Genomic DNA, 56,486 nt, shown 5'->3' on the forward strand with positions numbered 1-56,486 from the left:
CAGACAGGATATAAGTTAGGTCTCTTTGCGAAACCGCCGGTAACGCCCCTTAAATCTAAGGGAGTTTCTTGCGGTTTTGCTTATGCACGCGACTAAAATTTCATTCAAATTTAAGAGATCTCTGGCGATGTTGCTCATGATCGCCGGCCTCTACTGCCTTTGGTTCCGGCCTCCATTTGGCTGCTCCATGACGGAGCGGTGCTTTGCTCCTGTGCCGAAGAATGCCCGTTCGGCGCATCCTTGCCCGAGGAACCCATGTTCATTTTTCGCATGAAATCGCTAGCGGCGAAACTCATCGTCATTACCGGTGTCGCCATCGCGCTTGTTCTCGCCGTTTCGAACTTTTTCCTCATTGGCCAGACCCGGGATCGCGTCCAGACGCTGACGATGGATCAGGCCAATCTCGAGGCAAAAGCGATCGCCAATGAAATTGCCGCTAATGTCGGCGAACTCGCCAGCGCCGCGCGCAGCATGTCAGGGGTCATCGGCCGTGCCCATGAAGGCAAGTCGCTCGATCGCAAGGGCATGATCAACGTGCTGAAAGCCAATCTCGAACAGAATGCCTTCGCCTTCGGCAGCTGGTTCTGCGAACAGCTCGGCGCCCTCGACGGCAAGACGACCGAGATCGCCAACAACAACGACGAAGGCACCAACAAGAACGGCGCCTTCACGCCCTACTGGTCGAAAACCAAAGATGGCGGCGTCCAGTATTCGACGTTCGACAATGATTATACCGCCGAATGGTGGAAGCTTGCCGCCGACAGCGGCAAGGGCGCGATCACGACACCCTATCTGGCCGAAGGGACCGACGTACCGACGCTGCTGACCTCGATCGCCTATCCGGTCACATCGGGCGGCAAGATGATCGGCGTCGCCGGCGTCGACATCTCGCTGAAGTCGCTGACCGACAAGCTGCAAGCGCTGCATCCTTTCGGCTCCGGCCGCGTCACGCTGCTGTCGCAGACCGGCAACTGGATCGTCGCGCCGATCCCCGACCTGATGACCAAACAATATGACGGTGAAGGCGCCGATATCGTCAAGTCGGCGCTGTCGGGCAAGCAGCCCGGCCTGGTCAGGAACCTCACCTATGACGGCCTCGATCCCTTCGACCGCGTCGTCTATCCGTTCGAGGTCCCGGGCGTCAACGCCACATGGGTCGTGCTCGTCGACGTCCCGCACACGGTGATCAACGCGCCGGTCCAGGACCAGACCTACATGATGATCGCGACCGGCCTGATCGTGCTCGGCGCGGTGATGCTCGCGCTCTATTTCGCCGTCCGCGCGTTCGTGCAGCGGCCGCTCGGCAGCCTCGTCGCCAGCGTCAAGGCGCTTAGCGACGGCGAATATGCCGAGCCGGTCGCCGCCCAGGACCGCAGCGACGAAGTCGGTTCGGTCGCCAAGGCGCTCGAAGGCTTCCGCTTCAAGCTCGCCGACAGTCAGCGCCTCGAAGACGAGGCCGTCAACCAGCGGCAAGCCGCCGAGACCGAACGCAGCCGCTCGGAATCGGAACGTCAGCAATCGGTATCGCTGCAGCGCCATATCGTGTCGATCGTCGGCGCCGGCTTGTCCGAGCTGTCTCACGGCAATCTCGGCTACCGCATCACCGAGGAATTCCCCGGCGAATACGGCAAGCTGAAGCAGGACTTCAACGCCGCCCTTGCGAGCCTCGAAGAGACCATCAACACGATGAATCTCAGCGTCGTCAATATCGGCGCAGGCACCGGCGAGATCAGCAACAGCGCTTCCGACCTCGCTAAACGCACCGAGCAGCAGGCGGCAAGCCTGGAAGAGACGGCCGCTGCGCTGAACGAGCTCACCGCGCAGGTCGATTCCAGCGCCGAGAACGCGCGCACGGCAGCCGACAACGTCAATCTCGCCTGCCAGGATGCCGAGAAATCCGGCGAAGTGGTGCAGAAGGCGATCGCCTCGATGCAAGGGATCGAGCAATCTTCGACGGAGGTCTCGCGGATCATCGGCGTCATCGACGAAATCGCTTTCCAGACGAACCTGCTCGCCCTCAACGCCGGCGTCGAAGCCGCCCGCGCAGGCGAAGCCGGCAAGGGCTTTGCCGTCGTCGCCCAGGAGGTGCGCGAGCTCGCACAGCGTTCGGCCAACGCCGCCAAGGAGATCAAGACGCTGATCAACACCTCGGCGGTCCAGGTCAAGGAAGGCGTCGATCTCGTTGGGCGCGCCGGCGGCACGCTGCATAAGATCGCCGAACAGGTAATGGGCATCAACAGCCTCATTCGGCAAATCTCGGCGTCTGCCAGCGAACAGGCCGTCGGCCTGAAGGAAATCAACCAGGCCATGAACCAGATGGATCAGGTGACGCAGCAGAACGCGGCGATGGTGGAGGAAGCTACCGCTGCCAGCGTCGCGCTCAACGACGAGGCGCAGACGCTGAAGGCGCTCGCCACCCGCTTCAGGGTCTCGGGTTCCGGCAATGCGGCGGCTCTCGCCTCCGTCGCGCAGCAGATGCGTGCGCCTACTGCCCCTGCGGTCCGCCACGCTGCCGCCGCAGTTCGCCGGCCGGCCGCCGCATCACGCGGTTCGGCTGCGGTGGCGCGGGACAGCTGGGAAGAGTTCTGAGCCCTTCCGTTCAGCTCGCTATCAATGAAAAAGGCGCCCGGGAGACCGGGCGCCTTTTTCGTTCGGAAACGGACAGCGTTCAGGCGGCGTTCGACGTCTGCTCTTCGTTCAAGAAGGCATAGATCGCTGAAGCGGAATCGGTCGCGCGCAGCTTTGCGACGAGATCATGATCGCGCAGCACGCGGGCGATACGCGACAGCGCCTTGAGGTGGTCGGCGCCAGCGCCTTCCGGCGCCAAAAGCAGGAATACGAGATCGACCGGCTGGTCGTCCAGCGCCTCGAAATCGACCGGCTGCTCCAGCCGGGCAAAGATGCCGACGATCGAATGGATGTTCACCAGTTTGCCGTGAGGAATGGCAATGCCGTTGCCGACGCCCGTCGATCCCAGGCGCTCCCGCTGCAGGATGACGTCGAAGATCTCGCGCTCGGAAAGCCCGGTGATCCTGGAGGCTCTTGCTGCCAATTCCTGAAGCAACTGTTTCTTGGAATTTACTCTAAGGGCGGGAATGATCGCATCCTGATGGAGCAAATCTGCCAATGCCATTTCTTTTTCCTTCTGTCGCCGGGATCAGATGACGCAAGGAGCGGCGGTAACACCGCCGCTCATCGCCCTGATCTCAGCCTTTGATATTGGCCGAATCGATCCAGCCAATATTTCCGTCGTGGCGACGGTAAACGATGTTCAGATGTTCCTTGCCGGGGCTGCGGAACAGGAGAAGCGGCTCGTCGGTCATGTCGAGCGCCATCACGGCGGTGGCGACGGACATGGTCTTCAATTGCTTCGTGCTTTCAGCGACGATCGCCGGGGCGAAATCGTCGGGAATTTCATCTTCGTGATCAGGAACGGCATCCATAACCGTGTAGGAAACTTCTGCAAAACCATTCAGATGGTTTCCGGCATGATGGTCCTTCAGCTTGCGCTTGTAGCGGCGCAGACGCTTTTCGATGCGCTCGGAAGCGGCGTCGAAAGCAAGCTGAGGATCGGTCGCTTCGCCGGCCGCATGCAACACCACGCCACTGTCGAGATGGAGCTTGCAGTCTGCGGAGAAACGGGAACTCGCCTTTTCCACGGTCACCTGGCCGGAATACCCCCCGTCGAAGTATTTCGTGATGGCCATACCAATTTGGTCCTCGATCTTTTGACGGAACGATTCACCAATTTCCATATGTTTCCCGGATACACGCACACTCATGGAGTTTCCCTTCTTATGGTCGTTTGCGGGTATCAGTTTACGCCAAGCCTCAGGTTCATCCAAGCACTTCGCGCAATCTCAAGCAAGATCGGCGCAAGCCTGCGTGTCCTTGGTACCCTTTGGATGATGGGGATAACTCCAAATGCCGTCTACGGCATCGATTGCGGCGGGCTTCTAGACGGGGGCCGCCGAAAAGTCAATAGGGACGCCGGATTCGCATTGGCGGCTGCCGGAAAGCGTGTAGCGGGCTAGCTGCCTGGAAACGCCGCCGCCGATTCTCCCGCAATCGTTCTCAGCCGCTTCGGGCCGGCATAACCGCCGCCCTTCTCTGGGGGATCGTCATGGCTGCGACGCCCAGAATGACGCAAACGAATCCGATCCACGCCGTCGGGCTCAGCGTTTCGCCGAGGAACACCATGCCGATCGCAACGCCGATCGGCACCCTGAGATAGGCCTGCGAGGTGGTTCCGACGGAACCCAGCGTCTGGACGAGGCGAAAATAGATCGCGAAGGCGAGAGCGGTGGAAAAAGCGGAAAGGGCGAGCAGCGCCAGCACCGATGCTGCGGAGGGATCAAGTTCCCACGGCCGATCGACCAAGAGGCTCACCGGCAGGAGAATGACGGCGCCCGAAATCAACGAGTCGGCCGCCGGCACGGCGGGATCGAGCCCCTTGAAGTTCTTGCTGAAAATTGCGGCACCTGCGTAACAGATGGTCGCCAGGATGATGGCGATCTGTGCCGTCAGGCTTTCACCGAGTCCGGCCAGCGATTCGATGCCGATGACGAGACAGATGCCGGTCAGCCCCGATATGACGCCGAAGAGCTTTCGCAAGGTCACCTGCTCGTGGCGGGTGATCAGGACCGTCAGCAGGAAGGTGAAGATCGGCGTTGCCGAATTCAGGATCACCGCCAGTCCGGCATCGACGGATTGCTCCGCCCAGGCGATCAGCGTGAAAGGAACGACGCTGTTGAGCCAGGCCTGAACGAAGAACTGGCCCCATGTCGCACGGTCGCGCGGCAGCCGGACACCCCGGTAACGAAGAATGGCGAGCAGAATGCCGCCGGCGATCAACGTGCGCGCAGCGATCAGGGTGACGGGCGGGATGGTCTCGACGCCGATCTTGATGAAGGTGTAGGAGGAACCCCAGAGGGTGGCGAGCGCCAGCAGCAGGGAAAGCTCCCTGGCAAGGCTCGGGTTCTGCTGCGTCATGGTCGGCACTTCGACATTCGTTGAGACAAGCGAGGGGTAGCAGAATAGGCAGCAGAATGCTTCGATCCGGATCGAAGCATTCCAGCGTCAGAAGCCGGCGACCTTGGCGAGCGCCCGCTTCTCGCGGCGGCGCTGGACCGAGGAAGCGATGTTCATCGCCTCTCTATATTTGGCAACCGTGCGGCGGGCGAGGTCGATGCCGCTCTTTTTCAGCATGTCGACGATATCGTCGTCGGAGAGCACCGCGTCGGGGCTTTCCTGCATGATCAGCGCGCGGATCTTGTGACGCACGGCCTCGGCCGAATGGCTGTCGCCGCCCTCGACGGCGCTGATCGAAACCGTGAAGAAATATTTGAGCTCGAAGAGGCCGCGCGGCGTCAGCATATATTTGTTGGACGTGACGCGGCTGACTGTGGATTCATGCATCTTGATGGCCTCGGCGACCGTCTTGAGGTTCAGCGGGCGCAGATAATCGACGCCGTGCAGCAGGAAAGCATCCTGCTGGCGAACGATCTCGCTTGCCACCTTCATGATCGTCTTTGCCCGCTGGTCGAGGCTGCGCGTCAGCCAGTTGGCGCTCTGCAGACACTCGGAAAGAAAGGCATGATCCTCACCGTTCTTGGTCACGCGGGAAAAATAGGACTGGTTGACCAGCACGCGCGGCAGCGTATCCGGATTGAGCTCGACCAGCCAGCCGGCTTCCGCGGAGGGCCTGACGACCACATCGGGCATGATGGCTTCGGAAACGCCGGCCTCGAAGCCGCTGCCGGGCTTGGGATTGAGCTGACGGATCTCGGCGAGCATGTCGAGAAGGTCTTCCTCATCGACGCCGCAAAGGCGCTTCAGCGTGGCGAAATCGCGCCGCGCCAGAAGTTCGAGATTTTCGACCAGCGCCTGCATGGCGGGGTCGTACCGGTCCTTCTGCTTCAGCTGGATCGCCAGGCATTCCGACAGGCTGCGGGCGAAAACACCAGACGGATCGAGCGTCTGAAGGGCGGCAAGCACACGCTCGGCCTGCGCGAGGCTCGTGCCCAGCCTTTCGCCCGTCTCGGGCATATCGGCCTGCAGATAACCCGCATCATCGAGCTGATCGATGAAGTTCTGGGCGATCAGCCGGTCGGTCATATCGGGCAGGACGAAGGGGATCTGCTGGGCGAGATGATCGCGCAGCGACACCTGGCCGGCGACGAAATCATCGAGATCGTAATCGGCGACCTCGCCGCTGCCCGGCATCGACTTCCACTGGCTGACGAGCTCCGGCGCGTCGAGCCGCTGCGGCGCGCCGTCATCTGGGAAGACATTGGTATAGTTGGCGTCGAGCTCGTCGTTCAGCCGGCTCGTGCTGGCGCTGCCGCCATTGTCGTACCAGTCGCTGGAGAGCGCCTCGGTGCGGCTGTCGTAGCCGTCGTCGGCTGCGGCGTCCTCCGGCTGATGGTTGTAATCCGCGTCGTCGGTTTCGCCGCGTTCGCCAGTTGCCTCGCCGTCATTCGACGGAAATTCGAGCAGCGGGTTTTTTTCCACTTCCTGGGCGATGAACTGAGTGAGTTCAAAATGCGTCATCTGCAGCAACTGGATGGATTGCATCAGTTGCGGTGTCATCACCAATGACTGGTTCTGGCGCAGGAAAAGATTGGCGGACAGTGCCATGACGGACGCGAAACTCCCCACGATTCCTTGGGAAACCGCGTCCGATCAACGCCTCAGGCCACGGAAATCCAACTTGGCCCAAAAATTGCTTTTTTATCGGGTTTGGTCAAGCGGAACTGTGCCGCCATGGTGAATTTCTGCCCGTTCCGCCGTCAGAGGCTGAAATTGTCACCGAGATAGAGCCGGCGCACTTCGGGATTGTTGACGATGTCGTTGGCGCGGCCGTGGGTCAGCACTTCCCCGGCATGGATGATATAGGCGCGGTCGATCAGGCCCAGCGTCTCGCGCACATTATGGTCGGTGATGAGAACGCCGATGCCGCGGGCCGTCAGGTGGTGGACGAGATTCTGAATGTCGGCGACCGAGATCGGGTCGACGCCGGCGAAGGGCTCGTCGAGCAGCATGAAGGTCGGGTCGGTGGCAAGGGCGCGGGCGATTTCCAGGCGGCGGCGTTCACCACCCGAGAGGGCGACGGCGGCACTCTTGCGCAGCTTCTGGATATGGAATTCCTCCAGAAGCTCGTTCAGCTTCTGCTCGCGCTCGGCCTTGTCCTTCACGTGCACTTCGAGGACGGCGCGGATGTTCTCCTCCACCGTCAGCCCGCGGAAGATCGAGGCTTCCTGCGGCAGATAGCCGACGCCGAGGCGCGAGCGGCGGTACATCGGCATGGTCGTGACTTCGTTTCCGTCGATCTCGATCGTGCCTTCATCCACCGGCACGAGGCCGGTGATCATGTAGAAACAGGTGGTCTTGCCGGCGCCGTTCGGGCCGAGCAGGCCGACGGCCTCACCACGGCGCACCACCAGCGAAACGCCGTTGACGACGCGACGCGTCGCATAGGTCTTCGTCAGACCACGTGCGATCAGCGTTCCCTGATAGCGGCTCTTGTCGGCGGCACCCGAGGCTTGCGGCTCAGGTTTGCCGAACATGGTGGATAGCGATGACAATTTCACGTGGGCGGCCGGTTTCAGTTCTGCTTCTGCTGCTGCGATTTCGGATCGAGCTGAATCTGGACACGCCCGCCGCAGCTTTCAAGCTCCGCCTGGCCGGTTTGCATGTGAACCGTCAGCTTACAGCCGGTGAAAACGTTCGGCCCGTCCGACAATATGACTTTATTTCCCTCATCCGCCGTAAGGATGAATGTCTGCGAGGCCATGTCGAAATTACCGTCATCGGCGGTCGCCGTCTGGGTGCCCGAGACTAGGTAGACCTTGTCCGTCACCAGGATCTTGTCGATATCGGCGCTGCCAGATGCAAGCGAGGCCGACTGCTGCGGCTGCGCGGCGGGCTGGCTCCCATCGGCGGCCGGCTTTGCCGCCTTATCCTTGTAGTAGACAGTCATCTTGCCCGACTGCATGGTCGTCGTCCCCTGGACGACCTTGACGTTGCCGGTGAACAAAGCAGTGTGTTCCTGATCGTGGATTTCGAGCTTGTCGCTTTCGATCTGGATCGGCTGGTCGTTGGAAAGCTTCATGCCCGGCATCGAGGCCGTCGCCTGCTGCGCGCCAGCGCCGGAGGCCGTCAGAATAAGGGCAAATGCGCCGGCAATGAGTGCCAGGCCAGTCTTGCAAGTGGAAATGCGACAATCTTTTGTCATAGGTGACCCGGCTGGTTAAGTGCCCTGTTTATGGATGGTGGTAGGATCGACATTCATGCGAACATTCCCCTCAAATGTGATCACGCGCCCCTTATCGGTGATCTGAAGCGTGTTCGCAACTATGGAGGCATTGTCCTTGGTGATGGTGACGGGATCGTCGCTGCGCATGTTTCCGCCCTTGATGTCGAGATGGGCGGACTGGAATTTCGCATTGAGACCGCTGCTCAGCACCAGGGTGAAGGGGGTCGTCATATGCAGGTTGTCGGTGGCGCGATTATAGTCGGCGGTCGAGGCGACGACACGGGCGATCAGCCCGTCATTCATCGGCACGGCAGCCTTGATGGTTTCAAGTGTGATGAGATCGGGATCGCGGATATCCTGCAGCGCCCTTTCGGCAAGCATGGAATAATTGATGCCGTCGGAATTGCGTCCCGAGATCGCCGGCTTTTCCATCACGACCTTGCCGTTTTCGATCTTGGCGCCTTCGATCTTGATATTTTCGGGCAGGTAGGTGCGGATCACCGACACCGCAATGAAGGCGAAAGAGACGATCAGGGCTGCCGCAGGCAGCAGGACCTTCAGCCGCCGCACGCGGGCGGAATGGAACAACGCATCGCCATAGGGGGTCTTGCCGGACCCCGCAAAAGCGGCGCTTCCGTTGTTCTTCAGGGTATCGAGCATATGCCTCGTCCATGTGCGGTGATCGCCGCGCCTTCGTAACAAAGCCGGCCGCCAATCACAGTTCGTTTCGCATTATTACATTGGCTTGCCAATATGGAATTTTTTCTGCAACAAGCAACAAAACGGAAAAACATCAAAAAGTGGCATTCGTACGTGCCGCTGCCACCCTATTTCACCGGACCCATCGGCGGATGCCGAACCGGAGCCCAGCGCTGGAGGTTTTCATGGACAGTTCGATCATTGCGGATCGGCGGCGGCTGCGCCGCAAGCTCGGATTCTGGCGTGTCGTCGCGGTCGCCCTGATCGTGGGGCTTGGTTTCGCCTTCTACCAATTTGCCCTCGGCGACGCCGGAACGGCGCGCCCGCATGTCGCCCATGTGACGATATCGGGGCTGATCGTCGATGACGACGAGCTTCTCGAGCGATTGAAAAAGATCGAGGCCGACAACCAGGTCAAGGCGGTGGTGGTTTCGATCTCCTCGCCCGGCGGCACGACCTATGGCGGCGAAAAGATCTTCAAGGCGATCCGGGCGATTGCGGCCAAGAAGCCCGTCGTCTCCGACGTGCGCACGCTGGCCGCCTCCGCCGGCTACATGGTCGCCACTGCCGGCGACACGATCATTGCCGGCGACAGCTCGATCACCGGCTCGATCGGCGTCATCTTCCAATATCCGCAGATCCAGCCGCTGCTCGACAAGATCGGCGTATCGCTGCAGGAGATCAAATCCTCGCCGCTGAAGGCCGAGCCCTCGCCCTTCCACGAGGCGAGCGAGGAAGCGAAGTCGATGATCCGCAACATGGTGCTCGACAGTTACAACTGGTTCGTCGATCTGGTCGCCGACCGGCGCAAGCTGCCGCGGGATGAGGTGCTGAAGCTCGCCGACGGCACGATCTACACCGGCCGGCAGGCGCTGAAGGTGAAACTCGTCGATACGATCGGCGGCGAAGCGGAAATCCGCGCCTATCTCACATCGCGCGGCATCGACAGCGAACTGCCGATGGTGGATTGGGACAAGAAGAGCAATACGCCCTTTCTGCTCGCGGGGGCTGTCTCGCGGTTGATTACGATCTTCGGTTATGATGATCTCGTCAAAGGCCAGGATCTCAATGGAATCCTGCCCCCAAAGTTGCTTCTTGACGGGCTGCTTTCAGTTTGGCAGGTTGGCCGCGATTGATAAGAAATCAATAATTTAAGGGGGCGACTGTGATCAAGTCCGAATTGGTGCAGATTGTTGCGGCACGCAACCCGCATCTCTATCATCGCGACGTCGAGAATATCGTCAACGCGGTTCTCGACGAGATCACCGATGCACTGGCTGCGGGTAACCGCGTCGAATTGCGCGGCTTCGGCGCCTTTTCCGTGAAGAACCGCCCTTCCCGTTCCGGCCGCAACCCGCGCACCGGCGATACCGTCTTCGTCGAGGAAAAGTGGGTTCCCTTTTTCAAGACCGGCAAGGAACTGCGCGAGCGGCTGAACCCCGGCCAGGCCGACGAAGAGGATTGAGCGGCGCGAACTGCCTGCGGCGAAACCGCACTTGAACTTGAAGGCCGTTTTCCTATTCTGCTAGAGCATGTCGCGCAAAGGTGTGCAGCGGTTTGTGACATGCGTAAAAACAAAGGCCTAAAGCGCAAGGAGCGAATCTGAAAGATCGCGGCTCGCTTTGGCGCATCGGCCCGAAAAGACCGGCGCAATCCAGCATGTGGAGACCTGAAATGGCCAAGAAGATCGTCAACCTTTTGATTTTGTTGCCGCTCGGCGTCATTCTCATTGTCTTCTGCGTCGCCAACCGGCAGAGCGTCACGCTCGCCTTCAATCCGTTCAGACCCGAAGACCAGGTGCTTGCGGTTTCCGCACCCTTCTTCGTCTTCCTGTTCATCGCGCTGATCACAGGCATGCTCGTCGGTTCGGCTGCCACCTGGTTCGGCCAGGGCAAACACCGCAAGCGCGCCCGCACCGAGGCCAAGGAAGCCATCCACTGGCAGGGCGAAGCCGACCGCCACAAGAACCGCGCCGAGGAAATTGCCGGGCAATTGCCGTCGCGCTAAGCCATCCAATATTTCAGACAGCGGTTCTGCCGGTCATCAGGCCGGAACGAAGCTCAGCTCCTCATAATCGCCTTCCGGCGACGCGCCGTTGCCGGTGACCTCGAAACCATGGGAGAGGTAGAAGGCCTTTGCCCGCCGGTTTTTCACCAGGCATTTCAGGCGGTATTTGTGTCGCGGCCATTCCGGCAGCGCCCGCAAGAGCGCCGTCCCGGCGCCGCGGCCCTGGAATTCCGGGCGTATATACAGCATGTGAATGAAATCATCCGCCGGCCAGAGCGAGAGAAAGCCGGCCACGCCGCCATCCGCGTGGTCGCAGACGAAAATCGTCTCGCCATTGGTATGGGCGGCGAAATCCTCGCGGTGGAACTTGCCGGGATCGACCCAGACGAATGTTTCGCGGCGTACGGACAGATAGATCTCCGCAAGCGCTTCCTGGTCTTCCGCCCGCGGCGGCCTGATGGTCCATGTCATGATTCCGGCTTAAACCAAGCCCCTGGCCGCGCCAAGCCGTGACGTCAGTCCGCCGCCATTTTGGCGACGACGGCGGCGTTGAAATCCGAAAAGAACCCCTCGGCGAGCCTGTGCGAGGTGGAATCGAGCAGGCGGGCGCCGAGCCCTGCGAGCCTGCCGCCGAGTTCGGCCCCGGCGCGGTAGTGCAGGATCGTCTCGGCACCGCTTTCCTCGAGCACGACATCCGCACTGCCTTTGGCAAAACCGGCAAGGCCGCCCTTGCCTTCGGCAGACAGCGTGTAGCTTTTCGGCGCATCGACATTGGAAAGCGTCAGCAGTCCGTGGAAGGTGGCCGACAGCAGACTGAACTTGACCTTGATCGTCGCCACGAAGGTTTCCGGCGACAGCCGCTCGATATTTTGACAGCCGGGGATGCAGACGCGCATGATCTCGGGATCGTTGAGCGCCGCCCAGACGACATCCCGCGGCGCGGCGATGCGTTCTTCGCCGGTGAAATCCATTCGACAGCCCCATCTCCGATTCGCTCAATCTTATCCCAGCGGCAAAGCGCTTTGCCAAGGCGGAGGGCGATGTTATCTGCCTGGCTTCATCTGGAGCAGGGATTGTGATGAGCGACGAATTGAAGCCCTGGAGCGTGACGGCGAGCCGCATCACCTATGAGGATCGCTGGATCAGGCTTCGCAGCGACGACTGCCTGACCGCTGATGGAACCGTCATCGCCCCGTTCCATGTGCTCGACTACCCCGATTGGATCAACGTCATCCCGCTGATGCCCGACGGGCGCGTATTGCTGACGCGGGAATACCGGCATGGCCGCGGCGAGATCGTGCTCGGCCTCGTCGCTGGTGGCGTGGAACGTGGTGACATGGAGACCGGCGATGCGGCGATGGCGGCGGCGCGGCGCGAACTGCGGGAAGAGACCGGCTACGAAGCCTCGACTTTCGTCAGGCTGCTCACTTCCTATCCGAATGCCGCCAACCACAGCAACGTGGTCACGAGCTGGCTGGCGCTCGGCCTGAACAGAGCAGGCGAACCCAGTTTCGACCCCGGCGAGAAGCTCGACATGCTGTTTGCCGATCTCGGCGACATCCTCGCCGATCTACGGTCCGGCGCCGTCATTATGCAGTCGATGCATGTCGCAGCGCTTTATTCGGCAGAAAGCTGGCTCCGCATGCAGGGACGCGAGGGCTTGAAATAAAGGCCGGGCCGGGAGAACCTGCTCCGGGGCTTGGTCGGCGCAGTTGATCCGGCGCAGTCTTCTGGGCTAGAGGACGAAAACCTCATGAAAACACCTCGACAGAGACGCGGAAGAGCACGTTGAAACAAAGAGAACGCCGGCTGGGCCAGAAGAAGACATCAGGTCCCGCCGGTGAAAGCCGCAGGGACGATCGGGCCGGCCGGCCGGCGAAGCCCGTCGCGCGGCCTGCGGTCGCACGCGAGGCGGTGCGCGAAGCTCCGGCACCGGCTGCTGTTTCGCGCTCTCTCATGACACGCAGCGGCGAACGCCCGGCTGAGCGCGTGCCTGTTATTCTCGAATCGCTCGGGGCCGGCGACTTTCACCTGATCGACAGCGGGAACGGCCAGAAGCTGGAGCAATACGGTCCCTATCGCATCATCCGCCCAGAGGCCCAGGCGCTGTGGCAGCCTTCGCTGCCACCGCATGTCTGGGAAAAGGTCGATGCCGTCTTCACCGGCGATACCGACGAGGAAGGCACCGGCCGCTGGCGCTTCCCGAAGGAGGCGCTCGGCGAGACCTGGCCGCTCAACCTGCTCGGCGTCGATTTTCTCGGCCGCTTCACCTCCTTCCGTCATGTCGGCGTCTTTCCCGAACAGATCGTGCACTGGAGCTGGATGAAGGAGCAGGCCGAAACAGCCGGCCGGCCGCTGAAGGTGCTGAACCTCTTCGGCTATACCGGCGTCGCCTCGCTTGTCGCCGCCGCGGCAGGCGCCGAGGTCACCCATGTCGACGCATCGAAGAAGGCGATCGGCTGGGCGCGGGAAAACCAGGCGCTCGGGCGCATGGAGAAGCTGCCGATCCGCTGGATCTGCGAGGATGCGATGAAATTCATCCTGCGTGAGGAGCGCCGCGGCAGCCAGTACGACATCATCCTCACCGACCCGCCGAAATTCGGCCGCGGCCCGAACGGCGAGGTCTGGCATCTCTTCGAGCATCTGCCGCTGATGCTCGACATCTGCCGCGAGATCCTCTCGCCGAAGGCAGCCGGCCTGGTGCTGACGGCCTATTCGATCCGCGCCAGCTTCTATTCGATCCACGAGCTGATGCGCGAGACGATGCGCGGTGCGGGCGGCGTGGTCGAATCCGGCGAGCTGGTGATCCGCGAGGCAGGCGCCGACGGCAAGACGCAAGGCCGCGCGCTTTCCACCTCTCTCTTTTCCCGTTGGGTGCCGAAATGAGCAAGGACTTTCACGATCAGGGACCGCGCAGGGTCGGGCAGGTGAAGGAAGTCACCTCGCTCGCCAATCCCATCATCAAGGACATCAAGGCGCTGACGAACAAGAAGTCGCGCGAGGAGAGCGGGACTTTCCTCGCCGAGGGACTGAAGCTCGTCATCGATGCGATCGAACTCGGCTGGACGATCCGCACGCTGGTCTACGCCAAGGCGGCCAAGGGCAAGCCGCTGGTCGAGCAGATGGCGGCAAGGACCGTCGCCTCCGGCGGGCTGGTGCTCGAAGTCAGCGAAAAGGTGCTCGCCTCGATCACCCGCCGCGACAACCCGCAGATGGTCGTCGGCATCTTCGACCAGCGCTGGAAACCGCTCAGGGATATCCGGCCGAAAGAGGGCGAGACATGGGTGGCGCTCGACCGCGTGCGCGACCCCGGCAATCTCGGCACCATCATCCGCACGGCCGATGCGGCCGGCGCTTCCGGCGTCATTCTGGTCGGAGAAGCGACCGATCCCTTCTCGCTCGAGACCGTGCGCGCCACCATGGGCTCGGTCTTCGCCGTTCCGGTGGCGCGTGCGACTCCGGAGGAATTCATCGCCTGGCGGAAATCGGCCGGCGTTTCCATCGTTGCAACGCATCTTGCCGGCGCGGTCGATTACCGCACGATCGACTACAGGAAGAAGCCGGTCGTATTGCTGATGGGCAACGAGCAGTCCGGCCTGCCGGACCAGCTGGCGAGGGAGGCCGACGCGCTCGCCCGCATTCCGCAGCAGGGCCGCGCCGATTCCCTGAACCTCGCCGTCGCCACCGCCGTCATGCTTTTCGAGGCGCGCCGCCATCTCCTCTCACTTCCCGAGGTCAAATGACCGAACAGACGCACGCACGCCTCGCGCTCTTTTCTCGCCCGGCGCCCATTCTTTTCTTCATCGTCATCGCCGTTCTCATCGACCAGGCCGTCAAGATCGCCGTCGATCACTATCTGCCGCTGCAGGAAGCGGTTCCCGTCATTCCAATGCTGGCGCTCTACCGCACCTACAATCTCGGCGTCGCCTTTTCGATGCTGTCGGGCATGGACGGCTGGTTCATCGTCGCCATGCGGCTCGTCATCGTCGCCTTCGTCATCTGGCTGTGGTACCGCACGGAGAAGGATCGCTGGCTCGCGCATCTCGGCTATGCGCTGATCATCGCCGGTGCGATCGGCAATCTCGTCGACCGCTTCGCCTATGGCCATGTGATCGATTACATCCTCTTCCACACCGACAGCTGGTCTTTCGCGGTCTTCAACCTCGCCGACAGCTTCATCACCATCGGTGCGGGCTGCGTCATCCTCGACGAACTGCTGCTGCCGAAAAAGGCGAGCCGCTAAAATCTTATCGAATTCCTGAAGGCATTCGGAACGGCCCTCATGTTACCCAGATACCATGCACAACCTGGGACAGTTGCAGGAAAGATTGTCCGCCGCGTTCGGCGGAACCGCCGCCAAGCCGCATGAAACGCGGCTGGAGGGCTCTCCCTCACGGCCGGACGCATCCGCATCCCAGCAAGCCGATGACGCCCGAAAGGGGCCTGCGGCCGCAAGGGTCCTGCTGTTCTATTGGCTGGGCGGGACCGGCCTTCTCACCGCGACGATCCTGATGCTGCTTGCCCATGCCGGCGATCCGCTGGTCCTTTCGGGCGGCCTCGTCGTTCTCGGCCTTGCCGTCATCGCCAGCTATGCGGTCCTGATGGTCCGCCGGCGCCGGCCCCGGCAGCCCAAGATGAAACCTATGCCGGACTGGAACGACGGCGCGAAACTCTTTGCCGACGTGCACGACGTGCTCGGCGATATCACGGTCAGCCGCACCATGGACCGGCGCATCATCGGCGCCAACGATACTTTTCGCCGCCTGACCGGGCGGCCGCGTCCGGAAGGGCGGACCTGCGAGGAGATCGGAATCGCCTTTCGCCCCGGCCCGGTGCCGCACTGCTACGATGTCGAGATCTCGACGCCGGAGGGCCAGCGCATCTTTCTCTGGCGCGACGTCGTCACCCGCGATCCGGCAAACGGCCGCCTGCTGTTGCAGAGCGTTGCCCGCGATGTGACCGAGGAACGCCTCATCGCCCAGGCGCGTGAAGAAGCCCGGCAGAAGGCCGAATATAATAGCGCCGCCAAATCCAGGCTGCTTGCCACCGTCAGCCACGAGGTCCGCACGCCGCTTTCGGGCATTCTCGGCATGACGCATCTGATCGCGGAAACGCGGCTGACGCAGGAACAGCAGGATTATCTCGCGAACATACGCCAATCCGGCCATGCGCTGGCGCAGCTCGTCGATGACCTGCTCGACTTCTCCACCATCGAGGTCGGCCGCTTCGAGCTGCATCCGCGCTCGGAATCGCTGCGCAAGCTCCTGGAAAGCGTCGTCGAAATGCTCGCCCACCGGGCGCATGAAAAAGGCATCGAGATCGGCGCGACGGTATCGTCCGACGTGCCGGAGAATATGAGCTTCGATCCGGCGCGGCTGCGCCAGGTGCTCTTCAACGTCATCGGTAACGCGGTGAAATTCACCCAGGCGGGCGGCGTCTTCATCCGCGTGTGGCTCGATGCCGGCAATCTGCTGATCACCGTGGCCGATACGGGCCCCGGCATGACGGCGGAGGAGCAGGCGCGCGTCTTCGGCGAGTTCGAGCAGGGCGGCACCGTCGCGGAGAAGAGCAGCGGCACCGGGCTCGGCCTTGCCATCTCCGCCCGCATCATGCGCGAATTCGGCGGCGCGCTGACGGTTGCCAGCGAAAAAGGCAAAGGTAGCGAATTCTCCATCCGCTTTCCCGTCGACATCGGCAGCGAGCGGCCGGACCGGCGAAACACGTTGCTTGCCGGCAACAGCGTCGTGCTACTGGCGCCTGCCGGGGCTGCGCGCGCTGCGATTGCCGAAACGATCACCGCGCTCGGCGGCCTCTGCCATCTCGTCAGCGACGGCGAGACGGCGCGTGCGACGCTGCTCGGCATGGCCAATGGCAGCCGGCGGCCGACCGATATCATCGTCGACCATCGCATGTCGGCAGAATTTTCCACCCATCTCGCCGACCGCGCCGAAATCGCCGCGCTCGGCCTGCGCAAGGTCCTGCTTGTCAATCCGGAGGAGCGCAGCGCCCATCCGCTCGATCTCTTCGACGCCTGGCTCATCCGGCCGCTGCGCGAACAATCGCTGATCGACGTGCTGCGCGGGCGCATGCGCGGCATGGAGAAACGCGACGCGCTGAACGACAACCAGCCCGGCTTCGGCCTTTCGGTGGCGGAGACGCGGGTTGCGGCGAGCGGCCTCAGCATCCTGCTCGGCGAGGACGATCCGATCAATGCCATGCTGGTGCGTGTCATGCTCGAAAAGGGCGGGCATAAGGTGCGCCACGTCGAGGATTTCGAGACGCTGCTCGATTGCGCGCTCTACGAGGCAAGCGCCCGGCCCGACATCATCATCAGCGATCTCTCGATGCCGGGCGGCAACGGCATCGACATGCTGGGGCGTCTGCGCGGCCACGAACGGCGTCTCGATCTTGCCCCGGTTCCGGTGATCGTGCTGACGGCCGACAAGAGCGACGAATCGCGCCGCCAGGTCTTGCTGAACGGCGCCAACCGCGTCATGGTAAAGCCGGTCGATCCGGTGCGGCTGCTGACGGAAGTTCAGGCTGTCGCCGCGCTTTCCGCCCGTCGCGCAGAGGCGCGGTAAGGCGCTCGGGACCAGCCCAGGCTTCTTGCGCCGGGAAATGCAATATGTCACTTTCCTGTCGTACAGAAGTGTTTTATGGCGTCGATAAGCCGGCAACGGGAGAATCGCCATGTCCTCCATCGACATCCTGAATCGTGACACTGCTGCGGAGGCTGCCCGACCCTCGACGGCGGCCGTGCAAAAGGACGGCGATATCCTCGGCCGCATCGGCAACCTGGAGACCCGCCTTGCCCGCACGGCACGCGAGATCGATGCCGCCCAGGCCGTCCGTTATCGCGTTTTCGTCAATGAAATGAAGGCGCAACTGCCGCCGGAAGCGATGCGCCGCGAACGCGATTTCGATGCCTATGACGCTTTCTGCGACCATCTTCTCGTTCTCGACCGCTCGCTCGAGGGCGATCCGGAAGACCAGATCGTCGGTACCTACCGGCTGTTGCGCCAGGACGTCGCGCTTGCCAATGGCGGTTTTTACTCGGCTTCCGAATTCGAAATCGAGAGCCTGCTGGCCAAGCATCCGGACAAGCGTTTCATGGAACTCGGCCGGTCCTGCGTGCTGCCGGAATACCGGACCAAGCGCACCGTCGAGCTTCTGTGGCAGGGCAACTGGGCCTATGCGCTGAAGCACGGCATGAGCGCCATGTTCGGCTGCGCTTCCTTCCCTGGCGTCTATCTGGAAAGCCACGCGCTGGCGCTGTCCTTCCTCTATCACACTGTGTTGGCGAAGGACGAATGGGCGGTCGGCGCCCTGCCGCATCTCGCCCGCAACATGGACCTGATGCCGGTCGAGGCCGTCAATCCCAAGCGGGCGCTGATGGCTTTGCCGCCGCTCATCAAGGGTTATCTGCGCCTCGGCGCGATGGTCGGCTCCAACGCAGTTATCGACCACGCCTTCAACACGACAGACGTGCTGATCGTGCTGCCGATCTCCAGCATTTCGGACCGTTACCTGAACTATTACGGCGCCGACGCCGGCCGCTTCTCGAGCTGAAGCGTGTCGCGCAAAAGTGCGCGCGGTTTTGCGATAACGACACGTGTAAAAACAAAGATCTAAAGCACGGGAAGCGAATCTGAAAGATCGCGACGTGCTTTAGAGTTTTCCTGGTCTGATCGAAGCATTCAGTCCTGGCGGAAACCCGCCAGGCCTTTCGATCGGCGCCTTATATATCGGATCGCCTTCTCGTGTCCGACGGGTTCTCTCCATAGGCCGCCCGATAGATCGCCGCGAAACGGCCAAAGTGGAAAAATCCCCACTTCAAACAGATATCCCGCAACGGCTGCCGGTTTGAAGGATCGCGCAGATCCTCCCGGACCGCTTGCAGGCGGATCGTCCTGAGGTAAGCGGAGGGTGTGGTTCCCTTGAAGGCGCGAAAACCGACTTCAAGCGCGCGAATGGAAATGCCTGTCGCCTCCGCGACACTATGCATTGTCAACGGCTGTGCGATGTTCGCTTGCATAAATTCAATTGCACGACGGACGTGGCGAGGCGCGATCAGGTGGATTTTCTTGTCGAGAAGATGCGAGAGCCGATGAGGAACCAACCGCACCACCAGATCGGCAAACGCCTGGATCAGGTTCAACATGGCAATTGGCGAGTGAAGCAGCGGGCCGCTGTTGCGCATGCCGATGATCATCGTGTGCGCGAGATTGCCGATCATCTGTCCCGCTGCCGTGGACCGATCAACGACCGGCGCCAAGTCCATTGACCCGATCAGCGGGGTCTCCAATACGGCGGCGACGGTCTGAGCCAAGATCGTCCAACTCAGACTGAGTGTGTCCGACCGGTGAGGCGCCGCCCTCACGGAAACCCGTTCCGGCTCGAGATTGTTCGTCAACAATAGCCGCCCGGGCGTAGCTTCGACCACAGTCCGGCCAAACGATACGTCGAGAGCCCCCGTGCGCGGGACGATGATTGTCAGCGTTTGCGGCGTTCCATGTGCCGTTCTTGCACCCCAGCCGCCGGAATCCTGATTGCTGACCAGCGACAACCTCTCATCGCCCCAAAACCCGACCTTCCAGTCCAGCGGTTTGTCTCGACCATTTCGCCATGCGTCGAAAGAACCGAACCCCTTGGTCAGAGCCTCGACCATATCGTCGAAGGTTGTGCCCTGAAATCGGGCGGTGAAATTCGGGGATGCATTTTCCGGCATGGGAATCCAAAAGGCTGATGAAATATCAAATTTATGCCGCGCGCACTGTATCAAAAGTATGACTTATCGGATGGACGCTTTCAACCATATCCTCGGCGAGTAAGCCACAAAAAGGCGCGCCCGGCCGACGTGCTGTCGGCCGGGCGCTAAATCCGAATCGGCAGAGGCGAGTTTACGAACCTGCCCCATAGGCAGCGATCGCCGCCATGTTGACGATGTCGCTGTCCTTGGCACCCATCGAGGTGATCTGCACCGCCTTGTCGAGGCCGACGAGGATCGGGCCGATCACCGTCGAGCCGCCGAGTTCCTGCAGCATCTTGGTCGAGATCGAGGCCGAGTGGAAGGCCGGCATGACGAGCACGTTGGCGGGGCCGGAAAGGCGGCAGAAGGGATATTGTTCCATCACCTTGCGGTTCAGCGCGACGTCGGCCGCCATCTCGCCGTCATATTCGAAATCGACGCGGCGCTTGTCGAGGATCTTCACCGCCTCGCGCACCCGCTCGGAGCGTTCGCCCGAGGGATGACCGAAGGTGGAATAGGCGAGCATCGCGACACGCGGCTGATAGCCCATGCGGCGGGCGAGACCGGCGGCCTCCTCGGCGATATCGGCAAGCTGCTCGGCCGTCGGCATGTCATGCACCGCCGTATCGGCAACGAAGACCGTGCGGCCGCGGCAAAGCGCCAGCGACACGCCGATGACGCGGTGGCCCGGCTTCTCGTCGATGCAGCGGCGCACATCCTCGAGGGCGGTCGAATAGTTGCGGGTGATGCCCGTGACCATGCCGTCGGCGTCGCCCAACGCCACCATGGTGGCGGCAAAGTGGTTGCGGTCGTTGTGGATCAGGCGCTGGGCATCGCGATGGAGATAGCCGTGCCGCTGAAGCCTGGCGTAGAGATAATCGATATAGGCCTCGACGCGGGTCGAGATGCGGGCATTGACGATCTCCAGGCCCGGCCGGTTAAGATCGATGCCGGCGCGTTCGGCCGTCGCACGGATCAGGTCTTCGCGGCCGAGCAGGATGGCGGTGCCGAGCTGCTGATTGGCGTAGGAGAGCGCGGCCCGCAGGACCTGCTCCTCCTCGGCTTCGGCAAAGACGATCCGCTTCGGGCGGCGGCGCACGCGCTCATAGAGGCTCGCGAGCGTCGAGGCGATCGGATCGCGGCGCGCCGAGAGCTCGCGGGCGTAACCCGCCATGTCGGTGATGACCTTGCGGGCGACGCCGGTTTCGATCGCGGCTTCCGCGACCGCGACCGGGATCGCCGAGATCAGTCGCGGGTCGAAGGGAACGGGGATGATGTATTGCGCCCCGAAACGTGGCCGGTTCCCCTGATAGGCGGCGACCACATCATCGGGCACGTCCTCGCGGGCAAGATTTGCCAAGGCCTTGACAGCTGCGATCTTCATTTCGTCGTTGATGGTCGAAGCGCGGACATCCAGCGCCCCGCGGAAAATATAGGGGAAGCCGAGAACGTTGTTGACCTGGTTCGGATAATCCGAACGGCCCGTCGCCATGATGGCGTCGTCGCGGATGCGGGCCACCTCTTCCGGGGTGATTTCGGGATCGGGATTGGCCATGGCGAAGATGATCGGCCGATCGGCCATCGAGCGGATCATATCGGCCGAGAACGCGCCCTTCTGAGACAGGCCGAAAATGACGTCCGCACCCTTCATCGCCTCTTCCAGCGTGCGCGCATCGGTCTTTGCCGCATGCGCCGACTTCCACTGGTTCATGCCCTCGGTGCGGCCCTGGTAGATGACGCCCTTGGTATCGCAGAGGATGATATTGTCAGGCGCAAAACCCATCGCCTTGATGAGCTCGACGCAGGCAATCGCCGCCGCTCCCGCCCCGTTGCAGACGAGCTTCGTCGTCTTCAGGTCGCGGCCGGTCAGCTCCAGCGCGTTGATCAAGCCGGCGGCGGCGATGATTGCCGTTCCGTGCTGGTCGTCATGGAAGACGGGAATGTCCATCAGCTCGCGCAGGCGGCTTTCGATGACGAAGCAATCCGGCGCCTTGATGTCTTCCAGATTGATGCCGCCGAAGGACGGGCCGAGGAAGCGCACGCAGTTGATGAACTCGTCGACGTTTTCGGTATCGATCTCGAGGTCGATGGAATCGACGTCGGCAAAGCGCTTGAAGAGCACCGACTTGCCTTCCATGACCGGCTTGGAGGCGAGAGCACCCAGATTGCCGAGGCCGAGAATGGCAGTGCCGTTGGAAATGACCGCGACCATATTGCCGCGCGCCGTATAGTCGTAGGCCGTCTGCGGATCGGCGGCAATCGCCTTGACGGGGACGGCGACACCGGGGGAATAGGCGAGCGAGAGATCGCGCTGCGTCGCCATCGGCTTGGTCGGATTGATCTCCAGCTTGCCGGGGCGGCCCATGGCGTGAAAATCGAGCGCCTCCTGGTCGGTCACCGAGGTCACCGGACGATCCTTCTTATCGATATCGGGCATATATCCTCCAACGTCCTGTGGGCGACGCTTTGCTCTTCCTCAAATGCTGTTGTCATCTATAGCGGCGGGCGGATAGGGTTGGCACCTGTTTTTTTGGGAAAAACTGCACCTCCGTGAACGCACGAATAGATACCGGGAACGAAGCCTTTTCGGCTGCCGAGCTTGCTACGGCGGAAAGCCGCGCCTCGGCCACGCCGATGATGGAGCAATATATAGAGATCAAGGCGAACAATCCGGATTCGCTTCTCTTCTATCGCATGGGCGACTTTTACGAGCTGTTCTTCGAGGATGCGCTGGAAGCCGCCCGCGCGCTCGGCATCACGCTGACGAAGCGCGGCCAGCACATGGGCCAGGACATTCCGATGTGCGGCGTTCCGGTGCATGCGGCCGACGATTATCTGCAGAAGCTGATTTCCCTCGGTTTCCGCGTCGCCGTCTGCGAGCAGATCGAGGATCCGGCCGAAGCCAAAAAACGCGGCGGCAAATCTGTCGTCAAGCGCGACGTCGTCCGCCTGGTCACGCCGGGCACGATCACCGAGGAAAAGCTGCTTTCGCCCTCGGAATCCAATTATCTGATGGCGCTGACCCGTATTCGCGGCGGGGCCGAACCGACGCTGGCGCTCGCCTGGATCGATATTTCGACCGGCGTCTTCCGGCTTGCCGAAACCGAAGCATCGCGGCTGCTCGCCGATATTCTGCGTATCGATCCACGCGAACTGATCCTGCCCGACACGATCTTCCACGATCCGGAACTGAAGGCGGTCTTCGACGTGCTCGGCCGCACTGCCGTGCCGCAGCCGGCTGTGCTCTTCGACAGCGCCAGCGCCGAAGGCCGGATCGCGCGTTACTTCGGCGTCGCCACGCTCGACGGCTTCGGCACCTTCTCGCGCGCCGAGCTTGCGGCGGCGGCCGCAGCCGTCGCCTATGTCGAGAAGACGCAGATCGCCGAGCGGCCGCCACTCGGCAAGCCGGAGCGGGAAAGTGCGGCCTCGACGCTCTTCATCGACCCCGCCACCCGCGCCAATCTGGAACTGGGCCGCACGCTTTCGGGTGATCGCAACGGCTCGCTGCTGAAGGCGATCGACAGGACCGTCACCGGCGGTGGCGCACGGCTTCTCGCCGAGCGGCTGATGTCGCCGCTCACCGATCCCGGCCGCATCAATGCCCGGCTCGATTCGATCGGCTTTCTGATCGACGAACCCACGCTCTGCGGCAATCTGCGCGACACGCTGAAACATGTGCCTGATATGCCGCGGGCGCTCTCCCGCCTGGCGCTCGACCGCGGCGGCCCGCGCGATCTCTCGGCGATCCGCCAGGGCCTCGGAGCGGCGGCCGGAATTGTAGAGATGCTCGGTAAGGCGATGCTGCCCGAAGAACTCGGCGAGGCGCTCGCCGGGCTGCAAGCTCTTCCGGCGGCGCTGGAAAAGCTGCTCACCGTGACGCTCGCCGACGAATTACCGTTGCTGAAGCGCGACGGCTTCCTGCGCGACGGCGCCAATGCCGAACTCGACGAGGTCCGGGCGCTGCGCGACCAGTCGCGCCGCGTCATCGCCGGCCTGCAGCTGCAATATGCCGAGGAAACCGGCATCAGGTCGCTGAAGATCAAGCATAACAACGTCCTCGGCTATTTCATCGAGGTGACCGCCGGCAATGCAGGGCCGATGACGGATACGGCGGAGGCGAAAGCCCGCTTCATCCACCGCCAGACGATGGCGAGCGCCATGCGCTTCACCACCACCGAGCTTGCCGATCTCGAAAGCCGCATCGCCAATGCCGCCGACCGGGCGCTCGCAATCGAACTCGAAGCCTTCGACAGGATGACGGCGGCCGTCGTTGAGGAAGCCGAGGCGATCAAATCGGGCGCGCGGGCGCTCGCCGTCATCGATGTCGCAGCGGGCCTTGCGCTTCTTGCCGAAGAGCAGGCCTATTGCCGGCCGCAGGTCGACGGCTCCAAGATGTTTGCGATCGAGGGCGGCCGCCATCCCGTGGTCGAGCAGGCGCTGCGGCGGCAGGCGAGCGGCCCCTTCGTCGCCAATCATTGCGATCTCTCGCCGAAGGACGGCGACAAGGACGGCGCCATCTGGCTGCTGACCGGTCCGAACATGGGCGGCAAATCGACCTTCCTGCGCCAGAATGCGCTGATCGCGATCCTGGCGCAGATGGGCTCCTTCGTGCCGGCGACATCAGCCCATATCGGTGTCGTCGACCGGCTTTTTTCGCGCGTCGGCGCCTCCGACGACCTGGCGCGCGGGCGCTCTACCTTCATGGTCGAGATGGTGGAAACGGCTGCGATCCTCAACCAGGCAAGCGACCGCTCCCTCGTCATCCTCGACGAAATCGGCCGCGGCACCGCCACCTTCGACGGCCTGTCGATCGCCTGGGCGGCCGTCGAGCATTTGCACGAGGCCAACCGCTGCCGCGGCCTCTTCGCCACGCATTTCCACGAACTGACGGTGCTTTCCGAAAAGCTTGGCCGGCTATCGAACGCCACGATGCGCGTCAAGGAATGGGACGGCGACGTCATCTTCCTGCACGAGGTCGGGCCGGGTGCGGCCGACCGCTCCTACGGCATTCAGGTCGCCCGGCTTGCCGGGCTTCCGGCCTCGGTGGTGGCGCGCGCCCGCGACGTGCTGACCCGTCTCGAGGACGCCGACCGCAAGAACCCGGCGAGCCAGCTGATCGACGACCTGCCGCTCTTCCAGGTGGCAGTGCGCCGCGAGGAGACGGCGCGCGGCCCGTCCAAGGTCGAGGAGACGCTGAAGGCGATGAGCCTTGACGACATGACGCCGCGCGAGGCGCTGGATGCGCTTTACGATCTCAAGAAGAAGCTGAAATAGGAGCGCGCCCATGTTCATGGAGAAGCTGGTTCGCGAAACGCAGCGCCTCTCGCTCATCTGCTCCATGCTCGACACGATGCGGCGCGCCGACAAGGACCGCAATGCGCGCGGCTGGACATCGCCGATCGGCCTGCTGAAAATCACACGCTCCTGCGCTATGATATCCGAGCTCGCGACCTCGATCGCCATGGCAGGCTATCGCGAATGCGACAAGCAGACGCTCGAGGAGATCCTGAGCGAAACCCGGCAGGTGCTGTACGCGCTGCAAGCGCAGACCGCCGCTTGAGGCTTATGGCGAGCGTGCTGCCTCTTGCGGCAAAGCGTCCCGCATCGCAGCATGGCAACACCATTTCGCCAAATTTAAAGGTTCATGCAGTATCAAGGCCCGTGTCATTCATCGGGCAAAGAGGCTATAGCGCATGCAAACGAAACAAGCGGAAAGCCCTGAACCGGCAGCCCGGCATGAACAGGAAACCGCCCCTGTGACAGCGATGCGCGACCTCGATTTCTCTCAGATCCTCGACGCCGAACTCCTGCAGAAGCAGTGCGATGCCGTCGCCGAAGCCAATCGCAACCGGCCGGACGTCATGCGCGCAGATCTTCTCGCCGCGTTGAAGAAGGCAAGCGCGGAAGGCCGGCAGAAGGCACGCGCCGCCCTTATGGCCGACGGCGGCGGGCTCAATTGCGCCTACCGGATTTCCTGGCTGCAGGACCAGATCATTGCCGTCCTCTACAATTTCGCCATCACCCACGTCTTCCCGCAGCAGCGGGACAAGTTCGCGGTCACCGCCGTCGGCGGCTACGGCCGCGACACGCTGGCGCCGGGCTCCGATATCGACCTGCTGTTCCTCTTTCTGCCGCGGCCGGCGGACGAGACGCACAAGGCGGTCGAGTTCATGCTCTACGTGCTCTGGGACATGGGTTTCAAGGTCGGCCATGCCACCCGTACGGTGGATGAATGCATCGCGCTTTCGAAGTCCGACATGACGATCCGCACCGCGATTCTGGAGATGCGCTACATCTGCGGCCTGCAGCGGCTGGAGACGGAGCTGGAGACCCGCTTCGACAAGGAAATCGTCACCGGCACCGGTCCTGAGTTCATCGCCGCCAAGCTTGCCGAACGCGACGAACGCCACCGCAAGGCAGGCGACACGCGCTACCTCGTCGAACCGAATGTCAAGGAAGGCAAGGGCGGGCTTCGCGACCTGCACACGCTGTTCTGGATTTCGAAATATTATTATCACGTGCGCGATCAGGCGGAGCTGGTCAAGCTCGGCGTGCTCTCCAAGCACGAATACCGGCTGCTTGAGAAAGCCGACGATTTTCTCTGGGCCGTGCGCTGCCATATGCACTTCCTCACCGGCAAGGCCGAGGAGCGCCTGTCCTTCGACATCCAGCGCGAGATCGCCGAAGCCTTCGGCTACCACACCCGTCCCGGCCTTTCAGCGGTCGAGCGGTTCATGAAGCACTATTTCCTCGTCGCCAAGGATGTCGGCGATCTGACCCGCATCCTCTGCGCTGCACTCGAAGACCAGCAGGCGAAGTCGATCCCGGGCCTCACCGGCGTCATCAGCCGCTTCACCCACCGCAACCGCAAGATCGCCGGCAGCGTCGAATTCGTCGAAGACCGCGGCCGCATCGCGCTGGCCGACGCCGAAGTCTTCAAGCGCGATCCGATCAGCATCATCCGGCTCTTCCACGTCGCCGACATCAACGGGCTGGAATTCCATCCGGATGCGCTGAAGCGCGTCACCCGTTCGCTGGCCCTGATCGACAACAGGCTCAGGGAAAACGACGAGGCGAACCGGCTCTTCATGTCGATCCTGACGTCGAAACGTGATCCGGCGCTCATCCTGCGCCGCATGAACGAGGCCGGCGTGCTCGGCCGCTTCATCCCCGATTTCGGCAAGATCGTCGCGATGATGCAGTTCAACATGTATCACCACTATACGGTCGACGAACATCTGATCCGCACCGTCGAGGTTCTCTCCGAGATCGACGGGGCGCGGTCCGAGGATCTGCATCCGCTCGCCAACAAGCTGATGCCCAATATCGAGGACCGCGAGGCGCTTTATGTCGCCGTTCTTCTCCACGATATCGCCAAGGGCCGGCTGGAGGATCATTCGATCGCCGGCGCCCGCGTCGCCCGCAAGCTCTGCGCCCGCTTCGGCCTGTCGCAGAAACAGACGGAAATCGTCGTCTGGCTGATCGAGGAACATCTGACGATGTCGATGGTGGCGCAGACCCGCGACCTCACCGACCGCAAGACGATCACCGATTTCGCCGACCGCGTGCAATCGCTCGACCGGCTGAAAATGCTCTTGATCCTCACCATCTGCGATATCCGCGCCGTCGGGCCCGGCGTGTGGAACGGCTGGAAGGGCCAGCTTCTGCGCACGCTCTACTACGAAACCGAGCTGCTGCTCGCCGGCGGCTTTTCGGAAGTCTCCCGCAAGGAGCGGGCCAATGCGGCGGCCGACGCGCTGCGCGCGGCACTTGCCGAGTGGAGCCAGAAGGACCGCAACACCTATACCAAGCTGCACTACCAGCCCTACCTGCTTTCCGTGCCGCTGGAAGACCAGCTCCGCCACGCCCATTTCATCCGTCAGGCGGACAAGGCAGGACAGGCCCTCGCCACCACGGTGCGGACCGACAGCTTCCACGCGATCACCGAGATCACCGTGCTGTCGCCCGACCATCCGCGGCTGCTCGCCGTCATCGCCGGGGCCTGTGCGGCGGCCGGCGCCAATATCGTGGATGCGCAGATCTTCACGACTTCGGACGGGCGCGCGCTCGACACGATCCATGTCAGCCGCGAATTCACCGACGATGCGGACGAGCTGCGCCGCGCGGCGACGATCGGGCGGATGATCGAGGACGTGCTGTCCGGCCGCAAGCGCCTGCCCGAGGTCATCGCCACGCGCACGCGCAACCGCAAGAAAAGCAAGGCCTTCGTCATTCCGCCGTCGGTCAACATCACCAACAGCCTGTCGAACAAATTCACGGTCATCGAGGTCGAATGCCTCGACCGGCCGGGACTGCTCTCGGAGATCACCGCCGTGCTCTCCGATCTGTCGCTCGACATCCAGTCGGCCCGCATCACCACCTTCGGCGAAAAGGTGATCGACACCTTCTACGTCACCGATCTTGTGGGACAGAAGATTTCCGGCGACAGCAAGCGCGCCAATATCACCGCCCGGATGAAGGCCGTCATGGCCGAGGAGGAGGACGAGCTGCGCGAGCGCATGCCCTCCGGCATCATCGCACCTGCCGCCACCGCCCGGACCTCGACCCCCACCGACAAGAAAGCCGGTTCTCCCGCATGAGCCCCCAAGCATGAGCCTCGTCAAGAAATTCGCGACCGTCGGCGGCGCAACCCTCGGCAGCCGCATCTTCGGCTTCGCCCGCGAAACGCTGATGGCGGCAGCACTCGGCACCGGGCCGATGGCCGACGTCTTCTACGCCGCCTTCCGTTTTCCCAACCTCTTTCGCCGGCTGTTTGCCGAAGGAGCCTTCAATGCCGCCTTCGTGCCGCTCTTTGCCAAGGAGATCGAGGCGAACGGCACGGATGGGGCCAAGCGCTTTTCCGAAGAAGTCTTCGGCGTGCTTTTTTCGGTGCTGCTCCTCATCACCATCGTGATGGAACTCTGCATGCCGCTCTTGGTGCGCTTCGTCATCGCGCCGGGCTTTGCCGACGACCCCGAGAAATTCTCGATCACGATCCGCATGGCGGCCGTGATGTTCCCCTATCTCATGTGCATGTCGCTGACAGCGATGATGAGCGGCATGCTGAATTCGCTGCATCATTTCTTCGCCGCCGCCATCGCCCCCGTCTTCTTGAACGTGGTGATGATCGGGGCGCTGTTCTATGCGCTCTATACCGGCGCCGACCCGCTGGCGACCGCCTGGTATCTCTCCTGGGGCGTGCTTGCCGCCGGCGTGCTGCAGCTCGCCGTCGTCTATGTCGGCGTGCTGGCAGCCGGCATGAGCATCGGCTTCCGCTTCCCGAAAATGACGCCGAACGTCAAGCGGCTGCTGATCCTCGCCGTGCCGGCGGCCGTCACCGGCGGCATCACCCAGATCAATCAGCTGATCGGCCAGGCGATCGCCTCCTCGCGCGACGGCGCGATCGCGGCGCTGCAATATGCCGATCGCATCTACCAGCTGCCGCTCGGCGTCGTCGGCGTCGCCGTCGGCGTGGTGCTGCTGCCGGAGCTTGCCCGGGCGCTGAAGGGCGGTGCGCTGCGCGAAGCGGCGAACCTGCAGAACCGCTCGATCGAATTCGTGCTGTTCCTGACGATCCCCGCCGCCTTCGCGCTCTGGATCCTCTCCGACGAGATCATCCGCGTGCTTTACGAACGCGGCGCCTTCCATCAGGAAAACACCGCCGTCGTCGGCGCGATCCTGGCGATCTACGGCATCGGCCTACCCGCCTTCGTGCTGATCAAGGCGCTGCAGCCCGGCTTCTATGCCCGCGAGGACACCAAGACGCCGATGCGTTTTTCGGCGATCGCGGTTGCGACCAACTGCGCCACCGCGCTCACCCTCTTCCCCTATATGGGCGCTCCCGGCATTGCCGTCGCCGAAGCCACCGCCGGCTGGATCAGCACCGTGCTGCTGTTCACCACGCTTCTGCGCCGCGGCCATCTGACATGGGAATGGGCGCTGGCGAAGCGCGCCGCGCTGCTCGTCATCGCCGCTGCGGTCATGGGTGCGGCCATCGTCTTCCTCAAACAATATTTCGCACCCTGGCTGGCGTCCGGCGCGCCGCTTCTGACCAAGATCGGCACGCTCGGGCTGCTGATTGCGATCAGCATGCTGATCTATTTCGCCGCCGCCTTCCTGATCGGCGGCGCCGATCTCGGCATGATCCGCCGCAATCTGAACCGCAAGCCGGCGCCGGCGAAAGATGCACAAAACTAGGGCGATTGCCGGCCGCCCCTCATCCGGCTGCCGCCACCTTCTCCCCGTAAACGGGGCGAAGGAGAATAGCTGCAGCCTCTCCGTCCCCCGCAAGACCGAGCAGCACTTTCCTGGATTGCTTCAACAATCCACCCATCGTCTCTGCGGGCCGACGTCGACGTGAATGATGCCGTTGCAATAGCTGCCGATGCCGCCGATGCCGGGCGCGCTTCTTGCGGCGGCAATGATGGTGCGCTCGGAGAGGCCGGGAACCCTGATATCGGCCGCCAGGCATTTTCCATGCAGGGAGCCGTGGCGGCGCGGATGCGGCCGGTGGCCGGAGGTGACGATCGGGCGGCGGCCCGTCTTTGCCGCGATATGGGACAGGATCGCCCTCAGGCGCGTGGGAAAACAGCCGGCGCGAACGCTGACGGTCTGGACCGCATAGGCGAGGCGCGCCTCATGCTTGGGAAGATAAACGGCATGCCTTTTGGCGTCTTGACCGACGGCATTCGTTGCTGATTGTAGGGCGAAAAGGCCTGCCATGACGAGTAAACTGGCGTTCTGCATGGTCCCTCCGAGCGGTTGGCACGGCGGCCTGCGGGCCGCCAAACGTGCGCCCGGAGATTTTCAGTTCAATAAAAGCTTTTCTGTGAAATTTTATACTCAATTATAGCTAAATCAAATGATCAATTTGGCTTAAAATCTGGGGCTCAGCCGCCTCGAAATGGAATAAACGTCCAAATCTAGGAGATCATATGATGCAGTCGCTTTTTCTCGTCACTCTCGTCGTCGACGATTACAACAGCGCCAAGGCATTCTATTGCGACGCGCTTGGTTTCGAGTGCCTTCAGGACGAGGCGCAGCCGGAGGGCAAGCGCTGGGTGGTGGTAAAGCCGAAGGGCGGGGATGGCGCGGCCTTTCTGCTGGCGCAGGCGGCAAACGATGCGCAGCGGGCGGCGATCGGCAATCAGACGGGCGGCCGCGTGGGCTTCTTCCTGAAGACCGACGATTTTGCCCGCGATCATGCCGCAATGCTTGCGGCCGGAGTGCGCTTTCTGGAAGAGCCGAGGCATGAGGTTTACGGCACGGTGGCGGTCTTTGCGGATCCCTATGGCAACAGCTTCGACCTGATCCAGCATGCCGCAGCCTGAACCCCTTGATTGCGACGGGTTGCCCGTGCATAAGCCGCGGCGTTAACAACATGGGCGAAAAGCCCTGCTGCCATGCAGCAAACCAAAGCTGTGGGCCCTCCACCAGCCTATTGAGGACGACATGAGCGAATTCAAGAAACTCGTATTCTCCGGCGTGCAACCGACCGGCAATCTGCATCTCGGCAATTATCTCGGCGCGATCCGCCGGTTCGTGGCGCTGCAGGAAGGCAACGACTGCATCTATTGCGTCGTCGACATGCATGCGCTCACCGCTCAGCTCGTCCACGAGGACATGCCGAGCCAGACGCGTTCGATCGCAGCCGCCTTCATCGCCGCTGGCATCGATCCGGAAAAACATATCGTCTTCAATCAATCGGCCGTGCCGCAGCATGCCGAGCTCGCCTGGATCTTCAACTGTGTCGCCCGCATCGGCTGGATGAACCGCATGACGCAGTTCAAGGACAAGGCCGGCAAGGACCGCGAGCAGGCCTCGCTCGGCCTCTACGCCTATCCGAGCCTGATGGCCGCCGACATCCTCGTCTATCGCGCCACCCACGTGCCTGTCGGCGAGGACCAGAAGCAGCATCTCGAGCTTGCCCGCGACATCGCGATGAAATTCAACCTCGATTATGCCGAACATATTCGAAAGACCGGTTACGGCGTCGACATCACCGTCGGCGATGAGCCGGTGCATGCCTATTTCCCGATGGTGGAACCGCTGATCGGCGGGCCGGCGCCGCGCGTCATGTCATTGCGCGACGGCACCAAGAAAATGTCGAAATCGGACCCCTCCGACCTCTCGCGCATCAATCTGATGGACGACGAGGAAGCGATCTCGAAGAAGATCCGCAAGGCGAAGACCGATCCGGACGGCTTGCCGAGCGAGATCGATGGGCTGCAGGGCCGTCCCGAGGCGGATAATCTGGTGGCGATCTATGCAGCGCTCGCCGACAAGTCGAAGGCCGAAGTGCTTGCCGAATTCGGCGGGCAGCAGTTCTCCGTCTTCAAGCCCGCGCTGGTCGATCTGGCGATCCATGTGCTTGCGCCGATCACCGGCGAGATGCGCCGGTTGATGGACGACACCAGCCATATCGACGCCATCCTGCGCAGGGGCGGAGAGCGCGCAAGGGAACGCGCCGAAGTGACGATGAAGCAGGTGCGCGACGTCATCGGCTTCCTCTACTGAGAGGCGCATCTCCTCTTCTCTCCGCTGGGGCAAGAGGAGCAAAAACTGAGCTTGCAATTTTTTCGCTTCGGGTGTCAGAGTCCGCTCCATGGTATCGAAGCGACTCTCACGGCTCGAAGGTCATCGCCGCAAATTCATGGCGGTGATCGACGGTACACCCGAATGCCAGCGCGCCGTTCATTATGCCGGCCGGCGCGCGAAGAATTCCAATGGCGGCCTCGTGCTGCTCTACGTGATCCCGGACGGCGATTTCCAGCAATGGCTCGGCGTCGAGGAGATCATGCGGGCCGAGGCGCGCGAGGAGGCTGAGGCGGTGGTCGCCAAGATCGCCCAGATCGTGCGCGAAACGATCGGCATCGAGCCCGAGATCGTCATCCGCGAGGGCAGCGCCGCCGAGCAGATCAACGCCATGATCGAAGAAGACCGCGATGTGGCGATCCTCGTTCTTGCCGCCGGCTCGGCGAAGGAAGGCCCAGGGCCGCTGGTTTCATCGGTCGCCGGCCGTGCCGCCGCCTTTCCGATCCCGGTCACCGTGTTGCCGGATACGTTGACCAACGAGGAAATCGACGCGCTCTGCTGAGAATCTTGAGTACAAGTCTCTTGATTAGAGCCCGCATTGGGCTTATTTTCTTTTGAAGAGTTCTAAAGTCGGCTGAGGTCACGGGCCTGCCGCATGGAGATCCAGATGTTCATTCAGACCGAAGCCACACCCAATCCCGCCACGCAGAAATTCCTGCCGGGCAAGGTGGTGATGGAAAACGGCACGGCCGAATTCCGCAGCGCTGAAGAGGCGCAGGCCTCGCCGCTTGCGGCTCGCCTGTTCGACATTCCCGGCGTGACCGGCGTCTATTTCGGCTACGACTTCATTTCCGTCTCCAAGGACAATGCCGAATGGCAGCATCTTAAGCCGGCTATCCTTGGCTCGATCATGGAGCATTTCATGTCCGGCAAGCCCGTCATGGGCGATGCCTCCATCCTCTCCGAAGATGCCGATGCCGACGAAGAGTTCTTCGACGAGAGCGATGAATCGATCGTGCTGACCATTAAGGAGCTTCTCGAGACCCGCGTGCGTCCGGCCGTTGCCCAGGACGGCGGCGACATCACCTTCCGCGGTTTCAAGGACGGCAAAGTCTATCTGAACATGAAGGGTTCCTGCTCCGGCTGCCCGTCCTCGACGGCAACGCTGAAGCACGGCGTCCAGAACCTGCTGCGCCATTTCGTCCCGGAAGTTCAGGAAGTGATCGCCGCTTAAGAAGCCGGAGTTTTCTCTGGCCGTTCATGTCAAGTTCGGCCGGAGGGATTTATGAATAGGCGACAATAGTTTATTCGGAAATTGATGGCATGATCGTTCTGGCGCTCGACACGGCAGGTGTGGATTGCGCTGCCGCCGTCTATGACAGCGGCAGGAATACGATGCTGGGGGAGGCATCGGACATGATCGGCAAGGGGCATGCTGAACATCTGATTGGTTTCGTCGACCGCGCGCTGGATCAGGCCGGAGTGACGCTTTCTCATATCGACCGCCTGGCCGTCACCATAGGTCCCGGCTCCTTTACCGGCATCCGCGTCGGCGTCGCCGCAGCCCGCGGTTTTGCGCTCTCCCTCAACGTGCCTGCCGTCGGCGTCACCACGCTCGAAGTCATGGCCGCTGCCCGGCGCGAGAAGACACCCGGCCGCGCGGTGCTCGCGGCCATGGACGCCAAACGGGATGAAATCTACCTTCAGCCCTTCGCTGCCGACGGCTCCCCGCTCGATGAACCACGGGCGTTGAGCGTCGCGCAAGCCCAGGCTCTTGCGGCCGGTTTCGACGGCGAGATCACCGGATCGGCGACGCCGCTCCTGAAGGCCGGCACTGACGGCGATCACGCCAATAGATTCCCGATCTCCATCGTGGCGCGCCTCGGTGCTGCCGCCTCCCCCGATGCCGGAAAGCCGAAGCCCCTTTATCTGCGCGGACCCGATGCCAAACCGCAGGCCGGGTATGCGATTGCGCGACGAGTATGACGATGCTGGAAGCCTATCTGACGCTGAAGCCCGAATTCGAAATCATCGCCATGGAGCCCGAGGATTGCCGCGATGTCGCCGTCCTGCATGGCGAACGCTTCGCCCGCCCCTGGGGCGACGGCGAGTTCCATAGCCTGCTTTCCCAGGAAACAGTGTTCGGCTTCGTCGCGCGCCAGACCAACGCCATCTTGAGAAAGCCGCTTCCGGGCTTCATTCTCGCACGCGAAGTCGCCGGCGAGGCGGAAATCCTGACGATCGCCGTGCAGGCCAAGGCCGCCCGCTCCGGGCTCGGCTGGCGGCTGATGCAGGCGGCGATGCGGGAAGCACGCGCACGCGGCGGCGAGACCATGTTTCTCGAGGTCGACAACGGCAATACGGCAGCTCTTGGCCTCTATCGCAAGCTCGGCTTCGAAAAGGTCGGCGAGCGTCAGGGCTACTACAAGCAGGAGAACGGCGCCCTCTCCACGGCGCTTGTCATGAAGCGCGTTCTTCGGTAGTTGCCTGACAGAGAGATGACATGCTGGTCGGCACGAACGCCGTCCTGTCTTGTCGCAAGACGAATATCTTTTTGAAGGCGGGCCATGCCTGAAGTAGCCAAGACCCTTGAGGAGCTTTGCACCGAACGCGGCATGCGCATGACCGAGCAGCGCCGCGTGATCGCGCGGATACTGGAAGACTCACAAGATCATCCCGACGTCGAAGAACTTTACCGCCGCTCGGTGAAGGTCGATGCGAAGATTTCGATCTCCACTGTCTATCGCACCGTCAAGCTGTTCGAGGATGCCGGCATCATCGCCCGCCATGACTTCCGCGACGGGCGCTCGCGCTATGAAACGGTGCCGGAAGAACATCACGACCACCTGATCGACCTGAAGAACGGTACGGTGATCGAATTCCGTTCGCCCGAGATCGAGGCGCTGCAGGAGCGCATTGCCCGCGAACACGGCTTCCGGCTGGTCGACCACCGCCTGGAACTCTACGGCATTCCGTTGAAAAACGAAGACCGCTGAAGCAATGGCAGCCTGGGAGAGTGGCATTTGATCGCCTGGCTGCGCATCGCCCTCGCCGCGGTCGTCATCTTCGTCGTCAGCATCGCGCTCATCCCGCTGCAGCTGCTGGCCCTGCGTTTCGACTGGCGGCTGCGCCGTTGGCTTCCGCGCATCTGGCACCGCATCGTCTGTTATTGCCTTGGTATCCGCATCCGCGTGAGCGGCAGGCTGGAGAACCGCCGGCCGCTGATGCTCTGCTCCAATCATTCGTCCTGGATGGATATCATGGTGATGTCGGCCGTCGCCGACGTCGCCTTCATCGCCAAGATCGAAGTGGCCGACTGGCCGATCTTCGGCACCCTCGCCAAGCTGCAGAAAAGCGTCTTCGTCGTGCGCGAGGAAAGGCGCAAGACCGGACACCAGGCGAACGAGATCGCCGGGCGCATGGCCGACGGCGAGATCGTCGTGCTCTTTCCCGAGGGCACGACGTCCGATGGAAACCGGCTGCTGGACGTCAAATCCTCGCTGTTCGGCGCCGCCGCGATGGCCGTGCCTTATTCTCCGACCGGAACGGTCGTGGTGCAGCCGGTGGCGATTGCCTATACCAGGGTGCACGGCATCGCCATGGGGCGCTATCACAGGCCGCTCGCTGCCTGGCCGGGCGATATCGAGCTCCTGCCGCATCTCATCGACATCGTGCGGTGCGGCGCCATCGATGCCGAGGTTTCCTTCGGTGAGGCGGTGGAATACCGCGCCGACACCAACCGCAAGGAGGTGAGCGCGACGATCGCCCTGCGCATCCGCAACCTCCTGAACAGCTGCCTGCGCGGGCGGGAAATTTCCTGAAACAAGATTTCGATTTTCTCAGGCCGCAAAAACCACTAAATAGCCGGGCATGACACAGGACAGCGCCCTTCTTCAGGCCCCGGAGCAGACGCTCCGCGATGGCTCCAACAGCCGCAAGGTCTTCATCAAGACCTATGGCTGCCAGATGAACGTCTACGATTCCACGCGCATGAGCGATGCCCTCGCCCGCGACGGTTACGAGCCGACGGAAGATATGGAAGAGGCCGACCTCGTTCTCCTCAACACCTGCCATATAAGAGAGAAGGCCGCCGAGAAGGTCTATTCGGCGCTCGGGCGGCTGCGCGAGATGAAAAAGAAGAAGGCGGCGGATGGCCGGGAGATGATGATCGGCGTTGCCGGCTGCGTCGCCCAGGCCGAAGGCGAGGAGATCCTGCGCCGCGCGCCCGCCGTCGACGTCGTCATCGGCCCGCAGACCTATCATCGCCTTCCGGAAGCACTGCGCCAGGCCAAAGAGGGCCGTCGGGTGGTCGATACGGAATATGCGATCGAGGACAAGTTCGAGCATCTGCCGATCGCCGAAAGCCGGAAGATCCGCGCCCGCGGCGTTACTGCCTTCCTGACCGTGCAGGAAGGCTGCGACAAGTTCTGCACCTTCTGCGTCGTGCCCTACACGCGCGGCTCGGAAGTGTCGCGGCCGGTTTCCCAGATCGTCGAGGAAGCCGAAAAGCTGGTCGAGGGCGGCGTGCGCGAGATCACCCTGCTCGGGCAGAACGTTAATGCCTGGCACGGCGCCGGGCCGCGCGGTGAAGCCTGGAGCCTCGGCGACCTGCTCTACCGCCTTGCCGAGATCCCCGGCCTTGCGCGGCTGCGTTATACCACAAGCCATCCGCGCGACATGGACGACCGGCTGATCGAGGCCCATCGCGACTTGAGGGCGCTGATGCCCTACCTGCACCTGCCGGTGCAGTCGGGCTCGGACCGTATCCTGAAGGCAATGAACCGGCGCCATACGGCAGCCGAATATCTGTCGCTGATCGAGCGCATCCGCACGGTGCGGCCCGACATCGCGCTGTCGGGCGATTTCATTACCGGCTTTCCGGGGGAGACAGACGCGGATTTTGAGGATACACTGAGACTTGTGGAGGAGGTGCGCTATGCGCAGGCCTTCTCGTTCAAATACTCGACTCGGCCGGGCACACCCGGTGCGGAACTGAAGGATCAGGTGCCGGAAGAAACCAAGGCAGAACGGCTGGAACGCCTGCAAGCGCTTCTCCTGAAGCAGCAGCAGGAATTTGCCGAATCCTGCATCGGCAAGGAGATCGATCTGCTGCTCGAAAAGCCCGGCCGCATGGCCGGCCAGCTGATCGGACGTTCTCCCTGGCTTCAGTCTGTGAATGTTGATGCAAAAGCATCGCAAATCGGTGACATTATTAAAGTGCGAATCACCGGAACCGGAACCAACAGCCTGTTTGCCGAACGCGCAGAGGCTGCGGTCTAACCCAAGGAGCCCGACCGCTTGAACGGACAAGAATTGGTTTCTTCTTCACCGCGCCACCCCCGCACGCCGAGCGACACCAATCACTTCGTCCTGACGTTCGAGAACAATCGGTTCGCCAGCGAGCTCTTCGGCCAGTTCGACCAGAATCTCAAGCTGCTGGAAGAGCGGCTCAACATCGATGCGCGGGCGCGCGGCAATTCCGTCGTCATCACGGGCGACGTCGTGGCCACCAACCAGGCGCGGCGAACGCTCGATTATCTCTATGAAAAGCTTCAGAAGGGCGGCAGCGTGGAACGATCCGACGTCGAAGGCGCAATCCGCATGGCGGTCGCCGCCGACGATCAGCTCAGCCTTCCCACAATGGAGCGCAAGGCCAAGCTGACCATGGCGCAGATTTCCACCCGCAAGAAGACGATCATCGCGCGCACGCCGACGCAGGACGCCTATATCAGGGCGCTGGAGCGCGCCGAGCTCGTCTTCGGCGTCGGTCCTGCCGGCACCGGCAAGACCTATCTCGCCGTCGCGCACGCCGCCCAGCTTCTGGAGCGCGGCGCGGTCGAAAAGATCATCCTGTCGCGTCCGGCGGTCGAAGCCGGTGAGCGCCTCGGCTTTCTGCCGGGCGACATGAAGGAAAAGGTCGATCCCTATCTCCGCCCACTCTATGACGCGCTTTACGACATGATCCCCGCCGACAAGGTCGACCGGGCAATTACCGCCGGCGTCATCGAAATCGCGCCGCTCGCCTTCATGCGCGGCCGCACACTCGCCAATGCCGCGATCATCCTCGACGAAGCGCAGAACACCACGTCGATGCAGATGAAGATGTTCCTGACGCGTCTCGGCGAAAACGCGCGCATGATCGTGACCGGCGACCCGAGCCAGATCGACTTGCCGCGCGGCGTCAAATCCGGCCTCGTCGAGGCCCTGCAGCTTCTGAACGGCGTCGAGGGCATCTCGATCGTGCGCTTCAAGGATACCGACGTCGTGCGTCATCCGCTGGTCGGGCGCATCGTCAGGGCCTATGATTCCACCTATGCCGTCGAAGCCGAAGACGTCAGCCGGCAGGACTAATGGCCGAACTCGACATCCAGATCAGCGTCGAGGACATCGGCTGGCCCGGGGAGGAAACGCTGCTGTCGTTTTGCGACCGCGTTCTCGGGGCGGCCGCGGTCTATCTGCGTGACAGCGAGAAACAGCCCTTTCCGCAGATGCCGCCCGAGGTTTCTCTGGTGTTTACCGACGATGCCTCGATCCAGGACATCAATGCGGAATGGCGCGGCAAGGACAAGGCGACCAATGTGCTGTCCTTCCCGGCCTTTCCGGTTCAGCCCGGCAAGATGCCGGGTCCGATGCTTGGCGACATCATCATCGCCCGCGAGACCGTGGAGCGGGAAGCCGAGGAGCTCGAAAAGAGCTTCGACGACCACCTGACGCATCTTCTGGTCCATGGTTTCTTGCATCTTCTCGGCTACGACCATATGAATAGTGCCGAAGCCGAAATTATGGAGGGGTTGGAGACTCGCATTTTAGCGCAGCTCGGCCTATCTGATCCTTACGAGGGTCAAGACCTTAAAATGGAACCATGAGCGACTTTACGACGAAGCCGGCGGCAGACGCCAAGGACTCCGAGCCATCCTCTTCCTCAGACGAGGCGGGCAGTAGTAGTCGGCCATCCGGCCGACCCCAATCCTTCTGGTCGCGCGCCGCGCGCATCCTTCGCCCACAACAAGGTTCGCGGCTGCGCGAGGACCTCGCCGACGCGCTGATGACCGATGCGGCCGGCGACGACGCCTTTTCGCCCGACGAGCGGGCGATGCTGCACAACATCTTGCGCTTTCGCGAGGTGCGTGTCGCAGACGTGATGGTGCCGCGCGCCGATATCGAGGCGGTCGACCAGAACATCACCATCGGCGAGTTGATGATCCTCTTCGAGGAATCCGGCCGTTCGCGCATGCCCGTCTATGCCGACACGCTCGACGATCCGCGCGGCATGGTGCATATCCGCGACCTGCTTTCCTATGTCGCCAAACAGGCGCGCAACAAGCGCCGTAACCCGGCAAAGCCGGCCGCCGCAACGCCGGCCATCGAGGTCGCGCCCGAGAACATCCAGAAGCCGCCGCGCTCGGCCAAGCCGAATTTCGATCTCGCCCGCGTCGATCTGCAGAAAACGCTGGCCGAAGCCGGCATCATCCGCAAGATCCTGTTCGTGCCGCCGTCGATGCTGGCGTCCGACCTGCTTCGTCGCATGCAGGTGAACCGCACCCAGATGGCGCTTGTTATCGACGAATATGGCGGCACCGACGGTCTCGCCTCGCATGAGGACATCGTCGAAATGGTGGTCGGCGACATCGACGATGAGCATGACGACGAAGAGGTGATGTTCAAGCGCGTCGCCGAAGACGTCTTCCTCGCCGATGCCCGCGTCGAACTGGAAGAGATCGCAGAAGCGATCGGGCCGGATTTCGATATCAGCGAGCAGGTCGACGAGGTCGATACGCTGGGCGGCCTGATCTTCTCCGCCCTCGGCCGCATCCCGGTGCGCGGCGAGGTCGTCCAGGCGCTGCCGAACTTCGAGTTCCACATCCTCGATGCCGATCCGCGCCGCATCAAGCGGCTGCGCATCACCCGCAAGCGTCACGCCATCCGCCGCCGCGCCAAGGCGGACGGCGACATCGGCCCCGGTTCCGAGGTCGGCGACGACAGGCCGGCCGAATCGACTGCCAACTGACAGGACAAAGAGCCGCTTTTTTGAAAGACTGCGGATGGGTTGATTCGCGGCTTGATGGGAGTGCGCATGGAGCGGCTTGCGGACAGGGTTATCCTCGTCTGGGGGTTCAAACGGTCGTTGCTGGCCGTCTTCGCCGGGGCATTCGCCGTGCTGGCGCTGCCGCCCTTCGGCTTCTTCGCGGCGATGTTCTTGTCCTTCACGCTGCTCGTCTGGCTGATCGACGGGGCAGCGGCTTCGCCTGAAAGTAGTCTGATCGGCCGGCTGTGGCCGGCGTTTACCGTCGGCTGGCTGTTCGGCTTCGGTTATTTCGTCGCCGGTCTCTGGTGGCTCGGCCACGCGCTGCTCGTCGATTCGGACGAATTCGCCTGGGCGCTGCCGCTCGCCATCCTCGGCCTGCCGGCCTGTCTTGCGATCTTTTACGGCCTGGCGACCGCGCTTGCCCGCATCTTCTGGTCGGACGGCTTGGGGCGGATCGCCGCGCTTGCGGCAGCCTTCGGGCTCTTTGAATGGCTTCGCAGCACGATCCTCACCGGCTTCCCCTGGAACGCCGTCGGCTACGGCATGATGCCCGTTCCGCTGATGATGCAGTCGGCGCATGTGATCGGCGCGATGGGAGTGACGGCCCTTGCCGTCTTCGTCTTTTCCGCCCCTGCCCTTGCGGGAACACGGCAAGGCGTGCTGCCGGGCATCGCGCTTGCCGTCGCGCTGTTTGGCGCCCATCTCGGTTACGGCGCCTATGCCCTCTATCTCGCGCCGCGGCCGCAACCCCTGCCCGAGGACAAGCGGCCGGTGGTGCGGCTGGTGCAGCCAGCCATCGACCAGTCGGCGAAGATGGACAACGACGCCGACCGCAATGCGATTTTCGAAACGCATCTGAAGCTTTCGGCCGAAGCGCCTCAGAATGGCGGGCGCAAGCCTGATATCATCGTCTGGCCGGAAACCTCGATCCCGTTCATCCTGACTGACAACCAGGATGCGCTGACGCGGATCGCCGACACGCTCGACGACAACCAGATCCTGATCGCCGGCGCCGTGCGCGCCGAGGAGATGGGGCCCGGCACGCCGGTGCGCTATTACAATTCCATCTACGTGATCGACGGCCGCGGCCAGATCATCGCCGCCTCCGACAAGGTGCATCTCGTGCCTTTCGGCGAATATCTGCCCTTCGAGGACGTGCTCACCGAACTCGGCATCCAGAACGTTGTCGAGATTCCGGGCGGATTTTCGGCCGCCGCCACCCGCCATCTGCTGGCGCTGCCCGGCGGCCTCAACCTCTATCCGCTGATCTGCTACGAGATCATTTTTCCCGGCGAAATGACCGGCGACATCAAAGACGCGAACGCGCTCCTCAATATCACCAACGATGCCTGGTTCGGCATCACGCCCGGCCCCTATCAGCATTTCCAGCAGGCGCGGGTGCGGGCGATCGAGACCGGCCTGCCGCTGATTCGCGACGCCAACAACGGCATTTCGGCCTTGGTGAACGCGCATGGAGAAATTGTTGCGGGCCTCGATCTTGGTGAGACCGGCTTTATTGATGCAACTGTTGATGGGCTCGGCAATGGGTTCGGGACAACATTCCCCCGTCAAACATACTTCTGGTTGATTGAGGCGCTGTTGATTTTGATTGCACTAATTTCACGCGCAGGTTTTATTTCAGGGTTGAATTGACCAAAAACCCCTAAAATTGCATAGTAGTGTCAATCGGCGTTCTTAACGTATGTTAATCGGTGGGTTCCCACCGCTTACAACGTGGCGTTTTGGGATGGATCAGGGGCATGCCGGTTAGAAACAGGTTGAAATTCGTAGCTAGGGCACGACCATGATTGAAAACAAGAAGAAGCCGAATCCGATCGACATTCATGTCGGCAGCCGCATTCGCCTTCGCCGCACGATGCTGGGCATGAGCCAGGAAAAGCTTGGCGAGAGCCTGGGCATCACCTTCCAGCAGATTCAGAAATACGAAAAAGGCACCAACCGCGTCGGCGCAAGCCGCTTGCAGAACATTTCGAGCATTCTCAATGTTCCGGTGTCCTTCTTCTTCGAGGATGCGCCGGGCGAACATTCCGGCGCCATCGGCGGCATGGCGGAAGCCTCCAGCTCGAATTACGTCGTCGATTTCCTCTCCTCCTCGGAAGGCCTGCAGCTCAATCGCGCCTTCGTCAAGATTTCCGACCCCAAGGTCCGTCGCAAGGTCGTGGAGCTGGTAAAGGCGCTTGCCGCCGAAGCCGACTCCGACTGAGCCATCTTCATTGCGGAAATTCGAAAAGCGGTCGAAAGGCCGCTTTTTTGCTGTTTTGGGGCAAAATTTGTCACTTTGCCGCAGATATAAAGATATATTTATGTCGTTGTACGCTTGTCATCAGCCCCTGAACTGAGTACCTACTAGCTAGCTTTTGTTCTTTGAGGGGAATCCCGGAATGCGCGCGAATTATCTCTTTACCAGCGAATCTGTTGCCGAAGGTCATCCGGACAAGGTGTGTGACCGCATCTCCGACGAGATCGTCGACCTGGTCTACCGCGAAGCGGCCAAAACGGGCGTCAATCCCTGGGGCGTGCGCATTGCCTGCGAAACGCTGGCAACGACCAACCGCGTCGTCATCGCCGGCGAAGTCCGCCTGCCGCCGAGCCTGATGAAGAAGGATAAGGACGGCAAGGACGTCATCAATCCGTCAAAGTTCAAGGCCGCCGCCCGCCGCGCCATCAAGGATATCGGCTACGAGCAGGACGGTTTCCACTGGAAGAAGGCGAAGATCGACGTGCTCCTGCACTCGCAGTCGGCCGACATCGCCCAGGGCGTCGACAGCGCCGCCGACCAGCAGGGTGACGAGGGCGCCGGCGACCAGGGCATCATGTTCGGCTACGCCTGCAAGGAAACGCCGGACCTGATGCCGGCCCCGATCTATTACTCCCACAAGATCCTGCAGCTGCTCGCGGTCGCCCGCAAGAAGGGCGACGGCGAAGTCGCCAAGCTCGGCCCCGACGCCAAGAGCCAGGTGACCGTACGCTACGTCGACGGCAAGCCGTCGGAAGTGACGTCGATCGTGCTTTCGACCCAGCATCTCGACGACAGCTGGGATTCCAAGAAGGTCCGCGCCGTCGTCGAGCCCTATATCCGCGAAGCGCTCGGCGAACTGAAGATTGCTGAAGACTGCAAGTGGTACATCAATCCGACCGGCAAGTTCGTCATCGGCGGACCGGACGGCGACGCCGGCCTCACCGGCCGCAAGATCATCGTCGACACTTACGGCGGTGCCGCTCCGCATGGCGGCGGCGCATTCTCCGGCAAGGACACGACCAAGGTCGACCGTTCAGCCGCCTATGCCGCTCGCTACCTCGCCAAGAACGTCGTCGCCGCCAGCCTCGCCGACCGCTGCACGATCCAGCTCTCCTACGCGATCGGCGTCGCTCAGCCGCTGTCGATCTATGTCGATCTGCACGGCACCGGCAAGGGTGTTTCGGAAGACCAGATCGAAGCTGCGATCCGCGAGAATATGGACCTGTCGCCGTCGGGCATCCGCCGCCACCTCGACCTCAACAAGCCGATCTACGCCAAGACCTCGGCTTACGGCCATTTCGGCCGCAAGGCCGGCCGTGACGGCTCGTTCTCCTGGGAGCGCACCGACCTGGTGAAGGCCCTCAAGGAAGCGGTCAAGACCAAGGCTGCTGCATGACGGATATGGAACGCCGGGGCCGGGCGACCGAAGCCTTCTTCGGTCGCCGCAAGGGAAAGGCCCTGCGCGAACAGCAGGCCGAAACATTGCACAGCCTGCTGCCGGCATTCCTCATCGATCTCTCGGCGGCTCCCCCGGAGCCGCCGACTTCGCTTTTTCCGGTTCCGGTCGAGACATTGCGGCTGGAAATCGGTTTCGGCGGCGGCGAACATCTGATGCACCGCGCACTCGAGGCGCCGTCCACCGGTTTCATCGGTGTCGAGCCCTTCGTTAATTCCATGCAGAAGCTGCTCGCGCGCGCCGGCCAGACCGGCACGCAGAACATCCGCGTCTATAATGACGACGCGACGCAGCTGCTCGACTGGCTGCCGGACGCCTCGCTCGACCAGATCGACCTGCTCTATCCCGACCCATGGCCGAAGCGGAAGCACTGGAAACGGCGCTTCGTCTCGAAAACCAATCTCGACCGCTTTCACCGCGTGCTGAAGCCCGGCGGCCTGTTCTGCTTCGCCTCCGATATCGATACCTATGTGAATTGGACGCTGCTCAAATGCCGCGACCACGGCGGCTTCGACTGGATCGCCGAAAATGCGGCGGACTGGCTGACGCCCTACGAGGGCTGGCCAAGCACCCGCTACGAGGCCAAGGCGCGGCGCGAGGGCCGGTCTTCGGCCTATCTGACGTTCCGGAAAGTCTGAGAGTCGGCGGCGGCTAAAGGGCAGTTACAGGCACAGCACCAACGGCGATTGGCCCCTGAGGCAGCGTCGCAAAAATCAGGCACCCTTTGACGGTCAGTGCAGGCTGACCGTCTTCAGTTCGTCCTCGGCAGCCTTGAAGAAGGTGCTGGAGCGGTTGTCCGTCAAGAGGATCGGCGTGCCATCGGCGCCGAAAAGTGCCCAGAGATCGACGTTCGGATCGATATCCGGCGCCTCGGGAAAACACTTGGCGACCTCTTCGGTGCGCATCTTTCTTATGTAGGCGACCTCGCCGCTGCCGATATGGGCAAGCTCGGACTTGGTCAGACGAGACGTGGCTTCTTTCATCAACATTCCTGTTCCTCCGAGAGAAGGGACCAACGGTTTTTGGAAACCGTTGTGCTACTGTGAGACCGAAATGTTAATTTTCTTGACCATGCGCGCGGGTTCCGGACGAATTAGATCGACGGAGAGCAAGCCGTTCTTCAAGCCGGCGCCCAAAACCTGCATGCCGTCCGCCAGGACGAAGGTGCGCTGGAACTGACGGGAGGCGATGCCGCGATAGAGATAGTCCCGCTCGCCCTGCTCCGCCTGGCGGCCGCGGATCACAAGCTGATTCTCCTCGGTGGAAATGTCGAGTTCTTCCTCGCTGAAACCGGCAACGGCAAGGGTGATGCGCAAGCGCTCGGGCGCGCCGCTATCGGCGGCGATGCGTTCGATATTGTAGGGCGGATAACCGTCGCTCGCCTTGGAAATGCGCTCCAGCGTCTTTTCCATGGCATCGAAGCCCAGAAGCAGCGGACTGGCGAAAGGGGTAATGCGGCTCATCTGTTTCAAGTCCTTGACGCAAGCGACCATCCCGGACCTCATACGCAGCATCCGGATGGCGCTAATATGGGGACAGGATCCCGGCCCTGCAAGGCGCAGGCGAGATGTCGGCGTCGCCTCCTCGAATTGGCTGGCGCGGCAGCTTCCTCCTTGCTTGACAAAGAGCCTGCAGCCTCGCATCAAAACGTGCCCGCGCGGATGTGCTGATTTGTGACGGGAGATGAAGAAAATGATGCATGCGCAAACAGAGCGCCGCGAAGATGGGACGATCGGAATGGCAAGCGTGAGAAAAATTATCATCGACACGGATCCCGGCCAGGACGATGCAGCCGCCATCATGCTTGCCTTCGGCAGCCCCGACGAGCTGGAGGTGCTTGGCATCACCACGGTCGCCGGCAACGTGCCGCTTCCGCTCACGAGCCGCAATGCGCGCATCGTCTGCGAACTCTGCGGCCGGCCGGAGACGAAGGTCTTCGCAGGCGCCGACAGGCCGATCGCCCGCAAGCTGGTGACGGCGGAACATGTGCACGGCAAGACCGGTCTCGACGGCCCCGAACTCGACGAGCCGACGATGGCGCTGCAGCCCGGCCACTCCGTCGATTTCATCATCGAGACGCTGCGCCGCGAGCCTGAAGGCACGGTGACGCTCTGCACGCTCGGGCCGTTTACCAACATCGGCATGGCCTTCCAGAAGGCGCCCGACATCATCCCGCGCATCCGCGAGCTGGTGATGATGGGCGGCGGCTTCTTCGAAGGCGGCAACATCACGCCGGCCGCCGAATTCAACATCTATGTCGATCCAGAGGCGGCTGACATCGTCTTCCGCTCCGGCGTTCCGATCATAATGATGCCGCTCGACGTGACGCACCAGCTGCTGACCCGCAAGGACCGGGTGAAGCGCATGGCCGAGATCGGCACGGCGCCGGCCGAGGCGATGGTCGAGATGCTGGAATTCTTCGAACGCTTCGATATTGAGAAATATGGTTCCGACGGCGGGCCGCTGCATGATCCCACCGTTATCGCCTACCTCTTGAAGCCGGAGCTTTTCAAGGGCCGGGACTGCAATGTCGAGATCGAGATCCAGTCCGAACTCACCGTCGGCATGACCGTCGTCGACTGGTGGCATGTAACCGAGCGCAAACGCAATGCGAAGGTCATGCGCTATGTCGATGCGGACGGCTTCTTCGATCTTCTGATCGAACGCTTCGCCCGCATCTGACTTTTCGGCTTTCCTTCCCTATCGACGGGAAGGAAAGCAACTCAGGCGTCTTTCTCGTCGAAAACGGAATTGGCTTCGGCTTCAACAGGTTTCGGGCCGCCCTTGGCGACGCCGACCATGGCCGGGCGCAGCACGCGCTCACCGATGGTGAAGCCCGCCTGTACGACCTGGACGACGGTGTTGTTCGGCACCTCGGGGTTCGGCACTTCGAACATCGCTTGATGGAAATTGGGATCGAACTTCTGGCCGACCGGCTCCAATTTGCGCACACCATGGCGCTCAAGCGCCGAGAGCATGGCGCGTTCGGTCATCTCCACACCCTCGATCAGCGTGGTCAGGCCGGCATCGGCCGTGGCCTTGGCCTCCGGAGAGATGGCATCCAGCGCCCGGCGCAGATTGTCGGAAACGGCGAGCATGTCGCGGGCGAAACCGGCGACGGAATAGGACTTGGCGTCCTTGACCTCGCGCTCGGTGCGGCGGCGCAGATTGTCCATCTCGGCGGCAAGACGCAGATAGCGGTCGCGCAGCTCACCGTTTTCGGCTTTCAGAAGCTCGAGCGGGTCTGGTTGGGCGGTCTCTTCCTGCACGGTATCGTTCTCGACGTAGGCGGCAGCGTCGGCTGCGGCATCGGCCGCAGTTGCGTCAGGTCCGTTTTTCGTCGTTTCATCGGTCATGACGGTCTCCGGTTGGTGTCTTCAGATGCGCCCGATATCGAGGTTTGACCGGAAAAAATCAAGTCTGCGTGACGAAGAAGCGAAAATTCCGCGCCTTCTTCCGAAACGCCTTCAAAGCGGATTGCGCGAAAGGCGGGAGACGAGCTGGGCGGTATAATCCACCATCGGCACGATCCGGGAATAATTGAGCCGCGTCGGGCCGATGACGCCGACGGCGCCGACGATCCGATCATCCTCGTCGCGATAGGGGGCGACGATGAGCGACGAGCCGGACAGCGAGAAGAGCTTGTTTTCCGAGCCGATGAAGATGCGCACGCCCGAACCGCTTTCGGCCAGATTGAGAAGCTCGATCAGGCTGTCCTTCTTTTCGAGATCGTCGAACAGCATGCGCAGCCGGTCGATATCCTCGGCGCCGGCAAGGCCTTCGAGCAGATTGGCGCGGCCGCGGATGATGAGCTGTGCGGGCTTCCCCTCATCAGGGCTGCCGGACCAGACGGCGATGCCACGCTCGACGAGATCGCGCGACAGGGCATCGAGCTCGTGACGGACATCATCCTTCAGGCGGCTCAATTGCTTGCGCAGCTCCGGCAGGGTCTGACCGGACATATGGGCGTTGAGGAAATTCGCCGCTTCCGTCAGTTGCGAGGACGTGATGCCCGCCGGCAGCTCGATGATGCGGTTTTCCACCTGGTCGTGATCGCCGACGAGCACGGCGAGCGCCTTGGTCGGCTCGAGCCGAATGAACTCGACATGTTTCAGCACCGGATCGCTTTTCGAGGTGATGACAAGGCCGGCGCCGCGCGAAATGCCTGATAGCATGCGGCTTGCCTCGTTCATCATCGATTCCAGCGGATTACCGCTGGCTTCGGCCCGCACCTGGCGGTCGATATTGGCGCGGTCCTCGGCGGAGAGATCGCCGACCTGCATGAAGGCGTCGACGAAGAAGCGCAGTCCGATCTGCGTCGGCAGCCGGCCGGCGCTGACATGCGGCGAATAAATCAGCCCCAGCTCTTCGAGATCGCTCATGACGTTGCGCACCGAGGCCGGCGAGAGCGACATCGGCAGAAGGCGCGACAGATTGCGCGAGCCGAGCGGCTCGCCACTTTCCAGATAGCCTTCGACGATGCGGCGGAAAATTTCCCTGGAGCGCTCGTCCAGTGCAGCAACGGCATCCGAAACCGACGTCGACCTGATGCCCATGAACCTCTCGAACCCACGCTGATGATGCTTTCGAAAATATAGTCAAACTCGCACCCGTGGCAAAAGGGAATTTGCAAATGGGCGCGGCCAATCGTAGAAGCGGTCAGCAACTCCAGGAGATAAGAATGCGGCCTTCAGGCAGAAAAACCGACCAGATGCGCAAGGTCTCGTTCGAGCGCAACTTTTCCAAGCATGCGGAAGGCTCCTGCCTGGTGAAATTCGGCGATACGCACGTGCTCTGCACGGCAAGCCTCGAAGACAAGACGCCGCCGTGGCTGCGCAACACCGGCAAGGGCTGGGTCACGGCCGAATACGGCATGCTGCCGCGGGCGACCGGCGAGCGGATGAAGCGCGAGGCAGCGGCCGGCAAGCAGGGCGGGCGCACCCAGGAAATCCAGCGGCTGATCGGCCGCTCGCTACGCGCCGTCGTCGATCTGCAGGCGCTCGGCGAAAGACAGATCACGCTCGACTGCGACGTCATCCAGGCCGACGGCGGCACGCGGACGGCCTCGATCACCGGCGGCTGGATCGCGCTTTACGACTGCCTGAAATGGATGGAAAGCCGCAACATGATCAAGGTCGACCGGGTCCTGAAGGATCATGTCGCCGCTATCTCCTGCGGCGTCTTCGCCAGCCAGGCGGTGATCGATCTCGATTACCTCGAAGATTCCTCGGCGGAGACCGATGCGAATTTCGTGATGACGGGCGCCGGCGGGATCGTCGAGATCCAGGGCACGGCCGAGGGCGCGCCCTTCAGCGAAGAGGAATTCACCTCGCTGATGCATCTTGCCAAGAACGGCATCGGCGAACTCGTCGCCCTGCAGAAACAGGCCATTGCGGGATGAACCCCATGCTGGAAGGCATGCTGGAAACGGCGCTCTACGCGCGCGATCTCGATCAGGCCGAGGCGTTCTACGAGAACGTTCTCGGACTTGAAAAGATCACCCGCGCCGCCAATCGGCATGTCTTCTTCCGCTGCGGACCGGGCGTTCTCCTGATCTTCAATCCCGAAGAAACGGTAAAGCCGCCGGCGCCCGATGCGCTGCAGGTGCCGCCGCACGGCACATCAGGCCAGGGCCATGCCTGCTTCAGGGTGGCCGGCCGCAATATCGATGCTATGGCCGAACGGTTGAGAGCCGCCGGTGTGGCGATCGAATCCGAGGTGCATTGGCCGAACGGCGGCCGCTCGATCTATTTCCGCGATCCAGCCGGCAACAGCCTGGAATGCGCGGAGGCCAAAATCTGGGGCATCGAACAGGATATCTGAATGCGCAAGCTCGAAACGAAAACCATCGTCGTCGCCAGCCACAATGCCGGCAAGATCCGCGAGATCCAGGAATTGATCGGTCCGCTCGGCTTCACCGCCAAATCGGCAGCGGAGCTGAATTTCGTCGAGCCCGACGAAACCGGCACGAGCTTCGAAGAGAATGCGACGATCAAGGCGGTCGCCTCGGCCAATGCTGCCGGCATGCCGGCGCTTTCGGACGATTCCGGGCTGGTGGTCGACGCGCTTGGCGGCGATCCCGGTGTCTACACCGCCAATTGGGCTGAAAAGCCCGACGGCACGCGCGATTTCGACATGGCGATGGCCAAGGTGGAAAAGGCGCTGCAGGATGCCGGCGCGAAGACGCCCGAACAGCGCAAGGCGCGTTTCGTCAGCGTGCTCTGCCTTGCCTGGCCTGACGGCCATACGGAACTGTTCCGCGGCGAGGTGGAAGGCAATGTCGTCTGGCCGCCGCGCGGCGGCCAAGGCTTCGGCTATGATCCGGTCTTCCAGCCGGAGGGTTACGGAGTGACCTTCGGCGAGATGAGCGGCGAGGAAAAACACGGCTGGAATGTCGGCAAGCCGCAGGCGCTGTCGCACCGGGCGCGCGCCTTCAAGCTCTTCGTCGAAACCTGCCTGGAGGCATAAGGTTACCACGTGGACAATTTCGATACGCCAGGCTCCTTGCGCGATGCGGCGCTTTTGCCCGATACCGGCGAGCCCGGCTTCGGCGTCTACGTGCATTGGCCCTTCTGCGCGGCGAAGTGTCCCTACTGCGACTTCAACAGCCATGTGCGCCACCAGCCGGTGGATCAGGAGCGCTTTACATCAGCCTTTCTGAAGGAGACGGCGGCAATCCGGGCGATGAGCGGGCCGAAGACGGTGACGAGCATTTTCCTCGGCGGCGGCACGCCCTCGCTGATGAAGCCGGAAACCGTCGACGCCATTCTCGACGGCATTGCGCGGCACTGGCATGTGCCCGATGGTATCGAGATCACCATGGAGGCGAACCCTTCGAGCGTCGAAGCGGAACGCTTCCGCGGCTACCACGCCGCCGGCGTCAACCGCGTCTCTCTCGGCGTGCAGGCGCTGATCGACCGGGATCTCAGGTTCCTCGGCCGGCTGCATGACGTCGCCGACGCTCTGAAGGCGATCCGGCTGGCGCGCGACATCTTTCCGCGCATGTCCTTCGACCTCATCTATGCCCGGCCGGAGCAGACGGTCGAGGAATGGGAGAAGGAGCTGAAGGAAGCGATCTCCTACGCGGTCGATCATCTTTCGCTCTATCAGCTGACCATCGAGGAAGGCACGCCTTTCTACGGCCTGCACAAGGCGGGCAAGCTGATCGTGCCGGATGGCGAGCAATCGGCGCTGCTCTATGAGGCGACGCAGGAGATTACGGCGCGCGAAGGAATGCCCGCCTATGAGGTCTCCAACCATGCGCGGCCGGGTGCTGAAAGCCGGCACAACCTGACCTACTGGCGTTACGGCGATTATGCCGGCATCGGCCCCGGCGCGCACGGCCGGCTGACGCGCGGGCATGAGAAGATCGCGACCGCCACCGAGCGCAAGCCGGAGGCCTGGCTCGAGATGGTCGAGCGTGACGGCAACGGCATTCTCGACCAGGAACGGCTCGGTTACGACGAGCAGGCCGACGAACTGCTGCTGATGGGGCTGCGGCTGCGGGAGGGGGTCGACCTTGCGCGCTGGCAGCAGCTTTCGGGACGCGAGCTCGATCCGAAACGCGAAGAATTCCTGCTCGAACACAAATTCGTCGAGCGCATCGGCAATTCCCGCCTGCGCTGCACGCCATCCGGCATGCTGATCCTCGACTCGGTCGTCGCCGACCTCGCCTGCTGAAGCTCATGCAACGGGTTTATCCCGGCGCAGCAACATTGCTGCCGCGCCGGAAAGCCTTTCTCAGCCGTGATTGGTGGCGCCGGCCTTGAAGAGGCTGCCGGTCGGCGTCTTCAGGAACATCTCCAGCGGAATGTGTTCCTGGTGCAGGAAACCGGTCGCCGGCAGCAATCCGTCGCGGACCATCTCGATGACGGCGACGACGGAAGCCGAGGTCGTCCAGGCAATGGCCGTGCGGCGCGCGCCGGCGATTTCGATAGGGTAATAGGCGCGCACGAATTCCTTGCGGCGCAGGCTGCCGTTCTCCGTGCCCTCGGCGGCGACATGGACATAGACGACATCGTCTTCAACCGGCGGCTTGGCATTGGTCAGGATCTCGCCGGCAAGCTTGCGCTTGTCGCGCATCAGGAGCTCATGGAAGAAGAAGTTCATCAGCTCCATATGACCGGGATACCGCATGGTCTTGTAATCGAGATTATCGATTTTGCCGAGCATGGTATCGCACATGGTGCCGAGGCCGCCCGAGGTCGTGAAGGCTTCGAGCTTGACGCCGCCGACATAGACGGTCTCGTGCCATTCCATCGGCGAGACGAGCTTGCGCACCCCGCCCTCGATGACCTCGCAATCGTTCAGATATTCGTTCACGACGCCTTCCGGCGACCAGTTAAAGGCATAGCCGAGAAGGCCGGTCGGATGCTGCGGCAGAGCGCCGACGCGCATGCGGATCGACCGGCAGCGATCGAAACCATCGGCGAGGCTTGCGCCGACGATGCCGACGAAACCGGGTGCCAAGCCGCATTGCGGCGCCATCAGCCCGCGGGCCGTCTTCGACAGTTCGATGATGAAATTGGTTGTGGGAACGTCTTCCGTCAGATCGAAATAATGGATGCCGGCAAGATGGGCGGCCCGCGCCAGCTCGATGTTCAGGTGATAAGGCAGGCAGGACAGCACCGCCTCGACGTTCGACAGCAGCTCACCGATCACCTGAGGATCGGAAATATCGCCGGTGCGGCATTTGAAGGGAAGCTCGCCCAAAGGAAGTTGCGCATCGACGCCGATGACCTCGAAGCCGCCCTCATGCAACAGCGTCGCCGCCAGCCGTCCGACCTTGCCCAGGCCGACAACGGCAATCTTTCTGAAACTCATGCATATCCTCCCACGCGCCCGTTTCGGCGCTTCCGTTTTTCTCCGATGCGCGCCGCTCCAAATCGGACATGCACGGGATGGGCGGAGGTATAGAATAAAAAGCTTATAAAGGAAAACGGCCGGAATCGCTCCCGGCCGTCGAATTTCCTCGAAAATCCACCAATTATTCGTTGATCAACCGCTTCAGCAGCTCGATTTCGTGCGAAAGCTTGGTGTCTCCCGATATCAGCTCCTCGATCTTGCGCACGGCATGCAGCACGGTCGTGTGATCGCGTCCGCCGAAACGGCGCCCAATCTCGGGGAAGGAGCGCGGCGTCAGCGTCTTCGACAGATACATGGCGATCTGGCGCGGCTTGACGATGACGCGGGTGCGGCGGTTCGAGACGAGTTCCTGGCGCGAAACATTATAGTGCCTTGCGACGATGCGCTGGATATCCTCGATGCGCACGCGGCGCGGTTCGCCGGAGCCGACGAGATGGGCAAGCAACTCGTCCACGCGCTCGATCGACAGGTTCGGCTCGAAGGAGCGGCGGAAGATCAGCTGGTTGAAGGCGCCCTCCAACTCGCGGCCGCTGGCCGTGACGTTGCGGGCGACGTGCTGCAGCAGATCGGCCGGGATTTCCAGCGACGGATCCTCCTGGCGGGCCGCGGCAAGGCGACGCTTGAGGATTTCGAGGCGCATCTCGTAATCCGGCGCGTCGAGTTCGATCGCCACACCGCCCTGCAGGCGCGAACGGACGCGCGGGTCGAGCGATTCCAGCTCCCAGGGCGCGCGGTCGGCGGCGACAACCACCTGCTTGGCGCTGTCGAGCAGCATGTTCAAGAGATGGCAGAACTCATGCTGGATCATCTTGCCCTGCAGGAACTGCATGTCGTCGATGATCAGCAGGTCGATGTTACGCAGCGAATCCTTCAGCGTCAGCGCATCATTGTCGCGGATCGCGGTCGCAAAACGCCACATGAAATATTCGGCCGTCAGATAGACGACGCGCAGAGCCCGCGGGTTTTGAACCGCCGCATTGGCGATCGCCTGCAGGAGGTGGGTCTTACCGAGACCAACCGTCGAATGGACGAAGAGCGGGTTGAAGCGCACGGCGCCGGAACCGGCTTCCGCGATCGTCTTCGCCGCCGCAAGGGCGACCCGGTTCGAGCTGCCTTCGACGAAGGTCTCGAAGGTGAAGCGGCTGTCGAGCGGCGAGCCGAAGAGCGGCGAGCCCAGGCTTGCGGGCCTTGCCGCGACGACGGCCGAAACCGCCTGCTGGACGGCCTGACCGGCCGGCTGGGCGCTGACCGGGCGGCGCATCTGTGCGGGAGCGGCCGGCTCCGGCTGGACGACCTCGTCGGCAGGCTTCATGCCGCTGCGCGTTGCCGTACGCACCAGGATTTCGACTTTGAGAATTTCCGCATCCTCAGCCTGGAACAGACCGGTGATGAGATCGAGATAACGATTGTTGATCCACGACTTCAGGAAGGTCGTGGGCACCGAGAGGCGAACCACGCTCTTCGATACCGAATGCAGCTTCAGCCTCGCAAACCAGCTGGCATAGACGTCTGGACCGACTTGAGCCTTCAAGCGCGCACTGACACGCTCAAACAATACGCCTTGCTTCATTTCCGCCTTTGCTTCCCCCACTTCCAGGCGAATGGAGCCGAACGCCTGCGGTGCCGCATCCCCATTGTCGAGCCCGCCCGCCGTCATCGTATTCATGTGCATAATGCCGCCTTTCAATTCCACCGGGCGGCTTCCGCTAAAATAGCCGCCCGATCATTCCCCGCCTTGGCGGGCTGGCGGCATCCTCATGAAGCCGCTCACCTGCCGGTTCACTCAAACACGGCGCAGAACACCGTTGCAGGTACCGCGTTCATGCGGCAACCTTCATCGGCCTTCCGTGCCAGGCTGGCGGTCAATCCTCGTTTTCGGCCGACCAACCCGAACGCAATATTCCTTACCCCTATCCCGCAGCCTCGCGTTAAACGTGTGGCTGCCATAGGCACAAAACATCCCCGTTCCGTAACAGCCACGTTACGGCCCAAATCCGTCAAGTGCTTGAAAAAACGGAAGCGCAAGGCTCCGTAACAAATGGCACAAACTTATCGCCCTGCCGACGTGGCAGTTAAGACCGAGCCTCTGCAGGTGATGTCCGCGCCCTTTGTTGGAAGCCATTTAGGCAGGATCAAAAGGCAAGATCAACGATGAATTTTACGCAAAATTAAGAAGCGGCCATTGACTCCGCCCGCCCTTTTCGGGCGTCACACCAGCGTCAAAAAAGAATCGCTTTTGAATCAAGGAGATTCCCCTTTCGGGCTATTTTGACACGCATGGAAAGAAAAAAAATAAAAATCTTCTTGACTCGCCAATGGTCCGGCAAGCTTCGGCCAGAGTCGCGCAGCATGAAAGCATCCTTGCGCAAGCCATTGTTTTTAAACAACTTTTCCTGTCATGGCGCTGACACGAAACGGTCGTGAGATTAACCATGAAAGGGCCGATCGGCGGAATCGAAAAAGCCCGGTAAAATTACCGGGCTAATCATAACGAAGTGGTCGTTAACGGAAGATTACGCGGTCGCGGAGACCGAAAGAGCCTTCACACGAGCGGCCAGGCGCGAGACCTTGCGGGATGCCGTGTTGGAGTGAAGTACGCCCTTGCTGGCGGCGCGGGCAAGCTCCGGCTGAGCGGCCAGGAAAGCCGCCTTCGCCTTGTCGGCGTCACCGGATGCGATAGCCTCTTCGACCTGGCGAACGAAAGTACGAACGCGCGAGCGACGAGCCTTATTGACGTCGGTACGGCGGGCGATCTTGCGGGTCGCTTTTTTCGCCGAAGTTGTATTGGCCATGGATGCCTCTCTCAAGAATTCGAACAAACTCCGCCATTACCGCGGGCCCTGCGGCCACCAAATCCAGCAATGCGGGAGCAATCGCGGAAAACCAGACCGGCTTTCCGAACCGTGGGCGGGCATATAACCCTAAAGCCGGCCCACGTCAACGCGGATTTTCAAGCTTTCCAGCCGTAAGCGCCGAAAAGCATTCAACGGTGCTTGAAGGCAGGTTTGCGCTTCTCGACGAAGGCCGCCATGCCTTCTTTCTGATCATCGGTGGCGAAGAGGCTGTGAAAGAGGCGGCGCTCGAACCGCAGCCCCTCCTCCAGCGTCGTCTCGAAGGCGCGGTTGACCGCCTCCTTGGCCATCATCACCGAGGGCTGCGAAAGCGAGGCGATCTTTTCCGCCGCGGCAAGAGCCTCCTCGAGCAGCCGTTCGGGCGCCACCACACGCGAAACGAGTCCCGATCGTTCGGCCTCGGCCGCATCCATCATCCGGCCGGTCAGCACGAGATCCATCGCCTTCGCCTTGCCGACGGCGCGTGTCAGCCGCTGCGAACCGCCCATGCCGGGAATGACGCCGAGGGTGATTTCCGGTTGGCCGAACTTGGCCGTCTCCGAGGCGATGATGAAATCGCACATCATGGCGAGCTCGCAGCCGCCGCCGAGCGCAAAACCGCTGACGGCGGCGATGACAGGCTTGCGAGCCTTGGCGATATCATCCCAGCCGCTGATGAAATCAATCTTATACATGTCGGCAAACTGGAGCGACTGCATTTCCTTGATGTCGGCGCCGGCGGCAAAGGCGCGCTCGGAGCCGGTGATGACGATGGCGCCGACCGCCTCGTCGGCGTGGAAGG

56 protein-coding genes (2 of these 56 running past the window's edge) are annotated in these 56,486 nt (G+C 62.2%); 36 read left to right on the plus strand and 20 right to left on the minus strand.

The features are described 5' to 3' along the window. Both ATY77_RS11055 and ATY77_RS11060 read left to right on the plus strand, forming a co-directional pair. On the plus strand, positions 1 to 14 hold the end of the coding sequence (locus ATY77_RS11055) for a ribokinase (RefSeq protein WP_088687347.1). 886 nt of this gene lie to the left of the window's left edge; 14 of the gene's 900 nt are visible here — the last part of the coding sequence; its start codon lies beyond the left edge, outside the window; it ends in the stop codon at positions 12 to 14. 241 nt (positions 15 to 255) lie between these two features. After that, on the plus strand, positions 256 to 2,589 hold the full coding sequence (locus ATY77_RS11060; RefSeq protein WP_088687348.1) for a methyl-accepting chemotaxis protein: 2,334 nt from the start codon (positions 256 to 258) through the stop codon (positions 2,587 to 2,589). A 79-nt stretch (positions 2,590 to 2,668) separates the two neighbouring features. Here the strand turns inward: ATY77_RS11060 and ptsN are convergent, their stop codons facing one another. The 7 genes from ptsN to lptC form a co-directional block, all read right to left on the minus strand. Beyond that, complete coding sequence (gene ptsN / locus ATY77_RS11065) at positions 2,669 to 3,133, minus strand: PTS IIA-like nitrogen regulatory protein PtsN (protein WP_065281989.1); 465 nt, start codon at positions 3,131 to 3,133, stop codon at positions 2,669 to 2,671. A 73-nt stretch (positions 3,134 to 3,206) separates the two neighbouring features. Then, complete coding sequence (raiA, locus tag ATY77_RS11070; RefSeq protein ID WP_088687349.1) at positions 3,207 to 3,782, minus strand: ribosome-associated translation inhibitor RaiA; 576 nt, start codon at positions 3,780 to 3,782, stop codon at positions 3,207 to 3,209. 292 nt (positions 3,783 to 4,074) lie between these two features. After that, positions 4,075 to 4,992, minus strand: a complete 918-nt coding sequence (locus tag ATY77_RS11080) for an EamA family transporter (RefSeq protein WP_088687351.1) — start codon at positions 4,990 to 4,992, stop codon at positions 4,075 to 4,077. 87 nt (positions 4,993 to 5,079) lie between these two features. Beyond that, positions 5,080 to 6,639 (minus strand): RNA polymerase factor sigma-54, encoded by a 1,560-nt coding sequence (gene rpoN / locus ATY77_RS11085; RefSeq protein ID WP_088687352.1) that lies wholly within the window; start codon positions 6,637 to 6,639, stop codon positions 5,080 to 5,082. Between the two features lie 152 nt (positions 6,640 to 6,791). Continuing rightward, complete coding sequence (gene lptB, locus ATY77_RS11095; RefSeq protein ID WP_088676648.1) at positions 6,792 to 7,568, minus strand: LPS export ABC transporter ATP-binding protein; 777 nt, start codon at positions 7,566 to 7,568, stop codon at positions 6,792 to 6,794. Positions 7,569 to 7,606: 38 nt separating this feature from the next. Next, on the minus strand, positions 7,607 to 8,236 hold the full coding sequence (locus ATY77_RS11100) for an LptA/OstA family protein (RefSeq protein WP_088687353.1): 630 nt from the start codon (positions 8,234 to 8,236) through the stop codon (positions 7,607 to 7,609). A 15-nt stretch (positions 8,237 to 8,251) separates the two neighbouring features. After that, a complete protein-coding gene (gene lptC, locus ATY77_RS11105) occupies positions 8,252 to 8,917 on the minus strand; it encodes an LPS export ABC transporter periplasmic protein LptC (RefSeq protein ID WP_088676646.1) in 666 nt (221 codons plus the stop codon). Positions 8,918 to 9,141: 224 nt separating this feature from the next. Between lptC and sppA the strand changes: the two genes are divergently transcribed. From sppA to ATY77_RS11120, 3 genes are all read left to right on the plus strand, one after another. Then, positions 9,142 to 10,092 (plus strand): signal peptide peptidase SppA, encoded by a 951-nt coding sequence (sppA, locus tag ATY77_RS11110; protein ID WP_088687354.1) that lies wholly within the window; start codon positions 9,142 to 9,144, stop codon positions 10,090 to 10,092. A gap of 29 nt (positions 10,093 to 10,121) precedes the next feature. Beyond that, entirely contained in the window at positions 10,122 to 10,421 is a 300-nt protein-coding gene (locus tag ATY77_RS11115; protein ID WP_003544934.1) for an integration host factor subunit beta, read from the plus strand. 209 nt (positions 10,422 to 10,630) lie between these two features. Next, entirely contained in the window at positions 10,631 to 10,963 is a 333-nt protein-coding gene (locus tag ATY77_RS11120) for a DUF1049 domain-containing protein (protein WP_088676644.1), read from the plus strand. A 36-nt stretch (positions 10,964 to 10,999) separates the two neighbouring features. On the opposite strand, the gene ATY77_RS11125 is transcribed toward ATY77_RS11120, so the two are convergent. Next, a complete protein-coding gene (locus ATY77_RS11125) occupies positions 11,000 to 11,434 on the minus strand; it encodes a GNAT family N-acetyltransferase (RefSeq protein ID WP_088687355.1) in 435 nt (144 codons plus the stop codon). A gap of 44 nt (positions 11,435 to 11,478) precedes the next feature. Then, complete coding sequence (locus ATY77_RS11130; protein ID WP_088687356.1) at positions 11,479 to 11,934, minus strand: carbon monoxide dehydrogenase subunit G; 456 nt, start codon at positions 11,932 to 11,934, stop codon at positions 11,479 to 11,481. Positions 11,935 to 12,041: 107 nt separating this feature from the next. Between ATY77_RS11130 and ATY77_RS11135 the strand changes: the two genes are divergently transcribed. The 6 genes from ATY77_RS11135 (at position 12,042) to ATY77_RS11160 (ending at position 18,532) form a co-directional block, all read left to right on the plus strand. Continuing rightward, positions 12,042 to 12,632 carry an NUDIX hydrolase gene (locus ATY77_RS11135; RefSeq protein ID WP_088687357.1) on the plus strand — a complete coding sequence of 197 codons (591 nt, stop codon included), beginning with the start codon at positions 12,042 to 12,044 and terminating at the stop codon, positions 12,630 to 12,632. Positions 12,633 to 12,751: 119 nt separating this feature from the next. Next, positions 12,752 to 13,849: a class I SAM-dependent methyltransferase gene (locus ATY77_RS11140; RefSeq protein WP_088687358.1), complete on the plus strand. Its 1,098-nt coding sequence runs from the start codon at positions 12,752 to 12,754 to the stop codon at positions 13,847 to 13,849. Continuing rightward, positions 13,846 to 14,706 (plus strand): RNA methyltransferase, encoded by an 861-nt coding sequence (locus ATY77_RS11145; RefSeq protein WP_088687432.1) that lies wholly within the window; start codon positions 13,846 to 13,848, stop codon positions 14,704 to 14,706. The genes ATY77_RS11140 and ATY77_RS11145 overlap by 4 nt, the downstream gene beginning before the upstream one ends. Next, positions 14,703 to 15,206: a signal peptidase II gene (gene lspA, locus ATY77_RS11150; protein ID WP_088687359.1), complete on the plus strand. Its 504-nt coding sequence runs from the start codon at positions 14,703 to 14,705 to the stop codon at positions 15,204 to 15,206. The genes ATY77_RS11145 and lspA overlap by 4 nt, the downstream gene beginning before the upstream one ends. Positions 15,207 to 15,261: 55 nt before the next feature. Further along, a complete protein-coding gene (locus ATY77_RS11155) occupies positions 15,262 to 17,544 on the plus strand; it encodes an ATP-binding protein (protein WP_088687360.1) in 2,283 nt (760 codons plus the stop codon). A 109-nt stretch (positions 17,545 to 17,653) separates the two neighbouring features. Next, positions 17,654 to 18,532 carry a GNAT family N-acetyltransferase gene (locus ATY77_RS11160; protein ID WP_088687361.1) on the plus strand — a complete coding sequence of 293 codons (879 nt, stop codon included), beginning with the start codon at positions 17,654 to 17,656 and terminating at the stop codon, positions 18,530 to 18,532. 169 nt (positions 18,533 to 18,701) lie between these two features. Here ATY77_RS11160 and ATY77_RS11165 read toward each other — a convergent pair whose 3' ends face one another. Both ATY77_RS11165 and ATY77_RS11170 read right to left on the minus strand, forming a co-directional pair. Beyond that, the gene (locus ATY77_RS11165; protein WP_088687362.1) at positions 18,702 to 19,691 is read right to left on the minus strand and encodes a helix-turn-helix transcriptional regulator; all 990 of its coding nucleotides are present in this window, start codon (positions 19,689 to 19,691) and stop codon (positions 18,702 to 18,704) included. 172 nt (positions 19,692 to 19,863) lie between these two features. Next, positions 19,864 to 22,149: an NADP-dependent malic enzyme gene (locus ATY77_RS11170; RefSeq protein WP_088676635.1), complete on the minus strand. Its 2,286-nt coding sequence runs from the start codon at positions 22,147 to 22,149 to the stop codon at positions 19,864 to 19,866. 113 nt (positions 22,150 to 22,262) lie between these two features. Between ATY77_RS11170 and mutS the strand changes: the two genes are divergently transcribed. The 4 genes from mutS to murJ all read left to right on the plus strand — a co-directional run bounded on the left by mutS (position 22,263) and on the right by murJ (position 29,909). Continuing rightward, on the plus strand, positions 22,263 to 24,986 hold the full coding sequence (gene mutS, locus ATY77_RS11175) for a DNA mismatch repair protein MutS (protein ID WP_088687363.1): 2,724 nt from the start codon (positions 22,263 to 22,265) through the stop codon (positions 24,984 to 24,986). Positions 24,987 to 24,996: 10 nt separating this feature from the next. Beyond that, the gene (locus tag ATY77_RS11180) at positions 24,997 to 25,272 is read left to right on the plus strand and encodes a hypothetical protein (protein ID WP_088676633.1); all 276 of its coding nucleotides are present in this window, start codon (positions 24,997 to 24,999) and stop codon (positions 25,270 to 25,272) included. Between the two features lie 133 nt (positions 25,273 to 25,405). Beyond that, complete coding sequence (locus tag ATY77_RS11185; RefSeq protein WP_088687364.1) at positions 25,406 to 28,312, plus strand: [protein-PII] uridylyltransferase; 2,907 nt, start codon at positions 25,406 to 25,408, stop codon at positions 28,310 to 28,312. A gap of 10 nt (positions 28,313 to 28,322) precedes the next feature. Continuing rightward, entirely contained in the window at positions 28,323 to 29,909 is a 1,587-nt protein-coding gene (gene murJ / locus ATY77_RS11190) for a murein biosynthesis integral membrane protein MurJ (protein ID WP_088687365.1), read from the plus strand. A gap of 120 nt (positions 29,910 to 30,029) precedes the next feature. Here the strand turns inward: murJ and ATY77_RS11195 are convergent, their stop codons facing one another. Further along, positions 30,030 to 30,458, minus strand: a complete 429-nt coding sequence (locus ATY77_RS11195) for a D-Ala-D-Ala carboxypeptidase family metallohydrolase (RefSeq protein ID WP_088687366.1) — start codon at positions 30,456 to 30,458, stop codon at positions 30,030 to 30,032. Between the two features lie 188 nt (positions 30,459 to 30,646). On the opposite strand from ATY77_RS11195, the gene ATY77_RS11200 reads away from it, so the two are divergent. The 16 genes from ATY77_RS11200 (at position 30,647) to ATY77_RS11275 (ending at position 44,626) form a co-directional block, all read left to right on the plus strand. Further along, a complete protein-coding gene (locus tag ATY77_RS11200) occupies positions 30,647 to 31,042 on the plus strand; it encodes a VOC family protein (protein WP_088687367.1) in 396 nt (131 codons plus the stop codon). Positions 31,043 to 31,163: 121 nt separating this feature from the next. Beyond that, positions 31,164 to 32,228, plus strand: a complete 1,065-nt coding sequence (gene trpS / locus ATY77_RS11205; protein WP_088687368.1) for a tryptophan--tRNA ligase — start codon at positions 31,164 to 31,166, stop codon at positions 32,226 to 32,228. 88 nt (positions 32,229 to 32,316) lie between these two features. Continuing rightward, entirely contained in the window at positions 32,317 to 32,808 is a 492-nt protein-coding gene (locus tag ATY77_RS11210; protein WP_088676627.1) for a universal stress protein, read from the plus strand. Positions 32,809 to 32,913: 105 nt separating this feature from the next. Beyond that, positions 32,914 to 33,480: a NifU family protein gene (locus tag ATY77_RS11215; protein ID WP_088676962.1), complete on the plus strand. Its 567-nt coding sequence runs from the start codon at positions 32,914 to 32,916 to the stop codon at positions 33,478 to 33,480. An 89-nt stretch (positions 33,481 to 33,569) separates the two neighbouring features. Continuing rightward, entirely contained in the window at positions 33,570 to 34,232 is a 663-nt protein-coding gene (tsaB, locus tag ATY77_RS11220) for a tRNA (adenosine(37)-N6)-threonylcarbamoyltransferase complex dimerization subunit type 1 TsaB (protein ID WP_088687369.1), read from the plus strand. Next, positions 34,229 to 34,729 (plus strand): N-acetyltransferase, encoded by a 501-nt coding sequence (locus ATY77_RS11225; RefSeq protein ID WP_190233704.1) that lies wholly within the window; start codon positions 34,229 to 34,231, stop codon positions 34,727 to 34,729. The genes tsaB and ATY77_RS11225 overlap by 4 nt, the downstream gene beginning before the upstream one ends. An 84-nt stretch (positions 34,730 to 34,813) precedes the next feature. Continuing rightward, positions 34,814 to 35,242: a Fur family transcriptional regulator gene (locus ATY77_RS11230; RefSeq protein WP_088687370.1), complete on the plus strand. Its 429-nt coding sequence runs from the start codon at positions 34,814 to 34,816 to the stop codon at positions 35,240 to 35,242. Positions 35,243 to 35,269: 27 nt separating this feature from the next. Further along, the gene (locus ATY77_RS11235; protein ID WP_088676623.1) at positions 35,270 to 36,067 is read left to right on the plus strand and encodes a 1-acyl-sn-glycerol-3-phosphate acyltransferase; all 798 of its coding nucleotides are present in this window, start codon (positions 35,270 to 35,272) and stop codon (positions 36,065 to 36,067) included. Between the two features lie 49 nt (positions 36,068 to 36,116). Continuing rightward, positions 36,117 to 37,526, plus strand: a complete 1,410-nt coding sequence (gene miaB, locus ATY77_RS11240) for a tRNA (N6-isopentenyl adenosine(37)-C2)-methylthiotransferase MiaB (protein ID WP_088676622.1) — start codon at positions 36,117 to 36,119, stop codon at positions 37,524 to 37,526. 18 nt (positions 37,527 to 37,544) lie between these two features. Continuing rightward, positions 37,545 to 38,597, plus strand: coding sequence for a PhoH family protein (locus tag ATY77_RS11245; RefSeq protein WP_088687371.1), 1,053 nt, complete (start codon positions 37,545 to 37,547; stop codon positions 38,595 to 38,597). Next, complete coding sequence (gene ybeY / locus ATY77_RS11250; RefSeq protein ID WP_088687372.1) at positions 38,597 to 39,112, plus strand: rRNA maturation RNase YbeY; 516 nt, start codon at positions 38,597 to 38,599, stop codon at positions 39,110 to 39,112. Before ATY77_RS11245 ends, ybeY begins: the two co-directional genes overlap by 1 nt. Then, positions 39,109 to 40,254 (plus strand): hemolysin family protein, encoded by a 1,146-nt coding sequence (locus ATY77_RS11255; RefSeq protein ID WP_088676619.1) that lies wholly within the window; start codon positions 39,109 to 39,111, stop codon positions 40,252 to 40,254. The genes ybeY and ATY77_RS11255 overlap by 4 nt, the downstream gene beginning before the upstream one ends. Positions 40,255 to 40,320: 66 nt before the next feature. Then, complete coding sequence (lnt, locus tag ATY77_RS11260) at positions 40,321 to 41,925, plus strand: apolipoprotein N-acyltransferase (protein ID WP_088687373.1); 1,605 nt, start codon at positions 40,321 to 40,323, stop codon at positions 41,923 to 41,925. A gap of 151 nt (positions 41,926 to 42,076) precedes the next feature. Beyond that, positions 42,077 to 42,496, plus strand: a complete 420-nt coding sequence (locus tag ATY77_RS11265) for a helix-turn-helix domain-containing protein (protein ID WP_088676617.1) — start codon at positions 42,077 to 42,079, stop codon at positions 42,494 to 42,496. Positions 42,497 to 42,674: 178 nt separating this feature from the next. Beyond that, on the plus strand, positions 42,675 to 43,928 hold the full coding sequence (metK, locus tag ATY77_RS11270; protein ID WP_088676616.1) for a methionine adenosyltransferase: 1,254 nt from the start codon (positions 42,675 to 42,677) through the stop codon (positions 43,926 to 43,928). Beyond that, positions 43,925 to 44,626, plus strand: a complete 702-nt coding sequence (locus ATY77_RS11275) for a tRNA (guanosine(46)-N(7))-methyltransferase TrmB (protein ID WP_088687374.1) — start codon at positions 43,925 to 43,927, stop codon at positions 44,624 to 44,626. Before metK ends, ATY77_RS11275 begins: the two co-directional genes overlap by 4 nt. Before the next feature lie 93 nt (positions 44,627 to 44,719). On the opposite strand, the gene ATY77_RS11280 is transcribed toward ATY77_RS11275, so the two are convergent. Together ATY77_RS11280 and ATY77_RS11285 are read right to left on the minus strand one after the other, a co-directional pair. Continuing rightward, complete coding sequence (locus ATY77_RS11280; protein WP_088676614.1) at positions 44,720 to 44,977, minus strand: DUF1150 family protein; 258 nt, start codon at positions 44,975 to 44,977, stop codon at positions 44,720 to 44,722. Between the two features lie 48 nt (positions 44,978 to 45,025). After that, positions 45,026 to 45,451 carry an Hsp20 family protein gene (locus ATY77_RS11285; protein ID WP_088676613.1) on the minus strand — a complete coding sequence of 142 codons (426 nt, stop codon included), beginning with the start codon at positions 45,449 to 45,451 and terminating at the stop codon, positions 45,026 to 45,028. Positions 45,452 to 45,725: 274 nt separating this feature from the next. On the opposite strand from ATY77_RS11285, the gene ATY77_RS11290 reads away from it, so the two are divergent. After that, entirely contained in the window at positions 45,726 to 46,670 is a 945-nt protein-coding gene (locus tag ATY77_RS11290; RefSeq protein WP_088687433.1) for a nucleoside hydrolase, read from the plus strand. Positions 46,671 to 46,711: 41 nt separating this feature from the next. On the opposite strand, the gene grpE is transcribed toward ATY77_RS11290, so the two are convergent. Beyond that, complete coding sequence (gene grpE / locus ATY77_RS11295; RefSeq protein ID WP_088676611.1) at positions 46,712 to 47,344, minus strand: nucleotide exchange factor GrpE; 633 nt, start codon at positions 47,342 to 47,344, stop codon at positions 46,712 to 46,714. A 111-nt stretch (positions 47,345 to 47,455) separates the two neighbouring features. Continuing rightward, positions 47,456 to 48,544, minus strand: a complete 1,089-nt coding sequence (hrcA, locus tag ATY77_RS11300; RefSeq protein ID WP_088687375.1) for a heat-inducible transcriptional repressor HrcA — start codon at positions 48,542 to 48,544, stop codon at positions 47,456 to 47,458. Positions 48,545 to 48,669: 125 nt separating this feature from the next. Here hrcA and rph point away from each other — a divergent pair, with 125 nt between their 5' ends. From rph to hemW, 4 genes are read left to right on the plus strand one after another with little or no spacing between them, the layout of a single operon-like run. After that, positions 48,670 to 49,389, plus strand: coding sequence for a ribonuclease PH (rph, locus tag ATY77_RS11305; RefSeq protein ID WP_088676609.1), 720 nt, complete (start codon positions 48,670 to 48,672; stop codon positions 49,387 to 49,389). Next, complete coding sequence (locus ATY77_RS11310) at positions 49,386 to 49,811, plus strand: VOC family protein (RefSeq protein WP_088687376.1); 426 nt, start codon at positions 49,386 to 49,388, stop codon at positions 49,809 to 49,811. The genes rph and ATY77_RS11310 overlap by 4 nt, the downstream gene beginning before the upstream one ends. Beyond that, positions 49,812 to 50,456, plus strand: coding sequence for an RdgB/HAM1 family non-canonical purine NTP pyrophosphatase (gene rdgB, locus ATY77_RS11315; protein ID WP_088687377.1), 645 nt, complete (start codon positions 49,812 to 49,814; stop codon positions 50,454 to 50,456). A 9-nt stretch (positions 50,457 to 50,465) separates the two neighbouring features. Beyond that, positions 50,466 to 51,668, plus strand: coding sequence for a radical SAM family heme chaperone HemW (gene hemW / locus ATY77_RS11320; protein WP_088687378.1), 1,203 nt, complete (start codon positions 50,466 to 50,468; stop codon positions 51,666 to 51,668). A 60-nt stretch (positions 51,669 to 51,728) separates the two neighbouring features. Here hemW and ATY77_RS11325 read toward each other — a convergent pair whose 3' ends face one another. The 4 genes from ATY77_RS11325 to ATY77_RS11340 form a co-directional block, all read right to left on the minus strand. Then, on the minus strand, positions 51,729 to 52,811 hold the full coding sequence (locus ATY77_RS11325) for a saccharopine dehydrogenase C-terminal domain-containing protein (protein WP_088687379.1): 1,083 nt from the start codon (positions 52,809 to 52,811) through the stop codon (positions 51,729 to 51,731). Between the two features lie 163 nt (positions 52,812 to 52,974). After that, positions 52,975 to 54,525 carry a chromosomal replication initiator protein DnaA gene (gene dnaA / locus ATY77_RS11330; RefSeq protein WP_088687434.1) on the minus strand — a complete coding sequence of 517 codons (1,551 nt, stop codon included), beginning with the start codon at positions 54,523 to 54,525 and terminating at the stop codon, positions 52,975 to 52,977. Positions 54,526 to 55,366: 841 nt separating this feature from the next. Then, the gene (rpsT, locus tag ATY77_RS11335; RefSeq protein WP_008524652.1) at positions 55,367 to 55,645 is read right to left on the minus strand and encodes a 30S ribosomal protein S20; all 279 of its coding nucleotides are present in this window, start codon (positions 55,643 to 55,645) and stop codon (positions 55,367 to 55,369) included. A gap of 191 nt (positions 55,646 to 55,836) precedes the next feature. Continuing rightward, positions 55,837 to 56,486, minus strand: the 3' portion of a protein-coding gene (locus ATY77_RS11340; protein ID WP_088687380.1) for an enoyl-CoA hydratase. The gene runs 124 nt beyond the window's last position; 650 of the gene's 774 nt are visible here — the last part of the coding sequence; its start codon lies beyond the right edge, outside the window — the gene reads right to left on this strand; its stop codon occupies positions 55,837 to 55,839.

This window comes from Rhizobium sp. R634, from assembly GCF_002211305.1.
In the GTDB taxonomy this organism is placed as follows: Bacteria; Pseudomonadota; Alphaproteobacteria; order Rhizobiales; family Rhizobiaceae; genus Rhizobium.

Bases quoted from the DNA above. Each gene is read 5' to 3' on its own strand.
- hrcA (WP_088687375.1), bottom strand. From the start codon at position 48,544: ATGGGCATCAGGTCGACGTCGGTTTCGGATGCCGTTGCTGCACTGGAC.
- ATY77_RS11160 (WP_088687361.1), top strand. From the start codon at position 17,654: ATGTCCTCCATCGACATCCTGAATCGTGACACTGCTGCGGAGGCTGCC.
- ATY77_RS11200 (WP_088687367.1), top strand. From the start codon at position 30,647: ATGATGCAGTCGCTTTTTCTCGTCACTCTCGTCGTCGACGATTACAAC.
- ATY77_RS11275 (WP_088687374.1), top strand. From the start codon at position 43,925: ATGACGGATATGGAACGCCGGGGCCGGGCGACCGAAGCCTTCTTCGGT.
- lnt (WP_088687373.1), top strand. From the start codon at position 40,321: ATGGAGCGGCTTGCGGACAGGGTTATCCTCGTCTGGGGGTTCAAACGG.
- rdgB (WP_088687377.1), top strand. From the start codon at position 49,812: ATGCGCAAGCTCGAAACGAAAACCATCGTCGTCGCCAGCCACAATGCC.
- lptC (WP_088676646.1), bottom strand. From the start codon at position 8,917: ATGCTCGATACCCTGAAGAACAACGGAAGCGCCGCTTTTGCGGGGTCC.
- ATY77_RS11255 (WP_088676619.1), top strand. From the start codon at position 39,109: ATGAGCGACTTTACGACGAAGCCGGCGGCAGACGCCAAGGACTCCGAG.
- ATY77_RS11125 (WP_088687355.1), bottom strand. From the start codon at position 11,434: ATGACATGGACCATCAGGCCGCCGCGGGCGGAAGACCAGGAAGCGCTT.
- sppA (WP_088687354.1), top strand. From the start codon at position 9,142: ATGGACAGTTCGATCATTGCGGATCGGCGGCGGCTGCGCCGCAAGCTC.
- ptsN (WP_065281989.1), bottom strand. From the start codon at position 3,133: ATGGCATTGGCAGATTTGCTCCATCAGGATGCGATCATTCCCGCCCTT.
- ATY77_RS11155 (WP_088687360.1), top strand. From the start codon at position 15,262: ATGCACAACCTGGGACAGTTGCAGGAAAGATTGTCCGCCGCGTTCGGC.
- ATY77_RS11165 (WP_088687362.1), bottom strand. From the start codon at position 19,691: ATGCCGGAAAATGCATCCCCGAATTTCACCGCCCGATTTCAGGGCACA.
- ATY77_RS11145 (WP_088687432.1), top strand. From the start codon at position 13,846: ATGAGCAAGGACTTTCACGATCAGGGACCGCGCAGGGTCGGGCAGGTG.
- murJ (WP_088687365.1), top strand. From the start codon at position 28,323: ATGAGCCTCGTCAAGAAATTCGCGACCGTCGGCGGCGCAACCCTCGGC.
- dnaA (WP_088687434.1), bottom strand. From the start codon at position 54,525: ATGCACATGAATACGATGACGGCGGGCGGGCTCGACAATGGGGATGCG.
- ATY77_RS11100 (WP_088687353.1), bottom strand. From the start codon at position 8,236: ATGACAAAAGATTGTCGCATTTCCACTTGCAAGACTGGCCTGGCACTC.
- ATY77_RS11280 (WP_088676614.1), bottom strand. From the start codon at position 44,977: ATGTTGATGAAAGAAGCCACGTCTCGTCTGACCAAGTCCGAGCTTGCC.
- tsaB (WP_088687369.1), top strand. From the start codon at position 33,570: ATGATCGTTCTGGCGCTCGACACGGCAGGTGTGGATTGCGCTGCCGCC.
- ATY77_RS11195 (WP_088687366.1), bottom strand. From the start codon at position 30,458: ATGCAGAACGCCAGTTTACTCGTCATGGCAGGCCTTTTCGCCCTACAA.
- trpS (WP_088687368.1), top strand. From the start codon at position 31,164: ATGAGCGAATTCAAGAAACTCGTATTCTCCGGCGTGCAACCGACCGGC.
- rpsT (WP_008524652.1), bottom strand. From the start codon at position 55,645: ATGGCCAATACAACTTCGGCGAAAAAAGCGACCCGCAAGATCGCCCGC.
- lptB (WP_088676648.1), bottom strand. From the start codon at position 7,568: ATGTTCGGCAAACCTGAGCCGCAAGCCTCGGGTGCCGCCGACAAGAGC.
- ATY77_RS11210 (WP_088676627.1), top strand. From the start codon at position 32,317: ATGGTATCGAAGCGACTCTCACGGCTCGAAGGTCATCGCCGCAAATTC.
- grpE (WP_088676611.1), bottom strand. From the start codon at position 47,344: ATGACCGATGAAACGACGAAAAACGGACCTGACGCAACTGCGGCCGAT.
- ATY77_RS11170 (WP_088676635.1), bottom strand. From the start codon at position 22,149: ATGCCCGATATCGATAAGAAGGATCGTCCGGTGACCTCGGTGACCGAC.
- ATY77_RS11265 (WP_088676617.1), top strand. From the start codon at position 42,077: ATGATTGAAAACAAGAAGAAGCCGAATCCGATCGACATTCATGTCGGC.
- ATY77_RS11325 (WP_088687379.1), bottom strand. From the start codon at position 52,811: ATGAGTTTCAGAAAGATTGCCGTTGTCGGCCTGGGCAAGGTCGGACGG.
- ATY77_RS11215 (WP_088676962.1), top strand. From the start codon at position 32,914: ATGTTCATTCAGACCGAAGCCACACCCAATCCCGCCACGCAGAAATTC.
- ATY77_RS11120 (WP_088676644.1), top strand. From the start codon at position 10,631: ATGGCCAAGAAGATCGTCAACCTTTTGATTTTGTTGCCGCTCGGCGTC.
- ATY77_RS11225 (WP_190233704.1), top strand. From the start codon at position 34,229: ATGACGATGCTGGAAGCCTATCTGACGCTGAAGCCCGAATTCGAAATC.
- ATY77_RS11290 (WP_088687433.1), top strand. From the start codon at position 45,726: ATGGCAAGCGTGAGAAAAATTATCATCGACACGGATCCCGGCCAGGAC.
- lspA (WP_088687359.1), top strand. From the start codon at position 14,703: ATGACCGAACAGACGCACGCACGCCTCGCGCTCTTTTCTCGCCCGGCG.
- ATY77_RS11135 (WP_088687357.1), top strand. From the start codon at position 12,042: ATGAGCGACGAATTGAAGCCCTGGAGCGTGACGGCGAGCCGCATCACC.
- rph (WP_088676609.1), top strand. From the start codon at position 48,670: ATGCGGCCTTCAGGCAGAAAAACCGACCAGATGCGCAAGGTCTCGTTC.
- metK (WP_088676616.1), top strand. From the start codon at position 42,675: ATGCGCGCGAATTATCTCTTTACCAGCGAATCTGTTGCCGAAGGTCAT.
- ATY77_RS11285 (WP_088676613.1), bottom strand. From the start codon at position 45,451: ATGAGCCGCATTACCCCTTTCGCCAGTCCGCTGCTTCTGGGCTTCGAT.
- ATY77_RS11230 (WP_088687370.1), top strand. From the start codon at position 34,814: ATGCCTGAAGTAGCCAAGACCCTTGAGGAGCTTTGCACCGAACGCGGC.
- ATY77_RS11180 (WP_088676633.1), top strand. From the start codon at position 24,997: ATGTTCATGGAGAAGCTGGTTCGCGAAACGCAGCGCCTCTCGCTCATC.
- ATY77_RS11185 (WP_088687364.1), top strand. From the start codon at position 25,406: ATGCAAACGAAACAAGCGGAAAGCCCTGAACCGGCAGCCCGGCATGAA.
- ATY77_RS11310 (WP_088687376.1), top strand. From the start codon at position 49,386: ATGAACCCCATGCTGGAAGGCATGCTGGAAACGGCGCTCTACGCGCGC.
- ybeY (WP_088687372.1), top strand. From the start codon at position 38,597: ATGGCCGAACTCGACATCCAGATCAGCGTCGAGGACATCGGCTGGCCC.
- ATY77_RS11060 (WP_088687348.1), top strand. From the start codon at position 256: ATGTTCATTTTTCGCATGAAATCGCTAGCGGCGAAACTCATCGTCATT.
- miaB (WP_088676622.1), top strand. From the start codon at position 36,117: ATGACACAGGACAGCGCCCTTCTTCAGGCCCCGGAGCAGACGCTCCGC.
- ATY77_RS11080 (WP_088687351.1), bottom strand. From the start codon at position 4,992: ATGACGCAGCAGAACCCGAGCCTTGCCAGGGAGCTTTCCCTGCTGCTG.
- raiA (WP_088687349.1), bottom strand. From the start codon at position 3,782: ATGAGTGTGCGTGTATCCGGGAAACATATGGAAATTGGTGAATCGTTC.
- ATY77_RS11130 (WP_088687356.1), bottom strand. From the start codon at position 11,934: ATGGATTTCACCGGCGAAGAACGCATCGCCGCGCCGCGGGATGTCGTC.
- rpoN (WP_088687352.1), bottom strand. From the start codon at position 6,639: ATGGCACTGTCCGCCAATCTTTTCCTGCGCCAGAACCAGTCATTGGTG.